This window comes from Pseudomonas sp. LBUM1648 (genome assembly GCF_059716145.1).
The window spans coordinates 2,842,501-2,900,171 of record NZ_CP166808.1 but is presented as its reverse complement, the minus strand read 5'-3'; the positions used below and the strand labels follow the sequence as shown (position 1 = coordinate 2,900,171).

The 57,671-nt window shown below is 60.7% G+C and carries 37 protein-coding genes and 2 rRNA genes (2 of these 39 only partly in view); 18 read left to right on the top strand and 21 right to left on the bottom strand.

All coding sequences use genetic code 11. The features are described from left to right. Positions 1–883, top strand: partial view of an MFS transporter gene (locus tag ACA043_RS13295; RefSeq protein ID WP_497659427.1) — the 3' portion only. Its footprint begins 797 nt before the window's first position; the window shows 883 of its 1,680 coding nt (coding positions 798–1,680); the start codon falls outside the window, past its left edge; its stop codon occupies positions 881–883. A gap of 43 nt (positions 884–926) precedes the next feature. On the opposite strand, the gene ACA043_RS13290 is transcribed toward ACA043_RS13295, so the two are convergent. From ACA043_RS13290 to ACA043_RS13265, 6 genes are all read right to left on the bottom strand, one after another. Next, the gene (locus ACA043_RS13290) at positions 927–1,157 is read right to left on the bottom strand and encodes a putative antibiotic biosynthesis monooxygenase (RefSeq protein ID WP_489879757.1); all 231 of its coding nucleotides are present in this window, start codon (positions 1,155–1,157) and stop codon (positions 927–929) included. Next, on the bottom strand, positions 1,154–2,164 hold the full coding sequence (locus tag ACA043_RS13285; protein WP_497659426.1) for a catalase family peroxidase: 1,011 nt from the start codon (positions 2,162–2,164) through the stop codon (positions 1,154–1,156). The genes ACA043_RS13290 and ACA043_RS13285 overlap by 4 nt, the downstream gene beginning before the upstream one ends. A gap of 5 nt (positions 2,165–2,169) precedes the next feature. Then, complete coding sequence (locus ACA043_RS13280) at positions 2,170–3,627, bottom strand: aldehyde dehydrogenase family protein (RefSeq protein ID WP_497617977.1); 1,458 nt, start codon at positions 3,625–3,627, stop codon at positions 2,170–2,172. A 19-nt stretch (positions 3,628–3,646) separates the two neighbouring features. After that, complete coding sequence (locus tag ACA043_RS13275) at positions 3,647–5,158, bottom strand: GMC family oxidoreductase (RefSeq protein ID WP_497659425.1); 1,512 nt, start codon at positions 5,156–5,158, stop codon at positions 3,647–3,649. Positions 5,159–5,274: 116 nt separating this feature from the next. Next, positions 5,275–6,204, bottom strand: a complete 930-nt coding sequence (locus ACA043_RS13270) for a LysR family transcriptional regulator (RefSeq protein WP_497617975.1) — start codon at positions 6,202–6,204, stop codon at positions 5,275–5,277. A 61-nt stretch (positions 6,205–6,265) separates the two neighbouring features. Continuing rightward, positions 6,266–7,813, bottom strand: coding sequence for a GMC family oxidoreductase (locus ACA043_RS13265; protein ID WP_497659424.1), 1,548 nt, complete (start codon positions 7,811–7,813; stop codon positions 6,266–6,268). Between the two features lie 191 nt (positions 7,814–8,004). Between ACA043_RS13265 and ACA043_RS13260 the strand changes: the two genes are divergently transcribed. Together ACA043_RS13260 and ACA043_RS13255 are read left to right on the top strand one after the other, a co-directional pair. Next, positions 8,005–8,940: a LysR substrate-binding domain-containing protein gene (locus ACA043_RS13260; RefSeq protein WP_489879751.1), complete on the top strand. Its 936-nt coding sequence runs from the start codon at positions 8,005–8,007 to the stop codon at positions 8,938–8,940. Positions 8,941–9,238: 298 nt separating this feature from the next. Then, a complete protein-coding gene (locus ACA043_RS13255) occupies positions 9,239–9,457 on the top strand; it encodes a hypothetical protein (RefSeq protein ID WP_497659423.1) in 219 nt (72 codons plus the stop codon). A gap of 230 nt (positions 9,458–9,687) precedes the next feature. Here ACA043_RS13255 and ACA043_RS13250 read toward each other — a convergent pair whose 3' ends face one another. Next, a complete protein-coding gene (locus ACA043_RS13250; protein ID WP_401264899.1) occupies positions 9,688–9,969 on the bottom strand; it encodes a DUF2798 domain-containing protein in 282 nt (93 codons plus the stop codon). Between the two features lie 127 nt (positions 9,970–10,096). Between ACA043_RS13250 and ACA043_RS13245 the strand changes: the two genes are divergently transcribed. From ACA043_RS13245 to ACA043_RS13225, 5 genes are all read left to right on the top strand, one after another. Continuing rightward, positions 10,097–11,053, top strand: coding sequence for a LysR family transcriptional regulator (locus tag ACA043_RS13245; RefSeq protein ID WP_497659422.1), 957 nt, complete (start codon positions 10,097–10,099; stop codon positions 11,051–11,053). A 61-nt stretch (positions 11,054–11,114) separates the two neighbouring features. After that, positions 11,115–12,164, top strand: coding sequence for an alpha/beta hydrolase family protein (locus ACA043_RS13240; RefSeq protein ID WP_497659421.1), 1,050 nt, complete (start codon positions 11,115–11,117; stop codon positions 12,162–12,164). Positions 12,165–12,249: 85 nt separating this feature from the next. Then, the gene (gene yghU, locus ACA043_RS13235) at positions 12,250–13,107 is read left to right on the top strand and encodes a glutathione-dependent disulfide-bond oxidoreductase (RefSeq protein ID WP_497659420.1); all 858 of its coding nucleotides are present in this window, start codon (positions 12,250–12,252) and stop codon (positions 13,105–13,107) included. Between the two features lie 255 nt (positions 13,108–13,362). After that, on the top strand, positions 13,363–15,540 hold the full coding sequence (locus tag ACA043_RS13230) for a TonB-dependent siderophore receptor (protein WP_497659419.1): 2,178 nt from the start codon (positions 13,363–13,365) through the stop codon (positions 15,538–15,540). A 132-nt stretch (positions 15,541–15,672) separates the two neighbouring features. Continuing rightward, positions 15,673–16,866 (top strand): GAF domain-containing sensor histidine kinase, encoded by a 1,194-nt coding sequence (locus tag ACA043_RS13225; protein ID WP_497659418.1) that lies wholly within the window; start codon positions 15,673–15,675, stop codon positions 16,864–16,866. A 15-nt stretch (positions 16,867–16,881) separates the two neighbouring features. Here ACA043_RS13225 and ACA043_RS13220 read toward each other — a convergent pair whose 3' ends face one another. The 3 genes from ACA043_RS13220 to ACA043_RS13210 all read right to left on the bottom strand — a co-directional run bounded on the left by ACA043_RS13220 (position 16,882) and on the right by ACA043_RS13210 (position 18,893). Then, on the bottom strand, positions 16,882–17,523 hold the full coding sequence (locus tag ACA043_RS13220) for a LysE family translocator (RefSeq protein ID WP_401264885.1): 642 nt from the start codon (positions 17,521–17,523) through the stop codon (positions 16,882–16,884). 303 nt (positions 17,524–17,826) lie between these two features. After that, positions 17,827–18,168, bottom strand: coding sequence for a hypothetical protein (locus tag ACA043_RS13215; RefSeq protein ID WP_187680807.1), 342 nt, complete (start codon positions 18,166–18,168; stop codon positions 17,827–17,829). A gap of 86 nt (positions 18,169–18,254) precedes the next feature. After that, the gene (locus ACA043_RS13210; protein ID WP_187680808.1) at positions 18,255–18,893 is read right to left on the bottom strand and encodes an ATPase; all 639 of its coding nucleotides are present in this window, start codon (positions 18,891–18,893) and stop codon (positions 18,255–18,257) included. Positions 18,894–19,062: 169 nt separating this feature from the next. Here ACA043_RS13210 and ACA043_RS13205 point away from each other — a divergent pair, with 169 nt between their 5' ends. From ACA043_RS13205 to ACA043_RS13195, 3 genes are all read left to right on the top strand, one after another. Beyond that, on the top strand, positions 19,063–19,311 hold the full coding sequence (locus ACA043_RS13205) for a hypothetical protein (RefSeq protein ID WP_187680809.1): 249 nt from the start codon (positions 19,063–19,065) through the stop codon (positions 19,309–19,311). 67 nt (positions 19,312–19,378) lie between these two features. Then, positions 19,379–19,873, top strand: a complete 495-nt coding sequence (locus ACA043_RS13200) for a PaaI family thioesterase (RefSeq protein ID WP_401264882.1) — start codon at positions 19,379–19,381, stop codon at positions 19,871–19,873. 49 nt (positions 19,874–19,922) lie between these two features. Continuing rightward, positions 19,923–20,381: a GNAT family N-acetyltransferase gene (locus ACA043_RS13195; RefSeq protein ID WP_497659417.1), complete on the top strand. Its 459-nt coding sequence runs from the start codon at positions 19,923–19,925 to the stop codon at positions 20,379–20,381. 66 nt (positions 20,382–20,447) lie between these two features. Here the strand turns inward: ACA043_RS13195 and ACA043_RS13190 are convergent, their stop codons facing one another. Beyond that, positions 20,448–22,643 (bottom strand): OsmC domain/YcaO domain-containing protein, encoded by a 2,196-nt coding sequence (locus tag ACA043_RS13190; protein ID WP_497659416.1) that lies wholly within the window; start codon positions 22,641–22,643, stop codon positions 20,448–20,450. A 276-nt stretch (positions 22,644–22,919) separates the two neighbouring features. Between ACA043_RS13190 and ACA043_RS13185 the strand changes: the two genes are divergently transcribed. Then, positions 22,920–25,556 (top strand): bifunctional diguanylate cyclase/phosphodiesterase, encoded by a 2,637-nt coding sequence (locus tag ACA043_RS13185; RefSeq protein WP_497659415.1) that lies wholly within the window; start codon positions 22,920–22,922, stop codon positions 25,554–25,556. A gap of 31 nt (positions 25,557–25,587) precedes the next feature. On the opposite strand, the gene ACA043_RS13180 is transcribed toward ACA043_RS13185, so the two are convergent. Continuing rightward, the gene (locus ACA043_RS13180; protein WP_187680813.1) at positions 25,588–25,803 is read right to left on the bottom strand and encodes a hypothetical protein; all 216 of its coding nucleotides are present in this window, start codon (positions 25,801–25,803) and stop codon (positions 25,588–25,590) included. Positions 25,804–25,965: 162 nt separating this feature from the next. Here ACA043_RS13180 and ACA043_RS13175 point away from each other — a divergent pair, with 162 nt between their 5' ends. Beyond that, entirely contained in the window at positions 25,966–28,092 is a 2,127-nt protein-coding gene (locus ACA043_RS13175; protein ID WP_497659414.1) for a TonB-dependent receptor family protein, read from the top strand. 72 nt (positions 28,093–28,164) lie between these two features. Here the strand turns inward: ACA043_RS13175 and ACA043_RS13170 are convergent, their stop codons facing one another. Beyond that, positions 28,165–28,407, bottom strand: coding sequence for a hypothetical protein (locus ACA043_RS13170; protein WP_497659413.1), 243 nt, complete (start codon positions 28,405–28,407; stop codon positions 28,165–28,167). A 182-nt stretch (positions 28,408–28,589) separates the two neighbouring features. Here ACA043_RS13170 and tspO point away from each other — a divergent pair, with 182 nt between their 5' ends. The 5 genes from tspO (at position 28,590) to ACA043_RS13145 (ending at position 32,320) form a co-directional block, all read left to right on the top strand. Beyond that, complete coding sequence (gene tspO / locus ACA043_RS13165) at positions 28,590–29,030, top strand: tryptophan-rich sensory protein TspO (RefSeq protein WP_187680816.1); 441 nt, start codon at positions 28,590–28,592, stop codon at positions 29,028–29,030. Then, positions 29,030–30,007, top strand: a complete 978-nt coding sequence (locus tag ACA043_RS13160) for an alpha/beta hydrolase (RefSeq protein ID WP_497659412.1) — start codon at positions 29,030–29,032, stop codon at positions 30,005–30,007. Before tspO ends, ACA043_RS13160 begins: the two co-directional genes overlap by 1 nt. Before the next feature lie 61 nt (positions 30,008–30,068). Continuing rightward, positions 30,069–30,584, top strand: coding sequence for a GNAT family N-acetyltransferase (locus tag ACA043_RS13155; protein WP_187680818.1), 516 nt, complete (start codon positions 30,069–30,071; stop codon positions 30,582–30,584). 37 nt (positions 30,585–30,621) lie between these two features. After that, on the top strand, positions 30,622–31,662 hold the full coding sequence (locus tag ACA043_RS13150; RefSeq protein WP_497617952.1) for a GSCFA domain-containing protein: 1,041 nt from the start codon (positions 30,622–30,624) through the stop codon (positions 31,660–31,662). After that, positions 31,631–32,320 carry a hypothetical protein gene (locus tag ACA043_RS13145; RefSeq protein WP_497659411.1) on the top strand — a complete coding sequence of 230 codons (690 nt, stop codon included), beginning with the start codon at positions 31,631–31,633 and terminating at the stop codon, positions 32,318–32,320. Before ACA043_RS13150 ends, ACA043_RS13145 begins: the two co-directional genes overlap by 32 nt. Before the next feature lie 54 nt (positions 32,321–32,374). On the opposite strand, the gene ACA043_RS13140 is transcribed toward ACA043_RS13145, so the two are convergent. From ACA043_RS13140 to ACA043_RS13105, 8 genes are all read right to left on the bottom strand, one after another. Next, entirely contained in the window at positions 32,375–33,244 is an 870-nt protein-coding gene (locus ACA043_RS13140; RefSeq protein WP_497659410.1) for a TauD/TfdA dioxygenase family protein, read from the bottom strand. Between the two features lie 64 nt (positions 33,245–33,308). After that, complete coding sequence (locus ACA043_RS13135; protein WP_305443233.1) at positions 33,309–33,506, bottom strand: MbtH family protein; 198 nt, start codon at positions 33,504–33,506, stop codon at positions 33,309–33,311. Then, positions 33,499–34,179 carry a hypothetical protein gene (locus ACA043_RS13130; RefSeq protein ID WP_497659409.1) on the bottom strand — a complete coding sequence of 227 codons (681 nt, stop codon included), beginning with the start codon at positions 34,177–34,179 and terminating at the stop codon, positions 33,499–33,501. Before ACA043_RS13130 ends, ACA043_RS13135 begins: the two co-directional genes overlap by 8 nt. A 14-nt stretch (positions 34,180–34,193) precedes the next feature. Further along, entirely contained in the window at positions 34,194–43,313 is a 9,120-nt protein-coding gene (locus ACA043_RS13125) for a hybrid non-ribosomal peptide synthetase/type I polyketide synthase (protein ID WP_497659408.1), read from the bottom strand. After that, the gene (locus ACA043_RS13120) at positions 43,310–47,422 is read right to left on the bottom strand and encodes a non-ribosomal peptide synthetase (RefSeq protein WP_497659407.1); all 4,113 of its coding nucleotides are present in this window, start codon (positions 47,420–47,422) and stop codon (positions 43,310–43,312) included. Before ACA043_RS13120 ends, ACA043_RS13125 begins: the two co-directional genes overlap by 4 nt. Continuing rightward, the gene (locus ACA043_RS13115; RefSeq protein ID WP_497659406.1) at positions 47,419–56,511 is read right to left on the bottom strand and encodes a non-ribosomal peptide synthetase; all 9,093 of its coding nucleotides are present in this window, start codon (positions 56,509–56,511) and stop codon (positions 47,419–47,421) included. Before ACA043_RS13115 ends, ACA043_RS13120 begins: the two co-directional genes overlap by 4 nt. 607 nt (positions 56,512–57,118) lie before the next feature. Further along, positions 57,119–57,234: ribosomal RNA gene (gene rrf, locus ACA043_RS13110) — 5S ribosomal RNA — on the bottom strand. A gap of 151 nt (positions 57,235–57,385) precedes the next feature. Beyond that, positions 57,386–57,671 (bottom strand): 23S ribosomal RNA (locus ACA043_RS13105); it runs 2,608 nt beyond the window's last position.

Below are 57,671 nucleotides of genomic sequence, written 5' to 3'. Positions count from 1 at the left end.
GGTCTGGTACACCGGGCAGTTCTACGCGCTGTTCTTCCTCCTGCAGACGCTGAAGATCGACCCGCAAACCGCCAACCTGCTGATCGCCGGCTCACTGCTGATCGGCACACCGTTCTTCGTGATCTTCGGCAGCCTGTCCGACCGTATCGGGCGCAAACCGATCATCATGGTCGGCTGCATTCTGGCCGCGCTGACGTACTTTCCGATCTTCCATGCGCTGACCCAGTACGGGAACCCCGACGTGTTCATCGCCCAGGAGAAAAACCCGGTCAAGGTGATCGCCAATTCCGATCAGTGTTCGTTCCAGTTCGATCCGGTGGGCAAGGCCAAATTCACCAGTTCCTGTGACCTCGCGAAAACGTTACTGGCGAAACGGGCGATCCCTTATGAAAACATCGAGGCCGAACCCGGCACCGTGGGGCAGGTGCGCATTGGCGACAAAGTGATCGAGAGTTTCGAGGGCAGCGCCCTGCCGGCCGCCGACTTCAAGACCCGCAACGATGCCTTTACCGCCAGCCTCGGCACGGCGCTGAAGGACGCCGGTTACCCGGAAAAAGCCGATCCGGCGAAAACCAACTACCCGATGGTGCTGCTCCTGCTGACCATTCTGGTGATCTACGTGACGATGGTTTATGGGCCAATCGCGGCATGGCTGGTCGAACTGTTCCCGACCCGCATCCGCTACACCTCCATGTCACTGCCCTATCACATCGGCAACGGCTGGTTTGGCGGCTTCCTGCCGACCGTGGCGTTCGCGATGGTCGCGGCCACCGGGGATATTTACTACGGCTTGTGGTACCCGATCGTGATTGCGGTGATGACGGCGATACTCGGCACGTTCTTCCTGCCGGAAACCAAGGATCGCGACATTCTCAAAGACTGAGTCCAGCGCTCCGCCCTCTTGTATGGAGGGCGGAGCACAGGCCTCAACGCAGCAACCAGCGTGACAGCAGGCGAGCACTCAACGGCAACATCCAGTAGACCATGTTGAAAGAAATCATCCCGGCCACTGCCACCTTGAACAGCCATCCCGGCCACTGTAGATCTGCCAGTTCCAGCAGCGTCGCCAATCCCCAAGGCATGCTCACCGTTAGCGGCAAGACGACCAGCCATGACAACACCCATTGCTTCCAGCGAACGCCCGTGTGACTGCTCATGGTCGCTGTCGCCTGAGTACTGCCCGTTGATAAATACGATCACGCGCCAACGTCATCGGGTCGGTACTGAGGCTGATACCGTCGAGTAAACGTCCCGGGCTAAATGCCATACGCTGCTGAGCCTCGGCCGGTTCCAGTGCATCAAGACTGAAAATCCCCAGTTCAACTTCCTCGTTCTGACGCGACCACGGGATTGAGCCATCATCGACGGCGTCTCCCGACGCCGCCAGTTGAAGCACCAACCGAATCTTCAACGAGCCCTTGCTCAGTCGCGCGCTGATTTCCTCCTGCAAGTAATCAGCTGGCATCGCAGCCGCTTGGGCATCACTCAACGTTGGCTGCGTTTGCAGGGGTTCGATGCGATAACGGCCAATCAGCTCATCGCCCTCACGATTGATGAACACCAGCGCGTTAACACCGAAGTACTCGAGTGCCACATAGCTACGCGGCGCCGGTTTGGGCGCTTCCAGGAAATGCTGAGCCCGTGGATGGTTCGCCAGAAAGGTTTGCAGTGGCTGGGGATCCGGCGGCGTGGCGACATTGGCGGCAATGCCTTGTAGAAAGCTCAGAAAATCTGCTGGCGTGGCCACCGGAAAGCCGTCGAACGAGTGCGCCACGATATCGGTGGACTCGCCGTTCGGCAGGGCAAAACGCACGGCTACCCCCCTCGGGCTGGCCATCGGATCCCCGTCAGCGGTCGCCGGTACACCGCTGAAGTTGGAGAACCGCAGCACCACCGGCACCGTTTGCCCTTGCAGGTGGGCAGCTCGGCTGATGGAGCCGGCGACGCCTGAAGCCTTGAACGTGCCGCTCACCAACAGCCCTTTGGCATGGGTTGCCCTGAATCCGGGGTGACGACCGAACGTTGCATTGAGCGCATCGAGCAAAGCGTCGTACAACCGCTCCTGGGGCATAGCGTGATTCCTTGCTTCAGTGGCGAACACGGCCGAGGACGTTGTCAGCGTCCCGGCCAATACTGTCCCGATCAGTAAGTGTTGCAATCCCATGGCATTCACCCCTGACGCAGGCCGGGATTGAGTGCGATGTGTTTGTACTCGATGAAATCGTCCATCGCCGCCACACCGTTGAGCCGTCCCTGCCCCGATTGCTTGAAACCACCCTCTTCGAACTCGTCGAACACCATAGCCCAATCGTTGACCCAGACAGTGCCGGCCTCCAACTCGCGTGCTACTCGTAGCGAGCGATCGACATCGCGGGTCCACACGCTGGCCGCCAGGCCAAACTCACTGTTGTTGGCCAGTTCGATCGCCTCGGCCTCACTGTCGAAAACCTGCAAGGTCAGTACCGGGCCAAAGGTTTCACGCTGGACGATGGCCATGTCGGCATCACTGACGCGCAACAGCGTTGGCCGATAAAACGCGCCTTTGGCCAAAGGTCCCTGCGTGATAGGACCGCCGCGCACGATGACTTGCGCACCGGCAGCAATCGCCTCATCGACCACTTGGTTGACGCGCTGCACGTTAGCTTTGTCGATCAATGGACCCATTTCGCTGGCGGGATCCGCCGCAGGCCCTACGCGTACAGCCTCAAGGCGTGCTGCCAGGCGCTCAATCAGCGCGGCGGCGATATCGCGCTGAACCAATAACCGCGAACCCGTCATGCAGAATTGACCGGCAAACACCGTCAGGGCTTTGATTAACACCGGCACCGCCATATCAAGGTCGGCGTCGTTGAATACCAGCATCGGGGTCTTGCCACCCAGTTCAAGGCCAAAGCGTTTGAGGTGTTGGGCACCCGCCGCACTGATCGCACGCCCCGTGGTTGTGCTGCCGGTAAAACTGATGACCGGGACCTTTGGTGACTCGACCAGATGGATCGAACCGGCCGCCCCCAACTCGCTGAACAGATTGATGACACCCTTGGGCAGCGACGGCGCCTGGCTCATGATCCACGCGACCAGCGCGTTGGTCTGGGCAGTTTGCCCGGGCACTTTGATCACCGTCGTGCAACCTGCAGCCAACGCCGGGGCCAATGATCGAATCATCAATACCACCGGTGAATTCCACGGCACGATGATCCCCGCAACACCGACGGGCTGGCGCAGCACCAGGGAAATCCTCCCCGGCTTCGGCTCGGCCGCCCGGCCATACTCGGCGCGCACCAATGCGGCGTAGTAACGCAGTTTGGAAGGCACCATGCTCACTTCAAACTCGGCTTCGGGGCGGATCTTGCCGTTCTCCAGCGCCAGTGTGTCGATCAGTTGCCCGGCGTTGCGTTCAAACGCGTCCGCCAGCTCCAGCAGAACCTTGGCGCGCAGGGTGCGATCGTCTTTCCAGGGCGACTCGACGAACGCACGCCGGGCCGCCTCGACGGCTAGTTGTGCTTCTAGCAGACCGCCCTCGGCGTAACGGCCGATCAGCTCATAGGTTGCAGGGTCGATGGAATCGTTGTGAACACCGGAATCGAGCCACAGGCCGTCGATCCAGTTCAAAACCATAGTGTTGTTCATAGAGGCAGCGTCCTGAAGGTTAGGCGTAGAGGCCGGCAATTTTCTCGGCGGTGGCAATCACGGTGAGGTTGGTGGCTACCGACGGCACATCAGGAAAAATCGACGCATCGACAATGCGCAGTCCCTGCACACCGAGTACCCGCGCCTGCAAGTCGACCACTGCACGTGCATCACCCGGGCGCCCCATCGGCGCGGTTGACGTCGGATGGTGATAGGTGTCCAGACTGGCCCTGACGCTGGCCAGTAATGCTTTGTCGGACTCGCTGTCCGCTCCCGGATTAAGCTCGCTGTGGATCAAGGTGTTCAGCGGCGCCGTTGCTCCGATCTTGCGGGCCAGGCGAATACCGTCCAGCAAGCGTTGGCGATCCTCAGGCACGGCGAGGAAATTCAGGTCGATGTTTGGTGCCACCAGCGGATCGCGGCTGGCCAGCGTGACGCTGCCGCGCGATTGCGGTCGGGTCAGTGCGACCGCGAGTACGAAGCCCACGTTTGTAGGGCTTTGATCGTGAGGAAACAGGTGCGTAGCAGTGATGTGCAGATCTAGATCCCCCTTCTCGGCACTGCGGCTGTGGGTCCACAACTTGGCACCGATCACCGGCGATTGCCGACCGATCAGCTCTGCGCGGGCGGCATAGGCGTTGTAATAGAACGGGTGATCCATCAGGCTTTGGCCCACCGGCAAATCCGCGACCAGGGGAATCTGCAGCGCGTGCATATCCTCGGCCGGGCCAATGCCGGAGCGCAGCAGAATCGCCGCACTGCCATAGCTGCCCGCGCAAAGAATCACCTCGCGGGCCAGCAACTGCGAGCCATCGCTCAACTGCACACCGATGGCTTGCTGACCCTCGAAGAGGACTTTGTCCACCAGACTGTCCGCGCGAATCTGCAGGTTGCTGCGGACACGCACCTGCTCCGTGAGATAAGCCATACCGGTGTTGATGCGCACGCCATCGACGATATTCATCGGGTACGGACCGACGCCATTGGCATCAGCGCCGTCAAAGTCATCGATGATCTTGTAGCCGTAAGCGAACGTGGCCTGAATAAACGCCCGCTGCATCGGCGTGACGTCCAGGTTGTTCAGTTGATGAACCGGCAGCGGTCCCTCACTACCATGCAAATCGCTGGCACCCCGGCTGTGGCTTTCCAGTTTTTTGAAGGCGGGCAACAAGTCTTCATAGCTCCACCCCGGCAGATCCCAGCGCTCGAAATCGCTGGCACGGGCACGGATGGCCACGGCGCCATTGATCGCCGAACTGCCCCCCAGCACCTTGCCGCGCAAGGCGCCGATGGGATGTTCGATGTAGCCGGGGCGAGTCTTGTAACCCCACTCGAACTGCGCACTGCCGTTGGCCCCGACAATGTCGCTGCTGGCCACAACGTCGGGGTACTCGCTCGGTACGAAGCTGTGGCCCGCCTCCAGCAACAACACCTGGCGCTGCTTGTTCTCACTGAGCCGACGCGCCATTACCGCGCCAGCCGAGCCGCCGCCGACAATAAGCACGTCAACTGTATCAAGGGTGTTCTTCATGCATGTCTTCCCTGTCAGGCGCTCGAGATGGCGCCTTTCAGGGAAAGCATAGGGAACGGCAAGAGGCCTCATAAGCAGGCAAAAAACGAATCAGGGTTTCGTGAATTGCGAACGACTCAGCCCGCTTGTCGTGCATGCGCGGCAAGCATTTGCTCCCACTCCGGCGGACTACCGATCTGTTCCGCGAGAAAACTCGCCAGTGCCTGTAGCTTGGGCGACGCGCGCTGCGATTGTCGGTACACCGTCGAGATATTGCCGCCACGTGGCGCGTAAGGCGCCAACACCTCTTGCAACTCGCCGGCGACAATCGATTGTGCAGCCAGAAACGTTGGCAGAATCGCCAGGCCCATGCCGGCTTTGGCCGCTTCCATGAGTTGATGAGCATTGTTGGTACGCAGGCGGCAACGCACGCGAAACGACTCAAGCGTGTTGTTCACGGGCAAGGTCCACATGCCATGCGGCTCGCGGTTCACATACAGCATCGCGAAATGTCGAGACAGTTCCTGAGGGGTTTGCGGCGTGCCATGCGCCGCCAGATAGTCAGGACTGGCGCAAATGATGTGGCGATTGGGCGTGATGGTTTTCGCCACCAGCGAGGAGTCTGGCAACTCACCGATGCGAATGGCCGCGTCGAAACGCTCTTCGTGCAGATTGACATGGCGGTCGTCAAACTCTACGTCAAGTTGCAACTGCGGATAGCGCACGGCAAACGACGACAGAATGGGCGTCAGATAGCGAATACTGAACGCCATGGGTGCGGCCAGTCGCAGGCTTCCGTGCAACCTCGACTGGAACGCCAGAACCGCGTCTTCAGCATCATCGACCTCCGACAGGATGCGCACGCAATAGCGGTAGAACACCTCGCCCGACTCAGTCAGGCGTGCGTGCCGTCCGCGTTCCAGCAAAATACTGCCCAGACGTTTTTCCAGTTGCTGCAGCCGCTGGCTGACCATTGATTTGGCCGTGCCCAGACGCCGGGCGGCTTCGGAAATACTGCCGGTGTCGACCACCGTCACAAAAGAATGCATCTCACAGAGTTTGTTCAAGTTATAGATCCAGAGAGACAGAAAAAACCTGCGCAACCGGTGCGCAGGCCTCCATGACGGTTCAGGCTGATGCACGATATTGTTTGAGGGTATCGGACAACTTTTCCGCCATCATGATGACGGTCGGATTGAGGTTGATCAGCGGGATCTCCGGGAATATTGACGCATCAATGACGCGCAACCCCGCTACCCCGTAAACCCGGCCCTGTTCATCAACCACCGCGTCGGGGTCATCCGGCAAACCCATCGGCGCGGTTGAACACGGATGCTGCAACGTGCCCACACCAGTCGCCAGCGCACGGCGAATTTGCTCGTCGCTGTTGTCCACCGACGGGCCGGGATACAACTCTTCCACGATCAGGCTTTTTAGCGGCTCGGTCCGGGCCAGTTGCCGGGCCAGGCGAAAACACTCGACCATGCGGTTCATGTCCTCCTCAGTGGTCAGGTGGTTGAGCTCAATGATCGGCGCCACATTCGGGTCGCGACTGTTCAGGCGAATACGGCCGTGGGAGGTGCAGTGCATCAGTTCCAGCCCCAGCGAAAAAGCAACGCCGGTCGGGCTGCTGGCAGGGTCAAGCAAGTGCGAGGGTGAAATACCAATGTCGAGTTCTTTGTCGGAGCCGGCAAAGCAAGAGTGGGTCCACAGTTGCGCGCCGATCACTGGATGATCCTGACCTTTCAACGATGACTGGCCACTGAAGTTCATCCAGTAAAAAGCGTGATCAAGCAATCGCATGCCCACCGGGGCGTCCTTGACCACCGAAATCTCCAACTTTTGCAAATCGGCACGGGGCCCGATCCCTGACCGCAGCAGGATGGCCGCCGAGCCGTAAGCACCCGCGCTTAGAATCACCTCCTGGCCGTGGACATGCTGCCCGTCAGCCAATTTCACAGACTGAACCTTGCCGTGGTTGATCTCGATTTTATCGACCAGTGTTTCATCCAGAATGTGCAGGTTCTCACGGGCGCGCACTTTACGGGTGAGGTACGCCATGCCGGTATTGACCCGGACACCATTGATCACGTTCATCGGGTTGGGACCCGCGCCGTTGTTGGCCAAGGGGTTATTGAAATCATCCACTTTGTTAGCGCCACAGGCCCATGCGGCCTCAAGCATCGCGCGCTGTACCGGGGTGATATAGCCCAGGGACATCTGGTGAATAGGCAACGGCCCACTACGACCATGCCATCTATCGTCGCCGTGGGGCGTGCGCTCCATCTTTTTGTAGTACGGCAGCACCTCGTCAAAGCTCCAACCCTTCAGACCTTTGGCGGTAAAACGGGCGAAGTCGAAAGGCAACGCTCGACAAGCGACCGCGCCGTTGATCGCCGAACTACCGCCGAGCAGTTTGCCCCGTGGTGCATAAACGGCCTGCGGCTGCTCGATCGGTGTCGCGAAATAGCCCCATTCATAGCGGGCATCGCCATTGGCGGCGATGACGTTGCTGCTGTAGCTTTGTTCCGGGTACTCATCCGGCGCAAACGCCCGCCCCGCCTCGACCAACAGCACATTACACTGGCGGTCTTCCGACAGACGCGCCGCCAACACGGCGCCGGCAGAACCGCCGCCCAGAATCACGAAGTCGAAAACCTTTTCATCGATCGTCATTTAACGTCCATTTTCTACGGGTGACTTGAGTGGATACCGCTTGCCGGCCACGCCGAGGCGGTCGTTCAACGGCCGCAATCTAAAGCCCACGTTGCCAGGCGCGGTAGTCGCAAAAAACGGGCTGCTGATTCCCATACAAGGAACGATCAGCCTTGTATAGTTGGCGCCTTCTGACTGAATGGATTTCGACCGTGCTGGATCTCAATGACCTTCAGTACTTCGTTATGGTAGTGGACCACGGCGGTTTCGCGCCCACCGCACGTGCGCTGGGTATTCCTAAATCCAACCTTAGCCGGCGCATCGCGCAGCTCGAAGAACGGCTTGGTGTGCGTCTGATCATCCGTAACACCCGAAACTTCTCGGTGACGGAACTGGGGCAGACCTATTACGACCGTTGCCGCGCAATGCTCAAGGAAGCCGAAGCCGCAGAAGCAGCGATTGCCATGACCCACACCGAGCCGGGTGGCGTGCTGCGTGTCACCTGTCCGACGGTGCTGCTGGAGGAATGTGTTGGCGCGATCATTACGCGGTTCATGGCCATGTACCCACGCATGGAAGTGCACCTGGAAGCCAGTGATCGCCAGGTCGATGTGGTTGCCGAGGGTATTGATCTGGCATTGAGGGTTCGTCCCCTGCCACTTCAGGACTCCAATCTGGTAAGCCGCGTCATGTCGCAACGGCCGCAATGCCTGGTCGCCAGTCCAACGCTTTTGAACCGCTTGGGCACACCAGACGGACCAGAAGATCTAGCGCGCTTTCCCAGCGTTCATCACGGCAGTCCACAGCGAGACTACAACTGGACGCTGTTCCATGACGATGGCTCGGAATTCACCCTGCAACATCGACCACAGCTCATTACCAAAGGCCTGCCGATGTTGCGCTGCGCGGCTATCGACAGCATCGGCGTCGCACAAATGCCAATGTCACTGGTACACGACTACATCGAGCGCGGGGAACTGGCCGTGGTTTTGCCGGACTGGGCACCCAGAACAGAAATGATTCACGCCGTATTTGCGACAAGGCAAGGGATGCTGCCTTCAACACGGTTACTGCTGGACTTCATGCTTGAGCAGTTTCGTCTCTTAGATGATCCGATGCGAGGCATGAAAAAAATGCCCACTGCTTGAAGGGCTGATTGTGAATTGGAGTCGCTATGACCGCACCCGGGAACTCGGCTGCGCCACCAGCCCGCCGTCAACATAGACCCGTTGCACACCCTGTTGCGCCAGTTCTCCCATCAATTGTTCGGGAGTGAGATTCGAAAATCGCACCCTCCCCTGCAACGTCTCGGGAACTTGGGGATTGGACAGATTGGGCCATTGGTCTCGCGCAAAGTTTATATGCCGTTAATTCACTGCCCCTGAAAAAGATCGAACGCTCGCCGCGGCCCCTCCTCCAATGTTTACACCCACGGAGGTCAACGATATGAACAGCAACGACAATAAAACCCCGAACGCCCCGCCTACCGATACGTCCGGCAAACCGGTGAACGTAGTCGAGCGAGGTCTTGAGGAAAGGGACGACGACATAAAGGTGGTGGATGACGTCATCACGCCGTCGTCTACTCGTGTCAAAGAGCAGGATGCCGAAGAGTTGCAGCGCAAGGTGGATGAGATTGAGCGCAAGGTGGCGGACGGGAATTGAGGTTCGCGGAATCAATTGGATTTACCCCCTCACCCCAGCCCAAGACTCCAGCCTGCACAGCCGATGAAAATCAAATGGGTATCTCCGTTTTCCAATGAGCTGCCGCAGGCTGCGATCTTTGTTTTTCAAGATCAAAAGATCGCAGCCTGCGGCAGCTCCTACAGAGGTCGTGTTAAGGGTCTGGACAGTCGGGCTGACGGCGAAGTTTCGATTGATTGTCCGGGAACAGGTCAGCGCGGGAGGTGCGGATGCACAGTCAACGCCACCAGTTTGATCACGATGGGCCGCACGACGAGGATGCACAGGAACGCCACCGGCATCGCCAGCTTATAGGCATGCAACGTATTACTCAGGTAGTTGTTATCAATGCCGGAGTTGGAGGCCGTGATCACCAACGACATCAGGAACGCCATGATTGTCGCCATGTACAACGCGAACACATAGGGTGTCGCACGCGCTGACAGCTTGCGCCGGTTGACGTACAAGGCGTCGGAGCTGGTTCTTTGATTCATATGGCTTTTCCATCCATTGACAGGGAGCGGGCACCTTAGCAAAGCCGATTGTCTTCAACTAGACGTCTACCCGTAGGTACTTTATAAAGCAGAACTTACGAATCAACCCCTATTGCGCAGGCCATGGATGAATCTGTTAGCGGCAATTGCCAGTTTTATCAAAGTGGTGGAATCGGGCTCCATCGTCGGTGCCGCCAAGATCCTGGGCGTCAGTGCGGCGGCGGTAAGTCAGACCCTCAATCGGCTGGAAGCACACCTGGGCGTGCGCCTGTTGCAACGCACAACGCGAAGCATGGCGCTGACTGAAAACGGCGCGGTGTACTACGACAAGGTCAAGCGCATCGCGGCGGATCTGGAGTCGGCGCAAAGTGCAATCAGCGATGAAGCAAGCGAACTGCAAGGCCGCCTGAGCATTGCCTCGACTTCTGCCTTCGGACGCCATGTGCTGGCACCTCTGATCGCCGGTTTCGCCGCACAACACCCGCGCCTGCTCATTGAGTTGTCGACAACGGACGGCAAGATCAACCACATCCAGGACGGTATTGATCTGAGCCTGCGGATCAAACCGCAACTGGAAGACGGCATCGTTGCACGCAAGATCGTCTCCTTGCCCTTCATCTTCTGCGCAGCCCCTGCTTATCTGGAGCGCGCCGGCGTACCGCAATCGCCGGACGATCTGCAAAACCACGCGTGCCTGGCATTTCGTTACCCGCTGGACGGGCGCTTTTTGCGCTGGAGTTTTCTGCGTGACGGCCAGCGTTACGACGCGAGCATCAATGCCACCGCCATCAGTGACGACATCGACGCGCTGGCGCAGATGGCAATCAGCGGCGCGGGGATTACTCGGCTGGCAGAATTCGTCGCTGCACCTTATCTGGCAAGCGGCCAACTGCTGCCGCTGTTCGAACAGCGCGATAACGCAACACACGCGGTGGTCGAGCCGATGGAGATTTACGCCTGTGTGCAGGAGCGTGCGGCGATGACCGGCAAGGCCAAGGCCTTCATGGATTATTTGACGGAACATTTGAACGTACGCTGGCCGATAGAGGAAATTGTCGCCGGGGCGCTCGAAGACACTCGCTGAAACGCTCGGGTTGAGGCAAAGTCCACCTCGCCAATCGGCCCCATCACGGAAGATAAAAACAATGAAAAAAACCCTCGGTTCTCTGCTGCTCATTTGCCTGAGCACCAGCGCATTCGCTGACGAAAACCCGATCGGTTTCCAGAGCCTCAAGTTGCCGGACGCGAACAATGAACGCCCGCTGGAAATGGTCGTCTGGTACCCCGCCGGTGCAAGCACTGCCACACCAAAACTGATCGCCGACAATCCGGCGTTTGTCGGTGTCCTGGCTGTCGACAATGCGCCACCCGTCAGCGGCGAGCATCCATTGCTGGTGCTCTCACACGGTTACCGCGGCAATTGGGGCAACCAGGCGTGGCTGGCCAGTGCACTGGCGCATCAGGGTTACATCGTCGCGGCAGTCAATCATCCCGGCAGTACCACCCATGACCGCAGCCCTGAAGCGGCGGCGCAGTTATGGCAGCGCCCCGTGGACATCAGCCGAGCCATCGATGCGGTGACGGCTCAACCGGAAAAGTTCGGCGCAGTCGCGCAGCGTCGTATTGCCGTCGCAGGCCATTCACTGGGCGGCTGGACCGGCCTGGAAATCGCCGGCGCTCGTTTCGACACAGAGCTTTATGCACGGGAATGCAAAGTCCATTCGCAACTGGCCAGTTGCTCGGTTTACCAACAGATGAATCCCGCCAGTAACCCGGCATCGAAGGCTCGACTGGCCGCCGATTTACGCGATAAGCGCGTGACGGCCGTGGTTTCGCTGGATTTGGGCCTGTCACGCGGCTTCACCGATGACAGCCTCGCGGCGCTGCAAGTGCCGGTGTTGGTAATTGCCGCAGGCGTGCCGTCCCAAGACTTACCCGCCGAGTTGGAATCCGCCGACCTGGCCAAGCGTCTGCCGAAAACCTCCAGCCAGTATGTCGAGATCAGCGACGCCAGCCATTTCAGTTTTCTGTCGCTGTGCAAACCCGGCGCGATCGCAATGCTCGAAGAAGACGCCCCCGGTGACGGCATCATCTGCACCGATGGCGACGGCGGACGTCCACGCCCGGTGATCCAGGCGCAGACGATTGCGCTGATTACCGAGTTTTTGGACAGGTCTGCCGGCAACGTGAAATAACCGGACTTCACTGGCACCCGCCAACATTTTTCCATACGGTGTCTATCTCACTCCATCTCAGCCAGCAATCGACGAGGCCAATTTCATGAGCAAAGCGCCCTACGTTCCGCCCAAGGTCTGGAAAAACGAAGCGCCCTCCGGCGGCCAGTTCGCCAGCATCAACCGCCCGATTGCCGGGCCGACGCATGAGAAAACGCTGCCAGTCGGCAAGCACCCGTTGCAGCTCTATTCGCTGGCCACCCCCAATGGCGTGAAGGTGACAATCCTGCTTGAGGAGTTGCTGGCGCTGGGGCATACCGCCGCCGAATACGACGCATGGCTGATCCGCATTGGCGAGGGCGATCAGTTCTCCAGCGGTTTTGTCGATATCAATCCGAACTCGAAAATTCCCGCGCTGCTCGACCACAGCGTCGAGCCACCGGTTCGTGTCTTCGAGTCGGGTTCGATCCTGCTTTATCTCGCGGAGAAGTTCGGCGCCTTCCTGCCCAAGGATCCGGCTGGACGCACCGAAACCCTCAACTGGCTGTTCTGGCAGATGGGCTCGGCGCCTTATCTGGGCGGCGGGTTTGGGCACTTCTATGCCTATGCACCAGAGAAAATGGAGTACCCCATCAATCGCTTCACCATGGAAACCAAGCGACAACTGGATGTGCTCAATCGGCGCCTCGCCGAAAGCCCTTACCTTGCCGGTGACAGCTACTCCATTGCCGACATTGCGGTCTGGTCGTGGTATGGCCAACTGGTGCGCAACAATGTGTATTCGGCGGCGGAGTTCCTTTCGGCGCAGGAGTACACCCATGTACAGCGCTGGGCAGAGGAGATCGCCAATCGGCCTGCGGTCGTTCGCGGGTTGCGCGTCAATCGGACATGGGGCGATGAGGCGACTCAGGTGCCTGAACGTCATCAGGCCGATGACCTGAACTCCCCTCTCTCCCACTCGTAACACCATCTCAATAGCAGCGCCATTTCAGGCGCTGCGTTGACCCTCGATCCAGACCTCCTCAGCCTGCCAACACCCACCGACCGCTCTAGCTCGGTGGACTTCCCGATGTTGCGCACCCGCGCAGATGTGAAAATCTTGTTAACTATCTGAGCCGTACAGCTTTCTTCGAGCGGAACCATCTGACACACTAATACGAATAATTCCTACAAGCACTTGCACTGGATTCGTTTTCGTATCATTTGGGGAAGCAGATTGATGTCGTTTCACACCATTCACCGCCGCTCGAATCTTTCACCTAACCTGTTGGCACTGGCTATCTGCGCGGCCAGCATCGCGCCTGCCATGGCTGACGAGGCTGCGACATCCACGCCTGAAAACGCCGTTGCACCGACCACGCTGGAACTCGGCGCGACCGAAATCGGCGCCACGCAGATGAGCAGCACCACTGAAGGTTCGCAGTCCTACACCACCGGCCCGATGCAGACCGCGACCAAGCTGTCGCTGACCCTGCGCGAAACGCCTCAGGCAGTGACCGTCATCACCCGCCAGCGCATGGACGATCAGGCCATGACCAGCATCAACGATGTGGTGCGGGCAACGCCGGGGTTATTCCTCAGTCAGGCCGGCGGTCCGGGCCGACAGACCTATAAGTCTCGCGGTTTCGACATCGATAACATCATGTACGACGGTCTGCCGAGTTCTTATTCGCCGTACACGATGGCGGTGCAACCGAACCTTGCAATGTTCGACCGGGTTGAAATCGTGCGCGGTGCGACCGGTCTCGTCACCGGTGCCGGCAACCCGTCTGCCGCGATCAACATGGTGCGCAAACGCCCGACATTCACGCCGCAAGTGACGCTGACCGGCGCAGCGGGCAGTTGGGATGATTACCGCGGCGAGATCGACGCCTCCGGCCCACTGAACGAAAGCGGCACGTTGCGTGGCCGTGTAGTGGGCTCCTATCAGGGCGCCGACAGCTTCCGCGACAAAGAAGAAAACGATCACGGTTTGTTCTATGCCATCGGTGAAGCCGACCTGAGCGACAGCACCACCGCGACCCTGGGTTTCTCCCGTCAGAACGAACAGACCAACTATTTCTGGGGCGGCTTGCCGATCGGCACCAACGGCCACCACCTCGATCTGCCCCGCTCCACCTACGGTGGCTCTGATTGGGAGAACAAGAAGCTGCAGATCGACACAGTCTTCGGTGAAGTCGAACACCGCTTCGACAACGACTGGAAACTCCACGTAGCCGGTTCGTCCTCGACACTGAACGGTGAATTCTCAGGCACTTACCTGTCGCGTTACGCCGGTCCTCTGGAAACCACGGCGTACCAATCGCACAACACCGACAAGCAGACCGCTTTCGATGCGTTCGCCAGCGGCCCGTTCGAAGCCTTCGGCCGCACCCACGAACTGGTCGTGGGTGCCAGCAACCGTGTCTACGATGCGACCTCCAAGGAATACGATCCCTACACCACCGCGTGGCCAATCGGGGCGCCGAAACCCGATTTTGTGCGTGACGGCAAAACCCGCAACGTCACCACACAAGATGCCGTTTACCTGACCACCCGCCTGAGTCTGGCCGATCCGCTGACGCTGATCCTCGGCAGCCGCCTGGACTGGTATGACAACGATGACCGCACTGGCGATGGCGACTACAAAGTCACCCGCAACCTGACGCGATATGCCGGCCTGATCTACAAACTCGACGACCACTACTCCGTTTACGCCAGCTACACCGACATCTTCACGCCACAAACCCAGAAAGATATCTCCGGCAAGCTGCTGGAGCCGATCGTGGGTGAAAACTACGAGGTCGGCATCAAGGGCGAATATTTCAACGGTGCACTTAACGCCAGTCTGGCCGTGTTCCAGATGGATCAGACCAACCGCTCAACCCTGTCGGAAAATCAGTTGGGTTGCCCGGTCATGACCTGCTACAACGCATCTGGCAAAGTCCGCAGCCAAGGCATTGATCTTGAACTGCAAGGCGCACTCACGGAAAACTGGCAGGTCGGCGCCGGCTACACCTACACCCGCGCCCACTACATCAAGGACGCAGACCCAGCTAACAATAATCAGCGTTTCGAAACCGACACGCCTGAGCACTTGTTCAAAGTCTCCACTCTGTACCGCCTCCAGGGGCCACTGGAAAAATTCCGCGTCGGTGGCAACATCTACTGGCAAAGCCGCATGTACAACGACATCGCGCTGACCAATGGCAGCTATCGCCTTGAACAGGGCAGTTACGCGATTACCGACTTGATGGCTGGCTACGAAGTCAATAAACACCTGGATCTGCAGGTCAACGCGAACAACATCTTTGATCGTGTCTACTACTCCGCCATCGGCACCGACGTCACGTGGGGCTCTACCGAAAACTACGGCAATCCGCGCAGTTACATGCTGACCGCCAAATACAAGTTCTGAGTGGTTTAACACCCTCGGCACAGCCGCAAAGGGCGCCCGGGAAATCCGCGGCACCCTTTTTTGCCTCACCAATTAGTCATGTTCGGCAATTAGAGATAGTCTCTGAGCGAGATCATTTCGAAGTGCCGCCCCATGCCCCCTCCAGAATTTTCCGCAGACATCAACGCCATCCGCAGCATTGACGCGGTGCCCGTGATCCTGAGCATGGTCAAACACCTCACTGGCATGCGCTTCGCTGCGGTTGCTCGCGTCACCGATAAGAACTGGGTGGCGTGCGCAGTCGACGACTCGATCGATTTCGGACTCAAGCCTGGCGGCGAGCTGGTCCTCGAATCGACCATCTGTCACGAGATCCGGCAACACCAACAGCCGGTGATTTTTGGCCACGCCAGTGCCCACCCGGTGTTTTCACAGCATCACACGCCAAAAACCTATGGACTGGAGAGCTATATTTCCATTCCGATAGTGAAAGCCAACGGTGATTTTTTCGGCACGCTTTGCGCCATCGACTCGGTCCCGGCGAATCTTGAAGAACCCGCCATCGCCAAGACGCTTACGCTCTTTGCCCAACTGATTGCCATGAGTCTCGACACTCAAAGCCATCTTCAAGCCACCAAAACCGCTCTGGACACGGCCAATGAGCTTGGCAGGCTGCGCGAGCAATTCATCGCGGTACTGGGGCATGACCTGCGCACGCCACTGAGCGCCATTCGCATGAGCGCCGACCTGCTCGAAAGCAAAACCGAAGACAAGCGTTCGCTCAATTTGCTTGCGGCGATCCGCCACAGCTCTGTGCGCATGGGCGTGCTGATCGAGAACATCCTCGATTTTGCCCGGGGACGGCTGGGCGGCGGGATTCCGGTGCAGCGAAAGTTAGTGGATGACTTGCAGAAGACGTTGCTGCTGACACTAGAAGAAGTCCAGGCCTCCCATCCGCAGGCAACGTTCGTGCATGCGCTGGACATACCGGCAGGTGTCTATTGCGATACTTTGCGCATCAGCCAATTGCTCTCCAATTTACTGGGGAACGCGGTCACTCATGGGTCAACCGGCACACCGATCATCCTCAACGCCTGTTCCGAGAACAACGAGATCGTCATCTCGCTGACCAACCAGGGCACGCCGATTCCAGCGCAGTTGATGCCACTGTTGTTCGAGCCTTTTTCCCGATCCGAAGCCGGGCAGCGCGATGAAGGGCTGGGACTGGGGCTCTATATCGCGTCGCAGATCGCGACGGCGCACAACGGCAGCCTGAGCGTCACATCAGACATCCAATCAGGAACCCGCTTCATAGCGCGATTCCCGGCTCAGTTCAAATGGGTTTGAGCTGACGCCCCGCGTTTATGCCGCCTGCCGGCGCATCGTCAGGATCGCCGCACCGAAACCGATGAACGTCGTCCCCACCACCCTGCTCACCCAACGAGACAGCGCCGGGCGAGTCAACACGCCCTTGGCCCGGGACGCCAGCGCCGCATAGACGCTCAACGACGACACTGACAACGCCATGAAGATCGAGGTGAGGATCAGAAATTGCGGCAGCAACGCTGCGCCCTGATCGATGAACTGCGGGAACAGCGCCGTGAAAAACATCGTCGCCTTGGGGTTGGTCACTGCCGTCAGGAAAGCCGACTTGTAGAGCTTGCCGCGAGTCGGTCGTGGCCTGTTCGCGGCACCCTCGATACCGTCCGGCAGCATCGGGCCTTTTCTGAACAACTGCTTGACCCCGAGGTAGAACAGATAACCGGCACCGATGATCTTCACCGCATTGAACAGCCACTCGGAACTGGCCAGCAAAGCACCCAACCCCAACATTGCGGCGGCCGACAGGCAAAACAGGCCACTGGCATTGCCCAGCGATGACCAGATTGTGCTGCGCTGTCCATGGGCAAGACTGTTGTTGATCGCCATGAGTGTCGCGGGGCCCGGGCTGGCGATGGCAATCGCGGCAACCACGGTAAACGCCAGAATCGAGTGAGAGTCCATTTTCAATGCTCGTGGGGAAGTGAGAGATGACATGTTACAGGAGCCAGGCAACCTGTCTTCCTGTGTGGGGAAAATCACCGTATCAAGGGCTCTGTGGCGAGGGGATTTATCCCCGATGGGTTGCGTAGCAGCCCAAAAAGAAAGGGCCGCTGCGCGCCCATCGGGGATAAATCCCCTCGCCACAGGGTTGAGAGGCTACTTCGGGCAAAAAAAAGCCCCGCGACCGAGTGAAGGCGCGGGGCAAAGAATTGGTTGGTTGCGGCCAACCAAAGGAGCTCTGTCAGATACGTTTACCGGGCGAAATCAGATGCAATCCTGAGCTGCCCGTTCAAAACTCGATGGCATGAAGTTCGAGGCCAGCAGGTGACGCTCGTAGAGAAACACCTTGCCGCCATTGCCGGCCTTGTAGGCTTCCAGCACGTTGTCCGCTGCCACCTTGCTTGGCACCACGATCCGGTAGCTGCGCTGGGTTTGCGAGACGGTCGGGTTCATCGCACTGCCCTGCAGTTTCGGCACAACACAATCGGCGTATTGCGCCGGCGTCTTGCTGGTCTGCAAGGTCAGCGTCGGGTCGTTCGGTGCGGAGGCGCAACCGGCGAGCAACAAGGAAGCAAAAGCCATGGCAGGCACGAATAAAGGACGCATCGGTGTAATCCTGAAAATAAAGGTTCGGTTCAACCGGCAACGTTCCAGCTTCACGGCGCCGCCGTTGCCATTTATGTTTTAAGTGTTCAGCTTGCCGACACCAACGCTTTCAGCGAGCTGTCGAATTGCTTCAGTGCGTTGAGTTGCAAGTCGCGTTGCTTCTCGATCTGCGCGGCGATGTGCGGCGCTGCCTGGTTCTGCACCCAGGCAGAAGGCAGCTGCTTTTCCACGGCACCTTCGGCCTTGCCGATGTATTGCAGGTCGGCGTCGTAGAAACGAGCGGTGAAACGCGCTTCGACCAGGCTGTTGCGTTGGGTCATCAGGCGGTTGAAGGTGTCGAGCTTGACCACCACATCCGGATGAGCCTGGACCAAGGCATCAAGGCTGTCGTAAACGGTCACGGACAAGAACTGCTGCTGCAACGAACTCATCAACCAGTCAATCGCCAGTTCCGGATCGGAACTATTGACGAAGGCTTCACGAATCCGCGAGTCCAGCGCATCTTTCGCGCCGTTGACCGCCATGTCATGGTAGCGCTCGAGGTATTGCAGGTTGTCCAAGGTGTTTTCGCTGTACAGCACACCGACGGTTTGCGAATGCTGCAACGTCGCGCTGCTGCCGGTAATGGTTTGAAAGTGACACGACCGGGCGTCATCTGCGTAGGTCGGTGCAGCGGCAGCGCCCATCAGCAGGGCGACCAGGGCCAGTCGAGTCAGAGTTTTCATCGCGCAAATTCCTTGGCTGCGTGTTCAATGGAGGCGATTTTCCGCTGATTGCCGACAAAGCAGAACTTGCGTTTCTTGATGGTCACTATTACTTCTAGCAATAGTTGCCCGACGTGCAGACTGATACACACTCAATCACAACTAGAAAAAGATGAATGAGGAAGCCTCCTTGAGAACGTTTGACTTGATCCGCGACGCCGTTCTGCCCGATTTCCGCGAGCGAGTGGCTGAATACCTGGTCCAGTACGAAAGCGTGTTGCTGAACAAAGACGGCGCCGATCCACAGCTGATTCGCGACACGGCCCATCAGTTGCGCGGTTATCTACGCGGGCTGAACACCACGCGGGTATTGGGCATGGCGTATTGGGAAGAGCTGGATCGACGGGTCGTCGATACATGGCTTGCGCCCGAGCAATAACGGATCGGCGCGGCGCCGAATGCCGCATGCGCCTGACCGGCCTCACCACACCAGGATGACCACACCCATGTCCAGCCTCGACACCTCACTGCAAGACAGCGCCGCGCCGCAAGGCGTTTGTTACGGCTGCGGCGGTAGCAATCCGCACGGCCTGCATATAAAGAGCCATTGGCACGAAGACGGCGTGCACGTCCTCGCGGAGCATGTGCCGGACGCCAAATACTGCGGCTGGCCGGACCTGGTTTACGGTGGGCTGATCGCGATGCTGGTCGACTGCCACTCCAACTGGACGGCAATGGCTTATCACTACCGTGCAGAGAACCGCGAGCCCGGCACCCTGCCCCGCATCGACTGCGTTACCGGCAACCTGGGCATCAAGTTCATCAAACCGACGCCGATGGGTGTAACGCTGACTCTGCGGGCGAAAGTCGAAGGGGAAGTCGGGCGCAAGACCCGGGTGATCTGTGAGGTCTTCGCAGGGGAAGTGCTGACGGCGGTGGGCGATTCGGTTTTTGTGCGGGTCGATACCGGGGAACTGGCTAACGCGGCGCACGGGCGCTAAGGCCTGCATTACCGCCGCGGAACGTAACGCAAACCCTGGAGCCGCCTCAATGGATCCTCTGATTCGAACCGCAACCCACGACGATGCCTCGGCCATCAGCCGAGTTGTAGTCGCGGCCCTGCGTGAGTCAAACGCTCAGGACTACTCGCAAGAAATCATCGAGCAGGTGCAGAGAAGCTTTTCCCCTGCGGCGATCCTGCACTTGTTGAGTCAACGTCGAGTGTTTGTCGCGACAATCGATCAGCACGTCGTTGCAACGGCCAGTCTTGATCAGGATGTGGTTCGAAGCGTGTTTGTTACGCCGTCTCATCAAGGTGCCGGAATCGGCAAAATACTGATGAAGACCCTTGAGGCAATCGCCAGCAAGGAAGGTGCACAACGCCTGCGCGTGCCCTCCTCCATTACCGCCGAAGGCTTCTATGCCTCGCTGGGTTTCGACAAAATCCGAGACGAATTTCACGGAGCCGAGCGCACGATCATCATGGAAAAGTGGCTGGTGCAGTCGTGACTGAGCCCAAGCCTAGCACCGCACCTGTGGAGAAGGAGCCTGCTCCCTCACCACACGTGATGACCGTCAACCCGCGACTTTAGCCCGCGCCGTGTGAAGCTTTTTATAGCTCTCGATCAGGCGCAAATGCCGATCCAGGCCTTCCAGTTTCATGCTCGTCGGCGTCAAGCCGTAGAAGCGCACGCTACCGTTCACCGAGCCAATCGCCGCGTCCATCCGCTCGTTACCAAACATGCGGCGGAAGTTGGCTTCGTAGTCGGCGAGTTCCAGATCTTCGTCCAGTTCCATTTCCAGCACTACGTTCACGGCCTGGTAGAACAAGCCGCGCTCGACGGTGTTGTCGTTGTATTGCAGGAACGCTTCAACCAGGTCTTTGGCCTGATCGTACTTTTGCAGGGCGAGGTAGATCAGCAGGCGCAGCTCGAGGATGGTCAACTTGCCCCACGGCGTGTTGTCGTCGAACTCGATGCCGATCAGCGTGGTGATGTCGGTGTAGTCGTCCAGCTCGCTGTTTTCCAGGCCTTGGGCCAGGTTACGCAAGCCGACTTTGCTCAGGCTGTGCAGGTTGAGGATGTCGGCACGGAATTGCAGGGCTTTGTTGGTGTTGTCCCAGATCAGGTCGTCGACCGGATAGATCTCCGAATAGTCCGGCACCAGAATGCGGCAAGCCTTGGCGCCGATGTGCTCGTAGACCGCCATATAGACTTCTTTGCCCATGTCCTCAAGGATGCCGAACAGTGTCGCGGCTTCGTCGGCGTTGGAGTCTTCGCCTTCGCCTGAGAAGTCCCACTCGACGAATTCGAAGTCGGCCTTGGCACTGAAGAAGCGCCACGACACCACACCGCTGGAGTCGATGAAGTGCTCGACGAAGTTGTTCGGCTCGGTTACGGCCTGCCCCGAGAAGGTCGGCTGCGGCAAGTCGTTCAGGCCTTCAAAACTACGGCCCTGCAACAACTCGGTCAGGCTGCGCTCCAGCGCGACTTCAAGGCTTGGGTGCGCGCCGAACGAGGCGAATACACCGCCGGTACGCGGATTCATCAGGGTCACGCACATCACCGGGAATTCACCGCCCAGAGACGCATCCTTGACCAGCACCGGGAAGCCCTGCTCTTCCAGGCCCTTGATGCCGGCCAGAATGCTTGGGTATTTCTCCAGCACTTCCTGCGGCACGTCCGGCAGCGCCATTTCCCCTTCGAGGATTTCGCGTTTGACCGCCCGCTCGAAGATTTCCGACAGGCACTGCACCTGTGCTTCAGCCAATGTATTACCGGCGCTCATGCCGTTGCTGAGGAACAGGTTTTCGATCAGGTTGGACGGGAAGTACACCACTTCCTGGTCGGACTGGCGCACAAACGGCAGCGAGCAGATGCCGCGCTGGGTGTTGCCGGAGTTGGTGTCGTACAGGTGCGATCCGAGGAGATCGCCTTCGCGGTTATAAATCTTGAGGCAGTATTCGTCGAGGATCTCGCTCGGCAGCGCATCTTTCTGGCCGGGCTTGAACCAGCGCTCGTCCGGGTAATGCACGAAGTCTGCATTGGCGATGTCTTCGCCCCAGAACTGATCGTTGTAGAAGAAGTTGCAGTTCAGTCGCTCGATGAACTCGCCCAGCGCCGAGGCCAGTGCGCCCTCTTTGGTCGCGCCCTTGCCATTGGTGAAGCACATCGGCGAGTGCGCGTCGCGGATGTGCAGCGACCATACGTTGGGCACGATGTTGCGCCACGAAGCGATTTCAATCTTCATGCCCAGGTCGGCGAGAATGCCCGACATGTTGGCGATGGTCTGCTCCAGCGGCAGATCCTTGCCGGCAATGTAGGTGCCTGCTTCCGAACCCGAATGCGGCATCAACAGGGCTTGCGCATCGGCGTCGAGGTTTTCTACTTCTTCGATAATGAACTCAGGGCCAGTCTGCACGACCTTCTTTACCGTACAGCGGTCGATGGAGCGCAGGATGCCCTGGCGATCCTTGTCGGTGATGTCCGCCGGCAGTTCGACCTGAATCTTGAAGATCTGGTTGTAGCGGTTTTCCGGGTCGACGATGTTGTTTTGCGAGAGGCGAATATTGTCTGTGGGGATGTTGCGGGTGTCGCAGTACAACTTCACGAAGTAAGCCGCGCACAACGCCGACGATGCCAGGAAGTAGTCGAACGGCCCCGGTGCCGAGCCATCGCCTTTATAGCGGATAGGCTGATCGGCGATCACCGTGAAGTCGTCGAACTTGGCTTCAAGTCGAAGGTTGTCGAGAAAATTGACCTTGATTTCCATGCGGGATTACCAGAATACGGCTAAACGAATGGCGGCCATTATCCGGTTTTTGAGCGGGAAGTCTTGTGCTTTCGGGAATGGCCGCTGACCGGCGCCATGCCATCTGCACGGGCCTCACACTGTGCGCCGGTGCCCATTTCTGCACATAAATTCGAGCAAAGACTCAACACGTTCACTACGCTTTTACAGATTCGGACCACTGCACCACGAAGAATCTGAACGTCGCGCCCACGCCATTGTTCTAGATTCAGAAGACTGCGGATCAAGGACGAGCGAATGGATATTTCCAGTTATGCGGCGCCTGCTCCACCCCGGCAAAGCGTGGTCACCCGACGCCTTGCCATTGCCGTCGGCGCATTGTTCGTCACCGGGGTGATGGCCGCGACTGTCGCCCTGCTCGGAATTGCCGATAAGCTGGACAGCGAAGAAATCAACAAAATCAAGTTCTATTCAGCCCGCGCCCTGGAAAACCGTATCACCGCGTCGAAGAACTACATCACCAGTTATGCCTACTGGACAACGGCCTATGAACGCCTGAGCAACCAAGTCGACACAAACTGGGCATACACCGAGCAGAATCTGGGTAAAACCCTGTTCACCAGTGACGGTTATGACGGCGTATTCGTACTCAATCGCGAGCGCACCAAATACACAGTGGTTCGAGGGCAAATGCTTGAGGCCGATCTCTCGGCCTTCCTCGAAGTCAGCGCCACATCGCTGCTGGATAACGTACAAACCCAGGCCGACCTGACCCAACCCTTCACTACTTATTCACTGTTTGAAGGCTGGCCAGCGCTGGTGTCAGCGGCGGCAATCATTCCCAACGATCAAAGGCCGGTAGATGCTGCGCAGCAAACCTCTGTGCTGGTATTCGTCGACAAGCTCACTCCCACCAAATTACGCAAGATCGGCAGTGAGTATGGCCTGAGCAACCTGACGCTGGCGCTGGATGAAACGATTGACCCGGCCCGCCCCCGGGTGCCGCTGGGCAGCACCGGGTACAGCTTGATTGCCGATATGGAGCGGCCGGGACAACAGTTGTTGGGGTCATTGCTGCCTACCCTCGGCGCGACGATGGTGGTGTTAATGCTGCTGACCGCCTATTTCTTTCGGCATGCCTTGCGCTCATCGCAATACGTCGACCAAAGCTTCGCCGTCATGCAGACCTCGAACGAGGCATTGGAAGCCGCCAACCGCGGGCTGGAAGCCAGTGAAGAACGCTTTCGCGCGGTGGCGGAAGCCGCTTCGGACTGGATCTGGGAGGTCGATCGGGATCTGTCGCTGACCTACTTGTCCGCGCGGTTCAGCGAAGTGACCGGTTATCCGCAAACCTTCTGGCTGGGGCAAGATATTGGTGAATTGCTGTTTTGCGACACCACGCCACTGCAATTGTGGCTAAGGAAACTGCCCGAGGAAGGCAACACCAGCGACCTGCGTTGCACCTACCGCGACCACTCCGGCCAGCAGCGTCACTGTCGGCTGTCCGCCCGCTCGATCTTCGACAAGCATGTCGTCATTGGCTATCGGGGTACCGCCAGCGACATCACCGATGAAGTCGCTGCCCATGCGCAGATCCAGCACCTGTCGATGCACGACGCCCTGACCGGACTGCCCAATCGCAACAAACTGGCGCGGTATCTGGATGATGCGCTGTTGCTCAAAGAGCACTCGCCAGCGCTATCGCTGTTGATGATCGACCTGGACAACTTCAAACCGATCAACGACTCCCTCGGCCATCCCGCCGGTGACGCGGTGCTGCAAGAAGTCGCCGTGCGCCTGCGTGAATGCACCCGCGACAACGACATCGTCGCCAGGCTCGGTGGTGACGAGTTTGTGGTGGTGCTCAACGGCATGGACAGCCATCACGAAATCGACAAGTTCTGCACCCGCCTGATCGGCAGCCTGCACCAGCCGGTAATGTTCGAAGACTATCCGCTGCACGTTGGCGCCAGCATCGGCATTGCCTTGAGCCGCCGCCATGGCTTCGCGCCGAGCGAGCTGATTCGCTACGCCGACATCGCGCTCTATCAGGCCAAATCCGACGGCAAGAACACTTGGTGCTATTTCGAAGCGCACATGAGCGACCAGATCCAGACGCGCCGGCAAATGGAAGATGATTTGCGTCATGCACTCAAGCACAACGAATTCGTCCTGCACTATCAGCCACGCTACAAGATTGACGGCAAGCAGATCGTCTCGGTCGAGGCGCTGGTGCGCTGGCAGCATCCGAGCAAAGGCCTGCTAGGACCGGACCTGTTTATTCCGCTGGCCGAGCAGACTGACCTGATCGTCCCTCTTGGGCGCTGGGTGTTGCGTGAAGCCTGCGAAACGGCGCTGACCTGGCCGGAAGACATTTTGCTGTCGGTGAATCTTTCCCCGGCGCAATTTGCCGTGACCGATGTGGTTCAGGATGTCCGCGAAGTGCTGGTCGATACGCGTTTCCCGGCCAGTCGCCTGGAACTGGAGATCACCGAGAACGTCATGCTCAACGACACCGACGGCGCGCTGACCACCATGAACGCGCTGAAAGAACTGGGCGTGCGCCTGAACATGGACGACTTCGGCACCGGCTATTCGTCCCTCGGCTACCTGCGCGCCTACCCGTTCGACGGGATCAAGATCGACAAGCGCTTCATCGCCTCGATCAGCAGCGGCGCCAATGATCGGGCGGTGGTGCAAGCCATCATCGGCCTGGGCAAAGCCATGGGCCTGAACGTTACCGCAGAAGGGGTCGAAACCGAGGAGCAACTGGATATCCTCGGCAAGGATCAATGCAACGAGGTACAGGGTTATTTCATGAGTCGCCCGATCGACAAGGTGGCCTTCGCGCGGCTGTTGCAAACATCAAGAAGCGCACAGCCGACGCAAAAGAAAGGCCGCGTCACGAGCGGCCTGAATCTTGAGGGTTTATAAGGTGAATCAGCACTGAGCAATAGCGCTGATATCAACCGTGGCTTCGACCTTCGTCGCGGGTGAACACACTGCTCGCATCCCTCACCAACTGACGCCATTCGGCGCTGGTGATCAGTCCCTGCTCCTCCATCTCATCAGCTGCCTTGAGCAACTCGTCGTACTGTTCTTCCGGGTCCATCCGCGGTTGCGACTGCGTCGCCAGTTTGCGCCATGCCGCCAGTAATTCTTTCTTGCGCTGATCGAACATAGGGGTATCTCGTGATGGACTCACTCGGTAGAAAGACACGGCGTCACGGTGGTTCAGTGAAGTCGACGGATGGAAACCCGAGAAAAGCAAATTCCCATGTGTTTCCTTCGTTCTTTATTACGTCGCACTGTTCATTGCCCGTCCCTGTCTGGAGTTTTCTCGATGCCCGCGTCCAAATCCCTGCCCACCGCGTTGTTGGGGCTGGCCCTTGCCTGTCCGGCCATGGCCGAGACTCAAGGTCTGGAATTGGGGCAGGTGCTGATTTCGGCGCAAGACCGCAGCGGCACGGACGCGGCTGTTGAAGACGCCAAGACCCGCCTGGATCAGGTGCCCGGCGGCACGAGTGTGGTCGACATGCGCCAACCGTTGCAGGGTCGCGTGGCCAGTAATCAGGATGTGCTGGCCTATCAGCCGGGGGTTTATGCGCAGTCGGCCGGTAACGAGGGCGTGAAGATTTCGATCCGTGGTTCGGGCATCAACCGAGCGCCGGGCGCGCACGCCTCGGGGCTGTACACCATGCTCGACGGCCTGCCGCTGACCGGTCCCGGCGGCACGCCTTATGAATTGCTCGAACCCCTGTGGGTCGACCACGTTGAAGTGCTGCGCGGCGCCAATGGCTTTGATCGCGGTGCGCTGGCACTGGGCGGCGCCGTCGATTACGTCAGCCACACCGGCTACGACGCGCCGAAACTGCAAGTGCGCTACGCCACCGGCAGCCATGGTTATCAGCAGCGCCAGGTCAGTTCGGGACAAGTGCTGGGCGACTTCGATTATTACGTGTCGCTGACCGATTCGAACGCCGATGGCTATCAGGATCACACCGCCAGCGAGAGCAAAGGCCTGATCGCCAACTTCGGCTATCGCTTCAACCCGAATCTGGAAACGCGCTTCTATATCCGCTACCGCGAGACCGACAACGACCTCGCCGGCCGCGTGACCAAGCACTCCATCGAACACGACCCACGAGCGGCCAACCCGGCTTACGTCTCGCGCGACGACAGCCGCAAGCAGCCGGGCAGCACCTTCATCGGCAACAAAACCACGTTCTACATTGACGACGACTCAAGCATCCAGACCGGCCTCGTCTACCACGACTATCCGATGGACCTGCGCGAAGGCCCGAATCGTCTGAAGGTCGCCTACACCGACGTCAGCGGGACCTTCGATTACAAGCGTCGTGACACTTTGTTCGGCATGGAAAGTCGCAGCACCGTTGGCCTGCGCGTGACCAAACACCTGCCCAACGACGGCGCCAGTGAATTTGTGCGCATCCCCACCGGTAACACCGCTGGCTACTCGCCGGGCACGCGCATGCGCAACTTCACCTATCAAGGCTCGGACACCGTCCTGCATTTTGGCAACGACCTGGAAATCGCCGACGACCTGTGGCTGACCACCGGCCTCGCCGCGATCTACACCAGACGCGAAAGTGCAGTCACTTACCCCGAAGGCGGCGGTAAAACCAGCATGAACGACTGGGACTACGCGCCCCGTCTCGGCCTGCGCTACCAGATCATGCCTGACGTGCAAGTGTTCGGTAACCTCAGCCGCTCGATCGAAGCACCGCACCCGTGGTCGCTGATTTACAGCTCCAACGTGCGCTTCCCGGCTGGCAACGGCGCCGCGACCGGCACTCAGAAGGACCCGATCAAACTGCAAAACCAGACCGCCACCACCCTCGAACTCGGTGGACGCGGCGACAGCGCACTCGGCGAGTGGAGCCTGGCGTGGTACTACGCGCAGGTGCGTCACGAATTGCTCTCGGTACTGCCGGACGCCAACGCGGTAACGCCCTACGAGCTAAACGCCAGCCCGACCGTGCACCAAGGCATCGAAGCCAGTTTGACCAGCAAACTCTGGTCAGCCGCCGACGGTCGCCAGTTGAGCCTGCGTCAGGCGTACACCTTCAGCGACTTCCACTATCGCGATGATGATCGCTTCGGTGACAACCGCTTGCCGGGCTTGCCGATGCATTACTACCAAGGTGAGCTGCGTTATGACTGGCCGCAGGGGTTCTTTGCGGCGATGAACACACAACTGGTATCCAAAGTTGCCGTGGACTACGCCAATAGCTACTACGCCGATCCTTACGCACTGTTCGGCGCGACGCTCGGCTACAACGCACCCAAAGGTGACTGGCAGACCTGGGTGGATATGCGCAACCTGACCAACAAACACTATGCGGCGACGGTCACGCCTGGGTATGACGACAAGGGACTGGATGCGGCGCGGTCTACGCCGGGTGAAGGCATGGGGGTTTATGTCGGGGTTTCGTGGAGTTTGCTGTGAGGCTACGAGGAATTCCCAATGCAGAAGTGAGCCTGCTCGCGATGGCGGCAGAACCTGCACAATTGCCGGCTTTCACGACAGATCGTCGAACGCGATCACCTCAATCCGTGTAATCCCTACCTGCTCCGCCTGCTTGAGGATCTCCTGGGGCGTCGAATCGGCCGTGGGCATGATCAGGCTGTTTTCCGCATCGCCAAGATGCAGCTCCAGAAGATGCATCGCGGCCTCGTAATCGGCCAGTTGTGGTTGCTTGAGTTCGAACACGTGGGAGCGAGGCTCGCCGTTGAAAAGGTATTCCAGGCGATAGGTGTGCATGGTGTCATCCGTATGAGAAAAGAGAGGCACTGAATACCCTGACGCCTCAGTCAGGCTTTTAGTTCAACGGCATGAAGCGCAGGACGCGAGCAGAGAAATCTCATGCTCAATCCAAACTTTTCGCGCCACGGGGCGTCCTCTGCTTACACTCTCAAACAGCTGACCCAAACTAAGGACTGCCGATGACTTTTTTTATTTTCCTTCTGGCCTGCGCGGCTGCCGCGACCACAGGCGTCATGTTCAAACCCGGCGAATGGTACGAATCACTCAGCAAACCCTCGTTCACGCCACCCAACTGGGCGTTCCCGGTGGCCTGGACGCTAATCTATCTGTTACTGGCCTGGGCCGGATACCGACTGAGCCTGATCCCGGGAAGTCAGACGGTGCTGGCGCTATGGGCGGCGCAGATTGCGCTGAATACCTTGTGGACTCCGGTGTTCTTCGGGGCGCATCAGGTTTTTGCCGCGATGGTGATCCTGACGTTGCTCTGGTTGGTGGTCGCGGCGATGGTGGTGATGGCCTTGCAACTTGATCTGGTCACCGGCCTGATCCTGTTTCCTTATCTGGCGTGGCTGTGTGTGGCCGCGGCGTTGAATTTTTCCATCTTGATCAAGAACCGCTGATGACCGATTGCAGCAGCAAAGTGCCGTGGCCACAGGGCGAGCGCGAGTTGGCGCAAGTGCGTGACTTCAACCGGAAGCTCGCCTGGTTGCCGCGCTTTAAAATCCGCAATCGCGTCTTGCCACGGATGATTCAGGCGCTGCTGCGCGTCAGTCAGATCGGCGGCGCGAGCAAGTTGCGCAAGCACGGCCTCAAGGCAGAGCGAAAGGCGATTGCCGGGGGCAGCGTGCGGATCATTCGTCCCAAAGGGTGCGCGAAAGGCGTTGTGCTGGATTTCCATGGCGGCGGCTGGGTGATCGGCAACGCGCAGATGAATGACAATTTCAACATTGCCATTGTCAACGCCTGCGACGTGACAGTTGTCTCGGTGGATTACCGGCTTGCGGTATCGACGCCCATTGAAGGGGTGATGGAAGATTGCACTGCTGCTGCTCGCTGGTTGCTCAATGAGCACGAGTTTGCCGATCTGCCGGTAATTGTCGTTGGCGAATCGGCCGGAGCGCATCTGGCGGCGACATCGTTGTTGGCGCTGAAACAATCGCCCGACTTACTCAGTCGGGTAAGCGGCGCGTTGCTGTATTACGGCGTCTACGACTTGACCGGCACGCCGAGCGTGCGCGCGGCGCCGCCGGAAACGCTGGTGCTGGACGGCCCCGGCATGGTCGAGGCGCTGCGCATGCTCACGCCAGACTTGAATGACCAACAGCGCCGGCAACCACCGTTGTCACCGCTGTACGGTGACTTCAGCGGATTCCCGCCGGCACTGATGTTTGCCGGCGAACTCGATCCGCTGCGCGATGACACCCTCGACATCGCCGAACGCTGGTCGCAGTCGGCGCCTGTCGAGGTGTACCTGCTGCCCTCTTCACCCCATGGTTTTATCCATTTTCCGACAGCCATTGCTGACAGCGTGCTGGCTTACAGTCGGGAATGGATTTCGGCTCGCGTCGGGGGGCAAGCGGCGATATCGGATCATTGATCTTTCCCCCCACAACAAGTAAAAAACCTCTTCCCTTTTCCACCCATGCAAGGAGCAGCGGATGCTCGAACTCACCACCGAACGCCTGGACCTGCGCACCCTGGTCGAATCTGACTGGCCGTTGTTCCTCAGGCTGCATTCCGAGCCGCAGACCATGCAGTATGTGTTCGGCGAAATTGCCGAGGAGCAAATTCGCAAGGGCTTCGAGCATCGGTTGCCGGCGTGGGGGCCGCAGTCGGATCACTGGTTGTGCCTGGTGGTGATTGACAAGGCCAGTCGGCAGGAACTGGGTGTGACCGGGTTCTGTATTCTGTCGCCGGGACATGCCGAAGTAGGTTGCCTGCTGTTGCCGGAGCATCAGGGCAAAGGCTTTGGCACCGAGTCGCGGCGGGCGATCATCGATTATGCCGCCGCCATCGGCCTGGACTCGCTGGAGTCGACCGTGACCGACGGTAATGTCGCATCCTGCAAGGTGCTGGAGAAATGCGGTTTTGTCTTCGAACGCCGTGTGCCGCTGGCCTATCAGATCGGTGACCGGTGGTTTGATGACCTGATCTACCGCTATCAAATCAGCTGATCCTTTTTCTCTGCGAACCGCCAGGAGGCCTCTCGTCGTGAATCCCTATCAATGCCTGCCATCCCGCGCCTTCTGGCGCACGGCCGTGGCCGACAAACCCGCGCTGGACATCGATCAACTGTGGACACCGGAATTCGAGATCGGCAACAAGGACGCCATCGTTACCGCCGGCTCATGTTTCGCCCAGCACATCGGTCGGGCGCTGGTGGAGCGCGGCATGAATTGGCTGGACGCCGAGCCTGCCCCGGCCGGGTTGCCTGAAGTCGACTGGAAGGCCCACAACTATGGGGTGTTTTCTTTCCGCACCGGCAATCTGTACACCCCGGCGATGTTGCGCCAATGGCTCGAATGGGCATTGGGCTTGAGTGTGCCGCACAGCGAAACCTGGGCCCACGACGGGCGTTTCTTCGATCCGTTCCGCCCCGCCGTGGAGCCTGAAGGCTTTGCCAGTGAAGAGGCGTTATTCGCGTCGCGCGAAGCGACTCTGGACGCCATTCGCACCGCCCTGCGCCGCGCCAAGGTGTTTGTGTTCACGCTTGGTCTGACCGAAGGCTGGCAACATCGCCAGACCTCTGCGCTCTATCCGATGTGTCCTGGCACCGTGCGCGGCACCTTCGATCCGCAGCTCCACCAGTTCCGCAACTTCGGGTTTGTCGACACCTATGGCGAGATGGTCAGGGCAGTCGAGTTGATGCGCTCGATCAACCCGCAGCTGCGCCTGCTGCTCACCGTTTCGCCAGTACCTCTGACGGCAACGGCCACAGGTCAGCATGTGTTGAGCGCCACCACCTACTCCAAATCGGTGCTGCGCGCCGTCGCCGGGCAACTGTGTGAAGACCTGCACGACGTCGACTATTTCCCGTCCTACGAAATCATCACCGGCACACCGTTCAAGGGCGGCTTCTACCAGGCCAACCAGCGAGAAGTCACGCCAGAGGGTGTGGCGTTCGTCATGCAGCAGTTTTTCGCCGGGCTCGACGCCGTCCAGTCAGTGCAAGCGCCCGCCTCTGCTCCCTCCACTTGCGTGTCCAGCGAGGATCTTGTCTGTGAAGACGCCGTACTCGATTACTACGCCTAGGTTTCTGCTGTTGGGTGACTCCCATGCCGGCGTCATCGGCAAAGCGGCGCAGGCCCGTGAAGTGCCTTTCGGTGGTGGCCCGCTGGGAACCGGAAGAGATTTCGCCGTCGATTTCTTCAGCATCACCCGCAATGACGTGGTGTTCAGGGATGGCGAGATGGAACGCCTGTATCGCCAGGCCCTCGACACCTTCGAAACGCCGCAATTGGCGAAGGTCGGCGTGCCGCTGGTGAGCACAATCGGCCTAAGTCTGCACTACCTCGCCACGGCGCCGAACTGGACCTGTTACCAGACGCCAGAGGGTGAGTTCGACGCAGGATTTCTTGAAGGACCGTTGTTCGAATCTATCGTCGACACCCTGTCCCGGTCGGCATTGGCATTCTATGAACAGGCACTGGCGATGAACCTCAAGGTGTTCGCCGTGTTACCGCCGCAACGGGTACCGGAGCTGTCCGACCCGCGAGTGTTCATGGCCGCCCAGACGCTGCTGATCAAGCGTCTGCAGGGGCTCGGCGTGGAGCTGATCGACGTGCGCGCGGCGGCGAACGATGAGCAGGGTTTCCAGCGTTCGGCGTTCTGCGAAGTGGATGACCCGTTGCACGGCAATCTGGCGTTTGGTGAGTTGATCGTCGAGCAGTTGCTGGAGCATGGTCTCTAGAGGCGGGCACATCTGTGGGAGTGAGCTTGCTCCCACAGATGTGCCTCGGGGGGATCAAGCCTTGGGCTGCGTCCCCAGAATCGTCACCCGCTCGCCGTAGCGCGAATGCGGGAAATAATCCCAGACCGCATGGTGCTGGGTGCAGCGGTTGTCCCAGAACACCAGGGTGTTCGGCGCCCAGCGTACGCGGCAACTGAGGACTGGCTCTCGGGCCACCAAGTCAAACAGCATGTTCAGCAGCGCCTGACTCTCGCCACCGGACAACTGGACGATGTGCGAAGTGAACCCGGAGTTGACGAATAAAGACTTGCGCCCGGTTTCAGGGTGACGAACCACCACCGGGTGCTCAGTCCTCGGCAGGTTGGCCGGCGCCTGATAGCCCTTCCACGGAATCGCCCCGTCATGGATGGCGGTCAATTCGCCGAGAAACTGCTGCATTGCCGGCGACAGCATTTCGATCGCCAGGTGCATGTTGGCAAACAACGTATCGCCACCGGTGCCAATGGCCGGAGTTTCCTTGATGTACAGCATCGAGCCGAGGGACGGCGCGACATCGGCCGTGCCGTCGGTGTGCCAGGTCTCACCGGCGACGTAGCGTGATTGGGCATTGGCGCGGATCTCCACCAGTTCCGGGTCATCGCCGTCAATGTCCTCCACCGGCAAGGCACGCAGTTCGCCGAACAGACGGCCGAACGCCTTGTGTTCTTGCACCGTCAAATGCTGATCGCGAAACACCAGCACGTGGTTTTCCAGAAAAGCCCGGCGGATTTCCGCGAGTTGATCGTCACTCAGCGGTTGCGAAAGATCGACGCCGGCGACCTCGGCGCCAATGACCGGCGTGATCCGGTCGACGGTGATGTGATGATACGGCGTGCGCTGTTGTGCGGCGATGCGCTCGATTGCCTTGAGTGCCAATTGATCCATGTTCCCTCACCTTTTTATTGAAGCGCCCTATACCCACTTCCCCAGCGGACGAGTGCGATAACGATTATTGCGACACGCTCTCTCGCAGCGAGCGCGGGCGCATATCGATCCAGTGTTCATTGATGTATTCCAGGCAGATCTGGCGTTCACCGCGCATCCCCGCCTCGCTCCAGCCGTTGGCCATCGGCTTGCCCACGGGCCACAGGGAATACTGACCTTGGCCATTGATCACCACATCAAATTGCAGCTGTGAGTCACTCATGTCGTTCTCCTGTTGAATGGGATTGCAGTGTTGCCATGCGCAGGCACAGCCCTTCGGCGAAGTCGTTGAACAGTGCACGGCGTTGTTCATCGGTCTGCGCGCAGGCCCGGGCATACACCCGCGTCGATGCACCGCAGACATGCGCGTACGCTTGCGCATCGTCAGCGGCGAAGGCCCGGGCTGAAGTTTCGGCGTTGGCGCTGGCGTGGGCCTGGGCAAACGCGGTGGCGTTGGCTTCGGTATTCAATTGCGCGTAATACACGGCAAACGCCTCGGCATCGCCAAAGTGCTCGGCAATCATGGCGACGTTGGCCGGTGCCTGACCGTAAGTCATTGCACTGGCGTGGGCCTGGGCGTATGCCGCGTCGTAGGCATACGCCCGTCGATACAGCGCCAGCAACACCGGTTTGAGCGTCGCCCGCCATTCACCGAGGCGTGCGCGCAGGCCGAGCGCGGCCCGTCGATGCAGGCTCTGCAAATCGAGCAGCGCCTGCCGATGCTCCGGCACGGCTTCGCACAGCAACGGCATGACCACGTCGGCGTGCCACAGGTGTACAACCCGAAGCGCTACAGGCTCGTCGAACCCGTGCAACCGCTGACGCAAGATGTCGGCCTGCGCGCTGGGCAGGGTTTCGCACAACACTTGCGTCAATGTGCGCCACCATCGAGGCATTGCGTTCGGCTCATTCATATTGACGGCCCATCCGTGCCGATCACCTCGGCCAGCAACCGCGCCCAGCGACCGGCCACAATGCCGTAGTGATCGGTGTCCAGTGGTTGCCAACTGAGCAACTGCGGCAGCAATGCCTGCCAACGGCGGTGCAGGTCATCCATGCTCCAGGCGTTGCCCAAGCCATAAGGGTTAGGTTGCCCGGCGATGAACATCCGCACCGCCGTCGCAGCCAACATTGGCGGCTGGAAGTCAGCCATGCTGTTCATGTTGTTGCGGCAGCAGACTGTCAGCCGTTGCAGATAGGCCTGACGTTCTTCGGACATTGCCTGCCCTTCGACATTCGGCCAGCGCTGGGTAAACTCGCGCTCGAACACTTGCTCGATCACCTGCTCGTCAATGCCCGCCAGTTCCGCCCCGGCATCCGGTGCGGGAGGGTCGATCAGGTACAGTAGCGGTTGGTGGAAGCCGGCAACCTGCGCCTGTTGACACAACGCCTGTGCCACCCACGCGCCGAACGACCACCCGGCCAGACGCCAGGCGCCGCCATCAGGTTTGTGAGCCTTGATCGCCTGAAAATACAACTGCGCACGCTCGGCAACGCTGATGTTTGGCAACCCCGGAACACGCAACGCCGGGTCGGCGATCACGCACACTCCCAGGTCCGCAGGCAGTGCCGAAACCAGTTCCCGGTAGGCCTGAACATCGCCACCCACCGGGTGAATCAGGTACAGCCATTCGCGGCCGGCTCCGGCATGCCACTGATCAATCCGCACCGCGTCGCTCCAGCTCGGCTGCGTGACGCAAGGCACCTCCACAGCGCTCGCCTCCACCAGCCCGAGCACCTCGTTGAGGCTGACTTTGTGACTGAACTGCGACAGTTGGAACACCTCACCGGTGGCCGCTTGCAGTTCGTCGATCAGGTCCAGCAACGTCAGCGAATCCGCACCCAGGTCGTACAGCGAATGGTCGTCATCCAGATCGGCAATGCCGAGCCATTTGCACAGGCACTCACGCAGACGCGCGTGCAGATCCACGCCTTTCGGCGCCTCGGACGCTGTACCCGCGACGCCATGACGAACCGGATAAAAACGCCGCGAGAAGTCGATGCCCGTCGTGGAAACGAGCAACTGCGGCAACTGCGTGGCCATCGCCAGATCAAACACCCGGCAACCTTCCTCGGCCGACAGGCCGACCGTCAGATGCTCCTGATGCGCAACGTCTGCGCCATTGCTCGTCGTGGCCATGCCGATGTCACGCCAGATGTCCCAGTTGATCCCCAGGCGCAGACAAGCGCTGGCAGAGTCCGGACGATAGTGGACGAAGCCATCGAGAACCGCGCTGGCCGCCGCGTAGTCCAGGTGCCCGGCACCGCCGAACAGCGCCGACATCGACGAGCAGTACAGGACAAAATCTGGCGTCAGACGCTCGATCAAGGCTTCGACCGCGAGCATGCCGCGCGTCTTGGCCGCCATGGCCTGGGCCATTTGTCCGGAATCACGGTGGCGAATCAGACTGCCGGCACCGACGCCCGCCGCATGAATCACCCCGCTCATTCGGCCGTAACGCTTGGCCAGCTGATCGAGTATCTGTGGCCACCGCGTCAGGTCTGCGATGTCCGCCTGAATGCAGTCGATCCGCGACGCATAATCCGCCAGCGACGCCGGCAACTCGCCTTGACGCGAGAGCAGCACCACCCGCCGACCCGTTGCTTGCAACACGTGTTCGCACAAGGTACGACCGATCCCGCCCGTGCCGCCCAACACCAGGAACGTGCCCTCCTCCGGCAACAAAGTGGAAGCCGTTGCCGGGCCCTGCAAGGGCTGTGGCAACAACCGTGGCTGCCACAGGTAACCGTCGCGAATCGCCATGCGCCGTGGCAACGACGCCGGGTCGCCGAGCAACGCTGCCAGCTCTGCGGCTTGCGCATCGAGGTGCGGCGACGGCCAATCCAGCCAGTGACAACGCACCGGATACTCCTGAGGCACCACCTCAGTAATCCCCGCCAGTGCGGCCAGTTCAGGGCGGCGTATCTCGCCGTCCACCGCGCACGCCTGCCACGACATCAACCACAACCGCACACTTGTCGTGCGCGGGGTTTGCCCCCAGGCCTGCATCAGGGCGCTGACCGTGTCCAGACAGGCCCATTGCGACCGGTCGAGACTTTGCTCATCGACCACGCCCGCCACCGACAGCGGCAAGGCATGCAGCCAGTCCAGTTCGACGACCGAGGGTTCTCCCACCTCACCGAGCAATCGACTCAAGGCCTCGGCGTCGAGCGGGTCAAGTTCGAAACGATCCGCGCCGAGTCGCTTGAAGCCATTGCCGGCGCGCACCTGAACCACGCGTCGATAGACCGCACTCAGGCTCTCCAACAACGCAGCGCCGGGCGTGTCATGAGTGCAAAGGATCGCGACTTCGCGCGTCGCGCCCGTTGCCATCGCGCCCAAGCGCCGGGTGCGTACCCACTGCCGTTGGTGGAACCAGTCCGCCAGCGGTTGGCGCTCGAGGGTTGGCGACGGCGGCGCAACGGTTTCAGCCACGACCGAGGGTTGGAAGCGATAGGTCTGCAGATCGAACGATGACGGCGGCAAATCCCAAGGCGGCGGTGCCGAGCGCCGCGACCACTGAATGCTCGCCCCTTCGTACCAGGCGGCCAGCAGCTCAGGCACCGCATGATCCGCGGCATTCATCTGTACGCCCGAAGCACTGACTTCCTTGATCGAGGCAGACTGCAACGGGATGTCATCACCGGGCTGGCAAAGCATCGCAAAGCGCCAACGCAGTTGCTTGCGACCGCTTTGCAGATACCGCAGCAGCGCGGCATGCCGGTCGGGATACGCCAGCAGATAGTCTTTGATCGTGGCGATATCGCGCAGCAATTCGCCTCGGCTGTGAGCCGAGATCATCAGCAGTGGCAGGGTTTCTTCGCTCACGTCCGGCGCCAAAGGTGCAGCACCGACAATCACATGGGCGTTGGTGCCACCAATCCCGAAGCTGCTGACCCCGGCCAGTCGCCGCCGTCCTTGCGGCCACGGCCGGGACGAGGTGGGTACATAGAACGGCGAATGCTCAAGATCGATCTGCGGATTGATCCGGCCAAAGCCAAGGTTCGGCGGCACCACACCATGGAACACCGCAAGACTGGCGCGAATCAGCCCGACCACCCCGGCCGCCGCGCCCAGGTGACCGATCTGGCTTTTCACCGAAGCCAGCGCGCAACTCTCGGCAGGTGCCTCGCCGAAAGCCTGGGTCAATGCCGCGACCTCGATCGGATCACCCAGCAACGTGCCGGTGCCGTGGGCTTCGATATAGCCGATGTCCGCCCCGGTCAGTCCGGCGCGACTCAGCGCCTCGCGAATGACCGCACTCTGCCCGGCCACCGACGGTGCGGTGTAACTCATCTTGGCCCGACCATCGTTGTTCAACGCGCTGCCCTCGACCAGCGCATAGATCCGGTCGCCATCCGCCCGGGCCCTGGCCAGTGGCTTGAGTACCACAACGCCATAACCACTGGCGCCAATGGTTCCGCTGGCATCGTCGCTGAAAGGACGGCACAGACCATCGGCGGAAAAGATGTGCTGTGAGCGATGACGATAGCCATCGGTCAGCGTCGGATCGATCAGCACGCCGGCCGCCAGCATCACGTCGCTGTCACCCTGTTGCAGGATCGAACTGGCCAGGTGCACAGCGATCAACGAACTGCCGCACGCCGCCTGCACGCTCAGGGCCGGGCCATTGAGATCGAGGTGATAAGCGGCTTTGGTCGCGAGAAAATCCTTGTCGTGATGCAACGCCATCTGGAAGCCGTCCGGAAGATCGCCGTCAGCGGTTTCACGGAGCATCTGCTGGAAGTATGTGGTTTCGCCGCAACTGGCGATCAGGCCGATACGCGGCCCCTGCGCCGACGGCACGATGGCCGCGTGTTGCAGGGCTTGCACACACGCCATCAGCAAATGCCGCTGTTGCGGGTCCATCAGGCGTGCTTCCTGGCGGCTGATGCCGAAAAACTCGGGGTCGAAGTCGAGCATGCCGGCCAGTTGACTGCGGGCACCCACCAAACCTTCGCTCGCACTGAAGCGCTCGATGCCCAATGCGTTGCCCTGCACCATTGCCCAGAACTCGGACAGGTTCTGCGCGCCGGCCACATTGACCGACATGCCGATAATTGCCATCGGTTGATGACCCGCATCGGCCTGGCGCACGCGCTCCACGACAGCCATCGGTGCCTTCGACAGATGTGCTGCCAAGCGCCGTACCGTGACGTGTTCAAACAGATCGGCCATCGCCACCTGATGCGACAACGCCTGGTTATACCGAGCGTGCAAACGCATCAGACCGAGGCTGGTGGCGCCGGCCTCGAAGAAGGTCTGCTCCGGCTCGATGTCACGCCCGATCACTTCCTGGAACAGCTCGCTCAGTTGCCGCTCCAGCGCACTCAACGGCACGCCCGGCGGTGGCGCATTGCGCCGTTCCAGCGCTTCGCCCATCTCCGGCAACGCCTTGCGGTCAATCTTGCCGCTGGGGGTGCGTGGCCAGACGTCAATCCGCCGGTACTCATCAATGCGCACATGGGCCGGCAGTTGCCGCGCCACCAGACGATCCAGTTGTGCGCAGGTTGCTGGCTCGCCGTCGAGTTGCAGCCAAGCGGTCAGGCGCGGCGGCTCGGTTTGCACCGCCACCACCGCGTTGACCACCTGCGGCACCTGCATCAGCGCCGCCTCGATCTGCCCAAGCTCCAGACGATGACCACTGAGTTTGACCTGCTGATCATCACGTCCCAGATAATGCAGACAACCCAGAGCGTCCGCCCACGCCAGATCCCCGGTTCGATAAAACAGGCGACTGCCAACCTCGCCGTCTGCCAATTCGACAAACCGCGCGGCATTCAACGCCGGGTCGGCCAGATAACACCGGGCAACCATGGGCCCCGCGACCAGCAGGTAGCCACGGCAGCTGTTCGGCACCGGGCGATCGTGCTCATCGACCAACAGCAATCGGGCATTGCCGACCGCTTGGCCGATCGGAGCGCGCAGCGGCCAGTCGCGGGCCACGGCCGGCAAACGCAAGGCGCTGACCACATGGGTTTCGGTCGGCCCATAGTGATTGAACAGCGAGGCTTGCGGCATGCCACTGAACCAATTGCGCAATGCGTCGGTACAGAGCAGTTGCTCCCCGGCAGTCACCACTTCGCGCAACGCTCCCGGATAAATGCCACGGGCCACGGCGGTTTGCGCCAGATGCTGCAACGCCACATACGGCAGGAACAGCCGCTCGATCCGCGCCTCGACCAGATATCCCAGCAGCGCCTCGGCATCCTGGCGCCAGCCCGGGGTGATCAGGTGATAACAACCGCCACCGCACAGGGTGCTGAAGATCTCCTGAAACGACACGTCGAACGACAGCATGGAGAACTGCAACGTCACCGCTTTGGCCGGCAACTGCCCCTCGTTGCGTTGCCATTGCAGCAAGTTGCATAGAGTACGCTCCGACACCTGCACACCTTTCGGCGTACCGGTGGAGCCGGAGGTGAACAGCGTGTACAGCGGGCGTTCACCGCCGTGGCGTGGGCGTTGGAATGGCCGCACATCGGCATGCAGGTCAACCCGATGCAAAGCAAACCGCCCCGCATTCAGATCATCCAGCCTCGCCTCGGTCGCCGCGCTGAACAGCAGACAATGCGGTTGTGCCTGCGCCAACACTTGGCGCTGAATCGCCACCGGGTACGCAGGATCCAGCGGCACGGCGGTCAGGTTGAGCTTGGCCAGCGCCAGCAATGCGACGATGTGCTCCACCGAAGCCTCGAGGAACAGCACGACCTGCAACGGTGTATTCCCGAGCGGTAACGGATGGCGCTCGATCAAGCTTGCCGCCAGGGCATGGGCCAGCGCATTCAACTCGCCATAAGCGAGGCGCTGCTGCCCCTGCACCAGCGCAATGGCGTCGGGTGTGCTGTGCGCCTGATGTTCAAACCAGTCCGCGAGCGTGTTGAACGCCTGTTCGCTGATCGGGCCTTCGCTGGCCGCTGGCAAACCGGATCGATAAGGGTCGAGCAGATCGTCGAGGGTGGCTGCCGGGGATTCCAGCAGCAGATCCAGGCCACGGCGGAACAACGCGTTAACCGCGCTTATTTGCTCGGCATCGAAGTAGCTGCACTGATATTCCCACCAGCACTCCAATTGCGAGCCGGCGCCCACCATCAGCAATGTCAGCGGGCATTTAGCGTGCAACTCCTCGCTGAATTCCAGCTTGGCACGCAGGCCTGAATCGGCCAGCGCGGCGTAATCGGTGTTTTCCAGCACAAACATGAAATCGAACAGCGCGGTGCTCGACGACAGCCGCAGGTCTTCCACCAGATCAGCCAGTGCGACGTCCTGCAATGCCAACACCTCGCGCACGGTGGCGGCCTGCTTGCGCAACTGCTCGTCGAGTGTCGAAGACTGATCCACGGCGGTGGGAATCAGCACGGTGTTGGCAAACATGCCGACGGTGTCCTCGAATTCCGCCAGTGGCCGGTTGGCGACCGGGCTGGCAATACGCGGGCGCGCAACCCCGGTCAAAGCGTAGAGGCTCCAGGCGAAGACACTGAACAGCACTTCGAAACGGGTCAGCCGCTGTTGCGTGCAGAACCGTTCGAGGGCGGCACTGCGCACGTCGCCCAGCGGTTCCCGGTACAGCCTGGCGTGTGGGCTGACGGCGCGCATCGGCCGCAGCGTCGGCGAGGGTTCTTCCTGACGTCGGTGCAATTCGGCCAGGGCGCGGCGCTGATCGCGATAATACGGATCGACACTCCACTGCCGCTGCCACTGGCCAAATTCCAGCGCGGTCAGGCGTGCTGGCGGTTCCGGGCTCTCGCGGCCTTGCACGCTATCGGCATAGAGCTGAATCAGATCGTCGAACAACAGGTTCACCGACCAACCGTCGACGATGATGTGATGCAGATTCAGCAACAGCCGACAGCTGCCATCGGCAAACGGCAGCAGCCACGCCTGAAACAGGTTCGGTGTGCTCAGGTCGAACGGCGTGCCGAACACCAGCTCCGCGAACGCCCGCCAGTTGTGTTCGCTGAAATGCCCCACCGCAAAGGTGCGGCAGACCGGGCCCTGCTCGGCAATCAACTGATCAAGACCTTCAGCACCGGAGACGAACGCCGTGCGCAACCCCGGATGGCGAATCACCAGACGCCCCACGGCCTCGGCCAGCGCCGCGACCTCCACGCCCGGCGCCAGATGCAGAATCAGCGGGACGCTGTACGCCGTCGAGGTGGGCGAACGTTGTTGCAGCAACCACAAGCGACGTTGCTCCGCGGTGGCGGGCAAGCGTCGGGCAGTGCTGATGGACGGCGCGGGTGGATAGATCGAGTCACGGGTCAGTTCACCGGACAGTTGCTCGGCCAGCGTCGCGAAGGATTCGTTGAGCAACGTGCCGACAGCGATCTCGCGTTGCCAACGACTGCGAATTGCCGAACGCAGACGCATGGCCTTCAGCGAATCGCCGCCACTGCTCAGCCAGTCATCCTGCGCACTGAGCGTCGGTTGCCCGAGCAGTGAGCGGGCCTGCGACAACAGCCATTCCAGCGCTGGCGAAACGCTGCCGTCTTGCGTGGTGGCCGCTGGATGCCATGGGCTCAGTGCCTGCGCGAGCAAGTTATCGCGATCAATCTTGCCGTTGGCAGTCAACGGCAGACGCTCCAGCAGGAACAACTGATGCGGGCGCATGTGCGGCGCCAGTTGTGCCCGCAGATGGCTTTCGAAGGCGTGATAGTCCAATTCACCGCGCGGCACGATGAACGCCAGCAACTGATGATCTTCCGCCGCATTGCGCCGGGAGCAGACGTACACCTGCGCCACGCCCGGATGCTCAAGAATCCGTTGCTCCACCTCCGCCGGCTCGATTCGAAAACCGCGAATCTTCACTTGGCGGTCGACCCGCCCCAAGTACTCCAGCAAGCCTTCGGCGTTGCGCCGCACCCGATCGCCAGTGCGGTAATGCACCTGGGCACCGCCATCGATTTCGGGTAACCGTACAAACTGGCGTGCAGTTTCTTCGGGCCGGTTGCGATAACCCCGGGCGACACCGCTGCCACTCAAATACAGTTCGCCCACCTCACCTGCGGCCACCGGCCGTTGCCGGTCATCCAGCACCTGCAGACCGGTGTCCGGCAACCCACGCCCGATGGGCACCAGGTCGCCGACAAAGTCGCGCGGAATCGGCCAGCACACGGCGAACGTGGTGCATTCGGTGGGACCATAGACGTTGAAAATCCGGCAGGCGCTTTCAGGGTTGGCCCGGTACCAGGCACGCACGGCGACGGCGCTGATTTGTTCTCCACCGATCAGCACCTGACGCAGGCTGGAAAAGCACGCGGGCCACTCGGCGATCAAGCTGTTGAACAGCGAAACCGTCATGAACAGGTTGTCGACCCGGGTTTGCTCCAGAACTTCGGCCAGACGTCGTGCATCCAGCGCGTTTTCATCGGCGATCATCACGCAGCAGCCGCCGTTGAGCAGCGGTGCCCACAGCTCGAAACTGCACGCGTCGAAGGCCGGATTGGACAGGCAGGCAAAACGATCAGCCGGACGAATCTCGATATAAGCGTCGGTGTGCGCCAGACGCAGCAGACCGCGCTCGCCAACCTCCACCGCTTTCGGAGTGCCGGTGGTGCCCGAGGTGTAAAACAGGAACATCACCTCGGCGAACTCTTCAGTCAGTACTTGCGGCGGATGATCCGGCTGGTCGAGCAATGCCTCGACACTGGTTTGCCATAGCGGCGATGACAATGCCCACGGTTGCTCCTCGCCCAAGGTGATCAGGCCGACACAGGCCGCGTCGGCGCACATCACGTCGCGCCGCTTGAGCGGGCTGGCCCGATCCAGCGGAACCACCACGGCGCCGAGTTTCAAAGCGCCGAGGATGGTCGCCAGCCATTGCCAGGAGCGCGGCATGCACAGCGCCAGCGACTCGCCGGGTTGCACGCCCCGTGCCTGCAATCCTTTGGCGATGCGCTCGCTGGCACTGGCCAGTTGCGCGTAAGTCAGCTGCACCGATTGATCGATGACCGCCAACGCCTGTGGATCTCGCTGCACCTGCGCGGTAAAGCGTGCGAGCAACGTCATCTGATGGGTAGCGCTCATCATTTCGCCTCCTGCGAATCGCAACGTTGCAGTTCCTGCCTGATGATCAGCGACACCCGGTGGATTTCCGCGCTTTCGAGCATGTCCCAGTGGCCGCCGCTGACCAGTTTCGCCAGATAGCCGCTGCCGGCGCGGCGACGCCAAAATCCGCGCAGCTCATGCAATTGATGGCGGCTGAAATCTTCCCGCGCCTGAATCAGCACGACACGCCCGGCGCTTGGCGCGCACTCATAGGCGGCCATGGCCAGGCGGTTATGGTTGTAAAGATGGAAATAGCGCTCGACTTGCGCGTCTTCGATGCCGGGATACATGCCGTTGAAGCGCACCAGTTTGTCGCGGAACTCGGCCATGTCCACCGTACCGATCTGCTCGCGAAAACCCGGATCGTCGCTGCCCTGAGTATCGAGCAACACCACGCTCACCTGACGATGCCCTGCAGCCGTCAACAGCCGCGCCATTTCGTAGGCCACCAGGCCACCGAACGAGAGCCCGGTGAGCACCAGCGGCTGATTGAACAGCGGTTCGATCAGGCGCAGATATGCCTCGGCCATCGCTTCGACCGTCGGCTCGGTGCTCTCTCCCGGATTCAGCCCCGGCGATTGCACACCGTAGACGCCGGCGTCTTCGGGCAGCACCTTGGCCAGGGACAGGTAACAGAACGCCGTACCGCCCGCCGGGTGAATGCACACCACATTGCTGCGGCCGGCGCCCCGGCGAAATTCGATCAGATTGCTTTGCGCGGCGGCCGGGTTGGCCCCGATCCGCAGCCAGCCGCCCAACGCTTCGATGGTCGGGTAGCTGAGCACCACGCGCACCGGCACTTCCACCGCAAACATCTGGCTGATTTCATGGGCCATCTTGATCGCGGCGATGGACGTGCCGCCGACATTGAAAAAGTTGTCGCGAATGCCGATCTGCGGCGCCAGCAACAGGCTTTTCCAGATCTGATACAGCGCCAGTTCGATGTGATCGCGCGGGCTGCTCAGGTTGACCTGTCGATCGGCCAGGTCCTGATCCGCCAGTGCCGTCAACGCTGCGCGATCCACCTTGCCATTGGCGGTCAGCGGCAAGCTGTCGAGCCACAGATAGCTGCCGGGGACAACCGCTCTGGGCAGCGTCGCCGCCAGATGCGCATGCACCGCCGTCTCGTCCGGTTGCGCGGCGACCACGCAGCAAGCCACCAGCCGCTGATCCTGCGCCGTCTCGCCGACCATCAGCACCACAGCGCTGCGGATACCGGCAAACGCTTCGAGCCGAGCCTCGATCTCGCCAAGTTCCAGGCGAACGCCGCGCAACTTGACTTGAAAGTCGTTGCGGCCAAGGAATTCGAGTTGTCCGTCCGCGCGATAACGCGCCAGATCACCACTGCGGTAGAGCCGATCACCCGCCACGAACGGACTGTCGATAAAGCGCTCGGCACTGAGTTGTTCCAGCCCCAGATAACCCCGAGCGACGCCGACACCGCCGATGTGCAAGTGCCCGGTAACGCCCACGGGCACCGGCGCATCGCGTTCATCGAGCACGTAAAAACGGTTGTTGGCGATGGGCCGGCCGATTGGCAGTTTCAGCGCCGGCACGTCGGCGCCGGGCTGCAACGTCCAGATGCTGTTGATCACCGTGGTTTCGGTGGGGCCATAGACGTTGTGCAGGCGCACATGCGGCAGGCGCTCCTGGAAACGCCGGGCCAGGGCTGGCGGCAACTCACCGCCGCCGCTGAATACATCGGTGAGCGAAGCACACAGACTGACCTCTTCGACCTCCAGAAACAGCTCAAGCATTGCCGGCACAAACACCAGTGCCGTGACCTGCTGTTCGCGGGTTTCCCGAGCCAGATACGCCGGCTCGTAATGGCCGCCGGGCCGCGCTATCACCAGACGCCCGCCGGTTGCCAGCGGCCAGAATGTCTCCCAGGCCGAGGCGTCGAAACCGAACGGGATCTTGTGCAGCATCGCCCCTGCTTCGCCGCAGACCTGCAAACACCACAGCAGCAGATTGCTCAGGCCACGGTGGGCAACCATCGCGCCTTTGGGCAAACCGGTGGTGCCCGAGGTGTAGATCACGTAGGCCAGATGATCAGGCGTGACGCCGACACTGTGCGGATCGAGATTGTCCGCCGACAACTGCGCCCAACTCGCGGCGTCGTCCTTGAGGTTCAGCACCGGCGCTTCCCAGGTTGAACCTTGCAGGGCCTGACGCAAAATTCCGTGCGCCGAACCGAGGGTCAGCAGCACCGCCGGCGTACTGTCACCGAGCATATGACTCAGGCGCCCCAGCGGATAATCCGGGTCCAGCGGCACATAGGCGCCACCGGCCTTGAGCACCGCCAGCAATGCCACGGGCAACGCCAGCGAGCGCTCGATGCACACCGCCACGCGCACATCCGGGCCGACACCCAGGCTGAGCAAATGCCGCGCCAGGCGGTTGGCCTGGGCATTCAGTTCGGCGTAACTCAGCGACTCGCCTTCGAACACCACCGCGCAAGCCTGCGGGTTGCGCGCGACTTGGGTTTCGACCAGACGATGAACGCAGTCGACCGCTTGCGTCAACGGAGCCGCGTGATTGAAGTCGAGCAGAATCTGCTGACGCTCGGCTTCGGCCAATAACGGCAGCGCACCGATCGGTTGCTTGGCGTCCGCGGCAATCTCTTTGAGCAGATGCCGGTAATGTCCGCTCAGGCGTTCGATGGTCGCGACGTCGTACAGGTCGGTGTTGTATTCCACCAACAAGTCCAGACGCCCCTCGCGCTCGACCCATTCAAACGCCAGATCGAACTTGGCCGTGGCACTGCTGGTGCTGTACGGCGCCAGTGCCAGACCGGGCATTTGCACGGCGCTGCCGGGGGTGTTCTGCAGCACCAGCATCACCTGAAACAGTGGCGAATGACCGGTATCACGCTGTGGGTTGACAGCCTCGACCACGCGGTCGAACGGCACGTCCTGATGGGCGTGGACGTCGAGCATCTGGCCGCGCACCTCGCGCAGCAGTTCGGCGAAGGTCTGCTGCGCGTTCAGGCGTTGACGCAGCACCAGCGTATTGACGAAGTGACCGATCAGCGGCTCGATTTCCGCACGGTTGCGGTTGGCGAAAGGCGTGCCGATGCACAAATCCTGCTGGCCGCTGTGGCGCCACAGCAACACCGCCAACGCCCCCAGCAGCACGTTGAACAGCGTGCCCTGCGTCTGCCGGGCCAGCGCCGTGAGTTCGCGCAGCGTGCCGCCATCGACGGACGAACTGAAAGTCGCCCCGACATAACGCTGCACCAACGGTCGCGGCCGGTCGGCGGGCAAGGTCGACAGCGCCGGCGCATCGGCCAGGGCGCGGCGCCAGTAGTCGAGTTGATCGTCCAGCATCGCTCCGCCCACGCGCTGTTGCTGCCAACAGGCGTAGTCGGCGTATTGCACCGGCAGCGGCGCCAGACTCGACGCCTCGCAACGCTGATAATCGCCATACAACACGGCGACCTCATGCAGGATCACGCCCATCGACCAACCGTCCGCGATGATGTGATGCACGCTGTAAAGCCACAGGTATTCGTCGTCGGCCAGGCGCAGCAAAGACGCGCGCAGCAACGGCCCGCTGGCCAGATCGAACGGCGCACGGGCCTCCTGCTCGACGGCGCGGCTGACCTGCTGCTCACGCTCGCTGACAGGCACCTGGCGCAGATCTTTCACCGGCAACGACTGCGCCAGTGGCGGATGCACCACTTGGCGCGGCTCGCCTTCCACGCGGCAGAAAGTGGTGCGCAGGATTTCGTGGCGACTGACCAGTTCATTCAGCGCGCGCTCCAGCAGCGCAACGTCCAGAGGTCCCTTGAGCGTCACTGCGGTTGGCACGTTGTAGAACGGGTTACCGGGTTCGAGTTGGTCGAGAAACCACAGTTGCCGCTGTGAAAACGACAACGGCCAGGCCGTTTGCTCGCCGCCACGACGGGGAATCGCCGCGCTGTCCTGGCCACCGAGCAAGGCAATCAGTTCCTGCTTGTGTTGCTTGAGCGCCTGGGTCAGCTCTTCGGTGAGAAAACCCCGAGGCGCCTTGCAGCGCAGTTTGTCGCCATCCACATCGAGCACCACGCCATGACGAGCGAACAGCGCCAGCAATTGATCGGCATTCATACTTCGAATTCCTCCATGTCATCGTCGTCAAGGCATTCAGTCACCGGCACCGGGGCATACGCCTCAACCGACGCGCGGTGTTGCTCATCGGCCGTGCGCAAACCACCGATCATCGAGTAGATCAGCTCATGGCTCGGCCCGAGGTCGAACAGCGCCGCCAGCGACTGCTCCTCGACCGAACCGATCCCGCACAGGCCCAGGCCTTGTTCGACGGCGGTCATGCTCAGCAACTGCGCCATGGCGCCACTTTCGATGTGGCAGAAGTCACGGCTGCGCTCGCCATACAACGGACGAATCGCCGCCATGTCGGCGATGAAAAACAGCGAGAATGCAGCGTTTTCGTACACCGGACGATTGACGAAATAGTCATAGGTGTCCGGGTCGAGCACACCGCTCTGCAGCGCGAGCAAGCGATGCTGGCGGGGATCGTAGTAATACGCGCCACCGGGCACGCCGCGCACCCGATCCGGCTTGACGTACAGGTACGTCTGCATCGGATACAGCCCGCCCGCCGACGGGAACTGGTATTTCGCCTCCCCGTCCAATTGCCCTTGCGCCAACGCCGCCAACCATTGCGCGAAAACCTCGCCGGCAATCGGCTGCGGGCTGTACTGACGCACCGAGCGATACTCGCTGAAGCGCCGGGCGAACGTCGGGTCTTGTGGCAACGCCAGTTCCAGCGTCGGCAAGGCTTGAGCGAACTCGCGCCGCCCGCGCTGCTCCGCCTTGAACTGCGCCCGTAACTGCGGATCTTCGATGACTTGCGCAGGGGTGTCCGATGGTTGCTGAACGCTGCCGATGACCTCTTGGCGAACCCGGCTCTGGCGGTACATGGCGAGCAGATGCTGAAGTGTCGGCTGAGCCAGCAGTTGCGCCACGTGCGGGCGGAACTGCAAGGCGCTGGACAGCGCATTGCTGATCCTGACGATATCGATGGAGGTCGCGCCAAGGTTCAGCAGGTTGGCGTTGGCGACAATCGCATCGCGCTTGAGCACGCCCTGCACGATCTCCACCAGGCGCTGCTCCTGCGGGCCATCGACTTGCAGTGCCGGCCCTTGTTCCTCGGTTTGAGCCGGCTCCGGCAGACGTTTCTTGTCGACCTTGCCATTGGACGATAACGGCCAGGCCTCCACGAAAGTGAACGACGACGGAATCATGTAGGCCGGCAGCTTATCCGCCAGGTATTCGCTGAAGTCCCGGGCTTGCAGTTCCGGATCAGCCTTTAGCACGTAACCGGCGAGGCGCTTCTCTCCCAACGTGCTGCCCAGGATGCGCACCACGGCGCTCTGCACGCCCGGATGGCGGTTGAGAGCAGCTTCGATCTCGCCCAGTTCGATGCGATAACCCTGAACTTTGACCTGATTGTCTTCGCGGCCGAGAAACTCAATGTTGCCGTCCGGTAACAAACGCCCCAGATCCCCGGTGCGATACAGGCGTTCGCCGGTCAGTGGATGGGCGAAGAAGCTGCCGGCACTGAGTTTTTCATCGCGCCAGTAACCCTTGGCCAGGCCGATGCCACCGATGTACAACTGCCCCGCGACCCAGGTCGGACGCACTTGCAGCGCTTCGTCCAGCACGTAAAAACGCTGGTGATCGAGGGCCTTGCCATAAGGGATGCTGCGCCAAGACGGATCAACGTTTTGCACGGCGTAACCGATCGACCAGATCGACGCTTCCGTTGCGCCGCCCAGACTCATCAACTGCAAGTCCGGCTGCAAGGCCCAGGCCCGTTCGGGCAAGGTCAACGGGATCCAGTCGCCGGACAACATCGCCAGGCGCAGGTGGGCGGGCAATGCACCACCCTCGCCCTCCACATACTCAAGCAGCATGCCGAGCAGCGCCGGCACCGAGTTCCACAAACTGATCCGGTGACGCTCGATCAACGTCAACCAGTGCGCCGGGTCGAGCGCCAGTTGTGGTTCGAGCACAACCACCGCCGCGCCCACCGCCAGGGTGCCGAAGAAGTCATAGACCGAGAGATCGAAACTCAGCGACGAGATGGCCAACACCCGATCCGTCGGGCCGACGGCAAAGCGTCGGTTGATGTCGAGCAACGTGTTGACCGCACCGCGATGATCAATCACCACGCCTTTTGGCTGGCCGGTGGAACCGGAGGTGTAGATCACGTACGCCAGATCGCTGCTGACCAGCTCTACCGGTCGCAAAGCAACGACTTCAGCAGTGACAGCGTCGGTCACGGCAATCGCCGTCACTGGCGCCGGCCATTCGATCTTGTCGATCAGTGCCGGTTGGGTCAGTGCCAGACTCGCCTCGGCCCGCTGCAGAATATGCCGCAGGCGCTCCGCCGGCTGAGTGGGTTCAATGGGCAGGTAAGCGCCACCGGCATAGAGAATCGCCAGGGTCGCCACCACTTGCTCCCAGCCCCGTTCCATCACCACCGCGACCAACTGATTCGGCACCACGCCCTGCGCTTGCAGCGCGGCGCCGAGTTGCCGGGCCTCTGCACGCAGTTGGCGGTAAGTCAGCTGCCGCGCGCCGATCACCGCCAGCGCATCGGGCGTGGCGAGCGCCTGACGTTCGAACAGTTCGTGCATCAGGGGCAGCGTGTCGTGGCTGTCGACAGGCGCCGGCAGCCGCGCTTGCGGCAGCAGCTGCGGTGTGTCCGCGTCCCACGCTTGGGGTTCGCACAGACGATCGAGCAGCGCGTTATAGGCGACGAACATCTGCTCGATCAGGCCTTCGGGAAACAGTTCGTCGATGCTGTCCCAGTTGAACAACAGGCGTCCTTCCAGTTCCAGCAACGTATGGTCGAGCCACACTTGCGGGGTCTGGGTGATGCTGTGCATGTGCCGGGCGTTCAAGGCGTCCGCCAGATTGAACTCGGCCAGTTCCGGCGCTGCTTCCGACAATGTGCTGTTGAACACAATCGGCATAGCCGTCTGCTGCACGCCCCGGGCCTGCGACAACTCACGCAACACCCGTACACCGCTGACCGCCGAATGATCAATGTCTTGCCACAACCGCGCCTGCACGGCACGGGCCTTTTCGGTAAAACTCAGCGCCCCGTCGATCGCCACTTCCAGCAACACCAGCGAGGTGAAGTCACCAATGATTTCGTCAACGTCCGGGTGCAACGGCATGCGATTGAACAGCGGCAGGCTCAAGGTGAAGCGTGGCGTGCGACTCCACAATGCGAGCACTTCGCTGAACGCTGTCAAGAGCATCACCGAAGGCGTCACTGCAAACTGTTTGGCCACCTCTTTGAGCCGGCTCCACTGCGCCGCTGACATGTCGCGGTCGCGCCGCGTGAAGTGTGGATTGGCAATGCTCTCGGGCTGACGCACCAGCGGCAGATCCGGTGCCGGTGCCAGGGTGGTCACCCGTTCACGCCAGTAACTCAGCGCTTGCTCGTAACGGCTGGCGCTGCGCAGTTGTTGCTCGGCCAGCACATAGTCGCGGAACGTCAGGCCCGGTTCCGCCAGATCAAGGGTCGGATCGACGTAGAACGCCATCAATTCGCGCGCAAGAATCTGCGTGCTCGCAGCATCGACGATCAGCGCATCCAGGCTGATGTGCAAATGGGTAATGCCGTCATCAAGCAGCGACACACTGAACTCGAACAGCGGCCAGCGACTGGCATCCAGCACCTGATGGGACTGGCGTTCACGAGTCGCTTCCAGCGTGCGCAGCGCCACCTCGGCCGGCAGACCGCGCAGGTCGCTGCGCGGCATGCAATACGTCGGCACCTGTGCCAATACCTGCTGCGTGCCGTCACTGAGGAACACCACGCGCAGCATGTCGTGACGCTGGATCATGCGATTCAACGCCTGCTCGAAACGTTCCGCATCGAAGTCGGGAATGCGCAATTCTTCATAGCCGTGGGCACTGACGCCACCAAGGCTGACCGTGGCCTCACGACCGAACCAGTAGGCTTGCTGGATATCGGTCAGAGGGAATGGCTCATGTCGGGCGCCGCGATCCGGTTCGATCTGGCTGAAGGCAGGCTCGATATAAGTGTCGGCATCACGTGCGCCGTGCACGTGCGCCGCCAGGTCCATCAGCACCGGCTTCTGGAACAGGCTGCTGAGCGACAACTGCGCGCCCATGCGCTGATTGATCGCGTAGATCATCCGCGTCGCCAGCAACGAATGCCCGCCCAGGTCGAAGAAGTTATCGTGGATACCGACCCGCTCGCACTTGAGCACCTGCGCCCAGATATCGGCCATTTGCCGTTCGATGTCGTTACGCGGCGCCACGTATGCGGCCCCGGTGCTGCGCTCCGGCGCAGGCAACGCTTGCCGGTCGAGCTTGCCGTTGCGGGTCAGCGGCAGTTGCGACAGCCTGACCCACGCGCTCGGGATCATGTGTTCGGGCAAGTGCCGTTGCAGTTCGGCACGCAGCACCTCACTGCTCGCGGAGCCGACCACATAAGCCACCAGACGCTTGTCGCCGGCCACGTCTTCACGCAACAGCACGGCGGCTTCCTGCACGCCGGGTTGCTGCTGCAACAGGCTGTCGATCTCGCCGAGTTCGATGCGGAACCCGCGCAGCTTGACCTGTTGGTCGATGCGTCCCAGGTATTGCACGTTGCCGTCGGACTGGAACTTGGCTTGGTCGCCGCTGCGATACATCCGCGCGCCGGGCTCGTCACTGAACGGATCAGGAAGGAAGCGTTCGGCGGTCAGATCCGCGCGGTTCAGATAACCTCGGGCCAGGCATGCACCGGCGATGTACAACTCGCCTGCCACGCCGACCGGCACTGGATTCAGATGCTCATCCAGCACGTACAGCCGCGCATTGGCGATGGGGCGACCGATAGGCGGCGCATCCGGCCAGGCCTCGGCCTCGCTGCACGAAAGGCTGAATTGACTGACCACATGGGTTTCGGTCGGCCCGTATTGGTTGTGTAATTGCGCGCCACCGAGACCTCGGACAAAACCGCGCAACTCATCATTGATTTGCAGGGCTTCACCGGCCGTGATGATCTCGCAGCCGCCGACCGGCATCGGTGCATCGGCCTCGGTCAGGCCGGCGAGTTGCTGCAACACGGCGAACGGCAGAAACGCCCGCTGCACACCTTCAGCCACCAGCGTCGGACGCAACGCGGCAAGGTCCTTGCGGCTGTCTTCGGTCATCAGCAACAGGCTGCCGCCCTGGCAGAGCGTGCTGCAGATTTCCTGGAACGACACATCGAAGTTCAGCGACGCGAATTGCAGCACACGCTGCGGCGTAGTGGCCTGGTCGAGTTGCCAGGCGATCAGGTTATCCAGCGCGCGACGGCTGTGCGCCACGCCTTTGGGGCGTCCGGTTGAGCCGGAGGTGTAAAGCACGTAGCCGAGGTTTTCCGGGCTCACCGCTACCTGTGGCTCGTGGCTCGGATGCTGCGCCCATTGCTGCGCTTCAGTGTCCAGGCAGCAGATTTCCATCTCATCGCTGACGGGCAATCCGGCAAGCAGGCCGGCCTGCGTCAGCAACAGGGTCGGCGCGGCATCGCTGAACATGAACGCCAGACGTTCACTCGGATAGGCCGGATCGAACGGCACGTACGCCGCGCCCGCCTTGAGGATCGCCAACAGGCCGATAACCATCTGCGGCGAGCGTTCCAGGCACAGGCCAACTCGATGCTCGGGGCCAATGTCTTTCTCGATCAGGTAATGGGCGAGTTGGTTGGCGGCGCGGTTCAATTCGCCGTAGCTCAGTTGCTCGCTTTCGGAGAGCAACGCCACAGCGTCGGGCATCTGCCGGGCCAAGGTTTCGAAGCGTGCCACGCAACCGGGTATCGACGAGGTATCGCGGGTGGTGCGGTTCCAGTCGTGAACGATTTTGCGCTGCTGTTCGGCGCTCAACAGGTTGATCATCGCCAGCGGCTGATGGCTGTCCTCGACCATCTGCTCCAGCACCCGGCGCAGGTAATCGCCAAACTGCTCGACGGTGTCTCGATTGAACAAGCCCGAGGCGTATTCCAGGCCACCGACAATCTGGCCGTCGCGCTCACTGAGTGCCAGTTGCAGATCGAACTTGGCCACGTGATGACCACTCTCGACCGGAGTGACCTCCAACCCGCTCAACAGCAGGTCCGAATCCTGATCCTGCTCCCAGGCAAACAGCACCTGAAACACCGGACTGTGCGCCAGGCTGCGCGGCGGGTTGAGCAACTCCACCACTTGCTCGAACGGCAGATCCTGATGTTCCTGGGCCTCCAGCGCCACCCGCCGCGCCTGTTGCAGCCATTGCGCCACTGACGGTGTGCCTGAGCGAGTCATGCGTAGCGCCAGGGTGTTGACGAAGAAACCGATCAGCCCGTGCAACTCCTGCTGAGGCCGGTTGGCCGATGGGACGCCGATCACCACATCGCTCTGCCCCGCCAGGCGCGACAACAGCAACGAAAAACCGGCCAGTAAAGTCATGAACAACGTGGTGCCTTGCTGCATGCCCAAGGTCTTCAAGCGAACGGTCAAGGCCTCGTCGAATACCAGCGGCACATAACCGCCGAGGTAGTCCTGCACGGGCGGACGCTTGTGATCGGCTGGCAACTCCAGCAGCACTGGTGCACCCGCTAGCGTTTCGCGCCAATAGCGGTTTTGGCGAGCCAGTTCGTCACCGCACAGCCACTGCTTTTGCCACACGGCATAATCCACGTACTGCACGGGCAATGCCGGCAGCGGATCCTCGCGATCCTGCAACGCCGCTTCGTACAACTCGCCCAGTTCGCGGGTAAGCACGCCCATCGACCAGCCATCCGAAATGATGTGGTGCTGGGTCAGCAACAGCACGTGATCGTCCGCCGCCATCCGCACCACGCTGACCCGCATCAACGGGCCACGGCTCAAGTCGAACGGCTTGGCGCCCTCTTCGTCGATCAATCGGTTGAGACGCTCTTGCGCGTCAGGCCCCTGAAGGTCAATCACCGTCAGCCGGATGCTGTGTGCTGGTGGCGAAACCCGTTGCCGCCCTTCGCCTTCAACGGAGAGGAAAGTGGTACGCAGCGCCTCATGGCGCGCCACCAGTTGATTGAAACTGCGTTCAAGTGCCGCCACGTCCAATGAGCCACGCAAGCGCAGGTTCAACGGCATGTGATAAGCCGCGTTACCGCCCTCCATTTGTGCCAGAAACCACAAGCGCTGCTGAGCAGACGACAACGTTTGCGCGTCCGACCGTGCAACGGCCGTAATGGCTGGACGAGCCGCAGCCTGACTGGCTTGCAGCCGTTTGGCGAACTCTGCGAGCACGGGTGCAGCGAACAGCGCTGAAGCTGTCACTTCCAGCCCAAGATCGTGGCGAACTCGGGCCAGCACCCGCATCACCAACAACGAGTGGCCACCCAACGCGAAGAACTGATCCTGACGACCGATCCGCTCAACGCCGAGCACTTCGGCCCAGATCGCAGCGAGCGCAGTTTCCAGCGAACCTTGCGGCGCCTGATAATCCTGTTGATCAAATGCTGCGACGTTCGGGGCCGGTAAATTGGGGCGATCCACCTTGCCGTTGGCGGTCAAAGGCAACGCATCGAGACGCACGAACGCTGTCGGCACCATGAAATCCGGCAGGCTCAATTGCAGTTGCTCACGCAGTGAGCGGGAGGTCAGCGCGGTGGCTGCGTCGGCGCAGAAATAAGCGACCAGTCGCGGCTCATGCGCGCCGTCCTGACGCAGCAGCACCACGCTTTCACGCACGCCCGGGATGTCCGCCAGGCGCGTTTCAATTTCCCCCAATTCCAGGCGCAGGCCGCGCAACTTGGCTTGGGAGTCGTTGCGCCCAAGGAACTCCAGTTGCCCATCGGCCCGATATCGCGCCAGATCACCCGTGCGGTACAGACGCTCGCCCGTCACGAACGGGCTATCAACGAAACGCTCGGCGGTGAGTGTCGGCAGGTTCAGATAGCCTCGCGCCACACCGATGCCACCTATGTGCAACTCACCCGCGACACCCACGGCGACAGGCGCACCTTGAGTGTCGAGCAGGTAAATCCGGGTGTTGGGCAGCGCCCTACCTATGGGCAGCACGCCATCAATCTGGCTTGCGTCGCTGAGTTCAAAACAGGTGCTATCGATGCTCGCTTCGGTGACACCGTAGGCCTGGACGATTTGCACGCGGTCACCACAAAGCCTGCGCAATTGCCGTGCGCTGTGGGCGGTCCAGATGTCCGAGCCGCAGACCACGGTGCGCAGGAACGACAGGTCGTGAGCATTTTCTTCGACCCAGGCCAGCAAAGGGTTGAGCAGCGCTGGCACGAAGTCGGCAAAACCGATATGCGCTTCGTTCATCAGGCGATACAGCGCCGGCGGGTCAATCAGGGTTTCCCGAGGGCACAACACCAGCGTGCCGCCAAAACCCAGCGCCCGAATCAGATCGGCACTGAACACGTCGAATGAAAAACCCGCCATTTGCAGGTGATTGATTGGCTCGTCCAAGGCATAGAGCTGCTCCCAAGCGGCGCTCACAGCGATAAGCCCGCGGTGCTCGACCATCACGCCTTTCGGGGTGCCAGTCGAACCGGAGGTGTAGATGACGTAGGCCAGATGCCGTGGTGTCAGGCCGACAGCGTGCGGATCGGGATTGTCTGGCGAGAGCGAAGCCCAATGGCTGGAATCGGCCAGATCAAGGATGGTCGGAGCAGTGACCGAATGCTCGAGCGCCGCCGACAATGCAAGCTTCGCCGCGCCGTGGGTGAGCACCACCGGCGGTGCGCTGTCAGCCAGCATGTGTGCCAGCCGCGCCTGCGGATACGCCGGATCCAACGGCACATAAGCGCCGCCGGCCTTGAGCACCGCAAGCACGCCAATCAGGGTGTCGAGCGAACGCTCAAGGCACAACCCGACGCGCACGTCCGGCCCGACCCCGAAACTGCGCAGGTGATGGGCCAGGCGATTGGCGCGGGTATTGAGATCACGGTAACTGATCGCCTCTGTCTGCCAACGTGCCGCAATAGCATCGGGATGGCGCAGCACCTGCGCTTCAAACAGGCCGTGCACGCACATGTTTTCATCGAACGACTGCGTCGCGCTGTTCCAGTCGTGGATCAGTCGCTGGTAGTCGGAATCGGTCAATGCCGAAGCGGCTGGCGATTTTCTGGATGAAAGGTCGGGCTGCGCAGGCGTCGTCCCGCGCAAGGAAGTGTTGTCGAGCATCGGAGGCTACCGTCCATGACTACTTTATTTTTTTGATCAGACGGCGACAGTACGTCCCCGTCAGTCAGGCCCCGGCCTCAAGTGCCGGTTCGGTGATTCGAATTCAGGGAGATGGCGCGGCGCGCGCGCGCAGAGCTAAGTCCGACGCGGGCACACACATGAAATCCGGGGGAGATGAGCAGGCGAAAAAAACCGCAACGCGGTCAGCACAAACAGCTGGAGAATTGACTGGCGCACTGGCGAGATCGTTCGCCTTGGCCATTACATCGTCGATTGCAAACCGCGTGACCAATTGAAACCTCGCCTTCCATTTGAGGGTCAACGACGAGGAACAACCTGTGCGGGGATAACAGCGCCAGGGTGGTCCCGATCGGCTGCGATTACCGGGTCTGTGGACACGCGGCAATCTTCTGGCGCCGGGCTTATGACCCGAAACGCCGTCGGATAATAACCCTGTTTTTTACTGGCGAGGCAAACAAAATGTAGGAAATTTGCGAAATAAGTATCGGACGCTTCCTGCGCCATTGCGCTTTTGAATGCTCTCCGAACTTTCCTGCGGGTAAAACAAAACCCCAACTGCTTTCGCAATTGGGGTTTCGGAATTTAATCTTGACGATGACCTACTCTCACATGGGGAAACCCCACACTACCATCGGCGATGCATCGTTTCACTGCTGAGTTCGGGATGGGATCAGGTGGTTCCAACGCTCTATGGTCGTCAAGAAATTCGGGTACTGAGTCGTGACCTGTTGGCCTCGCTTCAGCAAATTGGGTATGTGACAGCTGTCGGTGTTTTGTCAACATCGAACTTTCGGTTCGTTTCGTCTTCACACACCGCAATCTGGCCTTTCGACGCAAATTGCTTGGGTGTTATATGGTCAAGCCTCACGGGCAATTAGTATTGGTTAGCTCAACGCCTCACAGCGCTTACACACCCAACCTATCAACGTCGTAGTCTTCGACGGCCCTTCAGGGAACTCAAGGTTCCAGTGAGATCTCATCTTGAGGCAAGTTTCCCGCTTAGATGCTTTCAGCGGTTATCTTTCCCGAACATAGCTACCCGGCAATGCCACTGGCGTGACAACCGGAACACCAGAGGTTCGTCCACTCCGGTCCTCTCGTACTAGGAGCAGCCCCTCTCAAATCTCAAACGTCCACGG

Coding starts and splice junctions, on each gene's coding strand:
- ACA043_RS13290 (WP_489879757.1), bottom strand. CDS start 1,157: ATGAGCAGTCACACGGGCGTTCGCTGGAAGCAATGGGTGTTGTCATGG.
- ACA043_RS13285 (WP_497659426.1), bottom strand. CDS start 2,164: ATGGGATTGCAACACTTACTGATCGGGACAGTATTGGCCGGGACGCTG.
- ACA043_RS13280 (WP_497617977.1), bottom strand. CDS start 3,627: ATGAACAACACTATGGTTTTGAACTGGATCGACGGCCTGTGGCTCGAT.
- ACA043_RS13275 (WP_497659425.1), bottom strand. CDS start 5,158: ATGAAGAACACCCTTGATACAGTTGACGTGCTTATTGTCGGCGGCGGC.
- ACA043_RS13265 (WP_497659424.1), bottom strand. CDS start 7,813: ATGACGATCGATGAAAAGGTTTTCGACTTCGTGATTCTGGGCGGCGGT.
- ACA043_RS13255 (WP_497659423.1), top strand. CDS start 9,239: ATGAACAGCAACGACAATAAAACCCCGAACGCCCCGCCTACCGATACG.
- ACA043_RS13250 (WP_401264899.1), bottom strand. CDS start 9,969: ATGAATCAAAGAACCAGCTCCGACGCCTTGTACGTCAACCGGCGCAAG.
- ACA043_RS13245 (WP_497659422.1), top strand. CDS start 10,097: ATGAATCTGTTAGCGGCAATTGCCAGTTTTATCAAAGTGGTGGAATCG.
- ACA043_RS13240 (WP_497659421.1), top strand. CDS start 11,115: ATGAAAAAAACCCTCGGTTCTCTGCTGCTCATTTGCCTGAGCACCAGC.
- yghU (WP_497659420.1), top strand. CDS start 12,250: ATGAGCAAAGCGCCCTACGTTCCGCCCAAGGTCTGGAAAAACGAAGCG.
- ACA043_RS13230 (WP_497659419.1), top strand. CDS start 13,363: ATGTCGTTTCACACCATTCACCGCCGCTCGAATCTTTCACCTAACCTG.
- ACA043_RS13225 (WP_497659418.1), top strand. CDS start 15,673: ATGCCCCCTCCAGAATTTTCCGCAGACATCAACGCCATCCGCAGCATT.
- ACA043_RS13220 (WP_401264885.1), bottom strand. CDS start 17,523: ATGGACTCTCACTCGATTCTGGCGTTTACCGTGGTTGCCGCGATTGCC.
- ACA043_RS13215 (WP_187680807.1), bottom strand. CDS start 18,168: ATGCGTCCTTTATTCGTGCCTGCCATGGCTTTTGCTTCCTTGTTGCTC.
- ACA043_RS13210 (WP_187680808.1), bottom strand. CDS start 18,893: ATGAAAACTCTGACTCGACTGGCCCTGGTCGCCCTGCTGATGGGCGCT.
- ACA043_RS13200 (WP_401264882.1), top strand. CDS start 19,379: ATGTCCAGCCTCGACACCTCACTGCAAGACAGCGCCGCGCCGCAAGGC.
- ACA043_RS13195 (WP_497659417.1), top strand. CDS start 19,923: ATGGATCCTCTGATTCGAACCGCAACCCACGACGATGCCTCGGCCATC.
- ACA043_RS13190 (WP_497659416.1), bottom strand. CDS start 22,643: ATGGAAATCAAGGTCAATTTTCTCGACAACCTTCGACTTGAAGCCAAG.
- ACA043_RS13185 (WP_497659415.1), top strand. CDS start 22,920: ATGGATATTTCCAGTTATGCGGCGCCTGCTCCACCCCGGCAAAGCGTG.
- ACA043_RS13180 (WP_187680813.1), bottom strand. CDS start 25,803: ATGTTCGATCAGCGCAAGAAAGAATTACTGGCGGCATGGCGCAAACTG.
- ACA043_RS13175 (WP_497659414.1), top strand. CDS start 25,966: ATGCCCGCGTCCAAATCCCTGCCCACCGCGTTGTTGGGGCTGGCCCTT.
- ACA043_RS13170 (WP_497659413.1), bottom strand. CDS start 28,407: ATGCACACCTATCGCCTGGAATACCTTTTCAACGGCGAGCCTCGCTCC.
- tspO (WP_187680816.1), top strand. CDS start 28,590: ATGACTTTTTTTATTTTCCTTCTGGCCTGCGCGGCTGCCGCGACCACA.
- ACA043_RS13160 (WP_497659412.1), top strand. CDS start 29,030: ATGACCGATTGCAGCAGCAAAGTGCCGTGGCCACAGGGCGAGCGCGAG.
- ACA043_RS13155 (WP_187680818.1), top strand. CDS start 30,069: ATGCTCGAACTCACCACCGAACGCCTGGACCTGCGCACCCTGGTCGAA.
- ACA043_RS13140 (WP_497659410.1), bottom strand. CDS start 33,244: ATGGATCAATTGGCACTCAAGGCAATCGAGCGCATCGCCGCACAACAG.
- ACA043_RS13135 (WP_305443233.1), bottom strand. CDS start 33,506: ATGAGTGACTCACAGCTGCAATTTGATGTGGTGATCAATGGCCAAGGT.
- ACA043_RS13130 (WP_497659409.1), bottom strand. CDS start 34,179: ATGCCTCGATGGTGGCGCACATTGACGCAAGTGTTGTGCGAAACCCTG.
- ACA043_RS13125 (WP_497659408.1), bottom strand. CDS start 43,313: ATGATGAGCGCTACCCATCAGATGACGTTGCTCGCACGCTTTACCGCG.
- ACA043_RS13120 (WP_497659407.1), bottom strand. CDS start 47,422: ATGAATGCCGATCAATTGCTGGCGCTGTTCGCTCGTCATGGCGTGGTG.
- ACA043_RS13115 (WP_497659406.1), bottom strand. CDS start 56,511: ATGCTCGACAACACTTCCTTGCGCGGGACGACGCCTGCGCAGCCCGAC.